General features: G+C 67.2%; 40 protein-coding genes and 1 riboswitch. Of the genes, 20 read left to right on the top strand and 20 right to left on the bottom strand.

The genetic code is table 11. The features are described from left to right. The 3 genes from OXF11_04780 to thrC (OXF11_04770) all read left to right on the top strand — a co-directional run. Positions 1 to 441, top strand: a 441-nt coding sequence (locus OXF11_04780; GenBank protein MCY4486414.1) for a cupin, incomplete at its 5' end; no start/stop codon positions are given. Between the two features lie 9 nt (positions 442 to 450). Beyond that, positions 451 to 1,947, top strand: a complete 1,497-nt coding sequence (locus tag OXF11_04775) for an ethanolamine ammonia-lyase reactivating factor EutA (protein ID MCY4486413.1) — start codon at positions 451 to 453, stop codon at positions 1,945 to 1,947. Between the two features lie 52 nt (positions 1,948 to 1,999). Beyond that, entirely contained in the window at positions 2,000 to 3,373 is a 1,374-nt protein-coding gene (thrC, locus tag OXF11_04770; GenBank protein MCY4486412.1) for a threonine synthase, read from the top strand. 61 nt (positions 3,374 to 3,434) lie between these two features. Here the strand turns inward: thrC (OXF11_04770) and OXF11_04765 are convergent, their stop codons facing one another. The 4 genes from OXF11_04765 to OXF11_04750 all read right to left on the bottom strand — a co-directional run bounded on the left by OXF11_04765 (position 3,435) and on the right by OXF11_04750 (position 9,177). Beyond that, on the bottom strand, positions 3,435 to 4,832 hold the full coding sequence (locus tag OXF11_04765; protein MCY4486411.1) for an ATP-binding protein: 1,398 nt from the start codon (positions 4,830 to 4,832) through the stop codon (positions 3,435 to 3,437). A 135-nt stretch (positions 4,833 to 4,967) separates the two neighbouring features. Then, positions 4,968 to 6,752, bottom strand: coding sequence for an ABC transporter transmembrane domain-containing protein (locus tag OXF11_04760; protein MCY4486410.1), 1,785 nt, complete (start codon positions 6,750 to 6,752; stop codon positions 4,968 to 4,970). 81 nt (positions 6,753 to 6,833) lie between these two features. Continuing rightward, positions 6,834 to 8,291: an aldehyde dehydrogenase family protein gene (locus OXF11_04755; GenBank protein ID MCY4486409.1), complete on the bottom strand. Its 1,458-nt coding sequence runs from the start codon at positions 8,289 to 8,291 to the stop codon at positions 6,834 to 6,836. Between the two features lie 97 nt (positions 8,292 to 8,388). Next, entirely contained in the window at positions 8,389 to 9,177 is a 789-nt protein-coding gene (locus tag OXF11_04750; protein MCY4486408.1) for an enoyl-CoA hydratase-related protein, read from the bottom strand. A 364-nt stretch (positions 9,178 to 9,541) separates the two neighbouring features. On the opposite strand from OXF11_04750, the gene OXF11_04745 reads away from it, so the two are divergent. Beyond that, positions 9,542 to 10,708 (top strand): hypothetical protein, encoded by a 1,167-nt coding sequence (locus OXF11_04745; GenBank protein ID MCY4486407.1) that lies wholly within the window; start codon positions 9,542 to 9,544, stop codon positions 10,706 to 10,708. Positions 10,709 to 10,761: 53 nt separating this feature from the next. Here OXF11_04745 and OXF11_04740 read toward each other — a convergent pair whose 3' ends face one another. The 6 genes from OXF11_04740 to ald all read right to left on the bottom strand — a co-directional run bounded on the left by OXF11_04740 (position 10,762) and on the right by ald (position 17,102). Then, positions 10,762 to 11,154 carry a RidA family protein gene (locus OXF11_04740; protein ID MCY4486406.1) on the bottom strand — a complete coding sequence of 131 codons (393 nt, stop codon included), beginning with the start codon at positions 11,152 to 11,154 and terminating at the stop codon, positions 10,762 to 10,764. Positions 11,155 to 11,244: 90 nt separating this feature from the next. Then, the gene (locus OXF11_04735; GenBank protein MCY4486405.1) at positions 11,245 to 13,725 is read right to left on the bottom strand and encodes a hypothetical protein; all 2,481 of its coding nucleotides are present in this window, start codon (positions 13,723 to 13,725) and stop codon (positions 11,245 to 11,247) included. Further along, positions 13,722 to 14,651, bottom strand: coding sequence for a hypothetical protein (locus OXF11_04730; protein MCY4486404.1), 930 nt, complete (start codon positions 14,649 to 14,651; stop codon positions 13,722 to 13,724). Before OXF11_04730 ends, OXF11_04735 begins: the two co-directional genes overlap by 4 nt. A gap of 25 nt (positions 14,652 to 14,676) precedes the next feature. After that, complete coding sequence (locus OXF11_04725) at positions 14,677 to 15,033, bottom strand: cupin domain-containing protein (GenBank protein ID MCY4486403.1); 357 nt, start codon at positions 15,031 to 15,033, stop codon at positions 14,677 to 14,679. A gap of 12 nt (positions 15,034 to 15,045) precedes the next feature. Next, positions 15,046 to 15,987, bottom strand: a complete 942-nt coding sequence (locus tag OXF11_04720) for an exopolyphosphatase (GenBank protein MCY4486402.1) — start codon at positions 15,985 to 15,987, stop codon at positions 15,046 to 15,048. Further along, positions 15,984 to 17,102: an alanine dehydrogenase gene (gene ald / locus OXF11_04715; GenBank protein MCY4486401.1), complete on the bottom strand. Its 1,119-nt coding sequence runs from the start codon at positions 17,100 to 17,102 to the stop codon at positions 15,984 to 15,986. The genes OXF11_04720 and ald overlap by 4 nt, the downstream gene beginning before the upstream one ends. A gap of 185 nt (positions 17,103 to 17,287) precedes the next feature. Here ald and folD point away from each other — a divergent pair, with 185 nt between their 5' ends. From folD to tatA, 5 genes are all read left to right on the top strand, one after another. Further along, complete coding sequence (gene folD / locus OXF11_04710; GenBank protein MCY4486400.1) at positions 17,288 to 18,133, top strand: bifunctional methylenetetrahydrofolate dehydrogenase/methenyltetrahydrofolate cyclohydrolase FolD; 846 nt, start codon at positions 17,288 to 17,290, stop codon at positions 18,131 to 18,133. Positions 18,134 to 18,166: 33 nt separating this feature from the next. Beyond that, complete coding sequence (gene gcvT, locus OXF11_04705; protein ID MCY4486399.1) at positions 18,167 to 19,252, top strand: glycine cleavage system aminomethyltransferase GcvT; 1,086 nt, start codon at positions 18,167 to 18,169, stop codon at positions 19,250 to 19,252. Between the two features lie 26 nt (positions 19,253 to 19,278). Further along, complete coding sequence (gcvH, locus tag OXF11_04700; protein ID MCY4486398.1) at positions 19,279 to 19,689, top strand: glycine cleavage system protein GcvH; 411 nt, start codon at positions 19,279 to 19,281, stop codon at positions 19,687 to 19,689. A 31-nt stretch (positions 19,690 to 19,720) separates the two neighbouring features. After that, complete coding sequence (gcvP, locus tag OXF11_04695; protein ID MCY4486397.1) at positions 19,721 to 22,597, top strand: aminomethyl-transferring glycine dehydrogenase; 2,877 nt, start codon at positions 19,721 to 19,723, stop codon at positions 22,595 to 22,597. Positions 22,598 to 22,714: 117 nt separating this feature from the next. Then, on the top strand, positions 22,715 to 22,909 hold the full coding sequence (tatA, locus tag OXF11_04690) for a twin-arginine translocase TatA/TatE family subunit (protein ID MCY4486396.1): 195 nt from the start codon (positions 22,715 to 22,717) through the stop codon (positions 22,907 to 22,909). 13 nt (positions 22,910 to 22,922) lie between these two features. Here the strand turns inward: tatA and OXF11_04685 are convergent, their stop codons facing one another. From OXF11_04685 to OXF11_04660, 6 genes are all read right to left on the bottom strand, one after another. Further along, a complete protein-coding gene (locus tag OXF11_04685; protein MCY4486395.1) occupies positions 22,923 to 24,071 on the bottom strand; it encodes a zinc-ribbon domain-containing protein in 1,149 nt (382 codons plus the stop codon). 69 nt (positions 24,072 to 24,140) lie between these two features. Beyond that, complete coding sequence (locus OXF11_04680) at positions 24,141 to 25,136, bottom strand: cysteine synthase family protein (protein MCY4486394.1); 996 nt, start codon at positions 25,134 to 25,136, stop codon at positions 24,141 to 24,143. A 20-nt stretch (positions 25,137 to 25,156) separates the two neighbouring features. After that, positions 25,157 to 25,435 carry a MoaD/ThiS family protein gene (locus OXF11_04675; GenBank protein ID MCY4486393.1) on the bottom strand — a complete coding sequence of 93 codons (279 nt, stop codon included), beginning with the start codon at positions 25,433 to 25,435 and terminating at the stop codon, positions 25,157 to 25,159. 66 nt (positions 25,436 to 25,501) lie between these two features. Further along, entirely contained in the window at positions 25,502 to 26,767 is a 1,266-nt protein-coding gene (thrC, locus tag OXF11_04670; protein ID MCY4486392.1) for a threonine synthase, read from the bottom strand. Beyond that, complete coding sequence (locus OXF11_04665) at positions 26,764 to 27,546, bottom strand: HesA/MoeB/ThiF family protein (protein ID MCY4486391.1); 783 nt, start codon at positions 27,544 to 27,546, stop codon at positions 26,764 to 26,766. Before OXF11_04665 ends, thrC (OXF11_04670) begins: the two co-directional genes overlap by 4 nt. Before the next feature lie 94 nt (positions 27,547 to 27,640). After that, positions 27,641 to 27,744: riboswitch (SAM riboswitch) on the bottom strand. Between the two features lie 124 nt (positions 27,745 to 27,868). Continuing rightward, a complete protein-coding gene (locus tag OXF11_04660) occupies positions 27,869 to 28,090 on the bottom strand; it encodes a zinc ribbon domain-containing protein (protein MCY4486390.1) in 222 nt (73 codons plus the stop codon). A gap of 226 nt (positions 28,091 to 28,316) precedes the next feature. On the opposite strand from OXF11_04660, the gene OXF11_04655 reads away from it, so the two are divergent. Next, positions 28,317 to 29,417 (top strand): ornithine cyclodeaminase family protein, encoded by a 1,101-nt coding sequence (locus OXF11_04655; GenBank protein MCY4486389.1) that lies wholly within the window; start codon positions 28,317 to 28,319, stop codon positions 29,415 to 29,417. 435 nt (positions 29,418 to 29,852) lie between these two features. Here the strand turns inward: OXF11_04655 and OXF11_04650 are convergent, their stop codons facing one another. Next, complete coding sequence (locus tag OXF11_04650) at positions 29,853 to 30,722, bottom strand: oxaloacetate decarboxylase (GenBank protein ID MCY4486388.1); 870 nt, start codon at positions 30,720 to 30,722, stop codon at positions 29,853 to 29,855. A gap of 107 nt (positions 30,723 to 30,829) precedes the next feature. On the opposite strand from OXF11_04650, the gene OXF11_04645 reads away from it, so the two are divergent. The 6 genes from OXF11_04645 to OXF11_04620 all read left to right on the top strand — a co-directional run bounded on the left by OXF11_04645 (position 30,830) and on the right by OXF11_04620 (position 35,127). Continuing rightward, positions 30,830 to 31,957: a mandelate racemase/muconate lactonizing enzyme family protein gene (locus OXF11_04645; GenBank protein ID MCY4486387.1), complete on the top strand. Its 1,128-nt coding sequence runs from the start codon at positions 30,830 to 30,832 to the stop codon at positions 31,955 to 31,957. Continuing rightward, the gene (locus OXF11_04640) at positions 31,954 to 32,085 is read left to right on the top strand and encodes a redoxin domain-containing protein (protein MCY4486386.1); all 132 of its coding nucleotides are present in this window, start codon (positions 31,954 to 31,956) and stop codon (positions 32,083 to 32,085) included. Before OXF11_04645 ends, OXF11_04640 begins: the two co-directional genes overlap by 4 nt. A 12-nt stretch (positions 32,086 to 32,097) precedes the next feature. Continuing rightward, positions 32,098 to 32,460, top strand: a complete 363-nt coding sequence (locus OXF11_04635) for a hypothetical protein (GenBank protein ID MCY4486385.1) — start codon at positions 32,098 to 32,100, stop codon at positions 32,458 to 32,460. Between the two features lie 102 nt (positions 32,461 to 32,562). Continuing rightward, positions 32,563 to 33,609 carry an amidohydrolase family protein gene (locus OXF11_04630; protein MCY4486384.1) on the top strand — a complete coding sequence of 349 codons (1,047 nt, stop codon included), beginning with the start codon at positions 32,563 to 32,565 and terminating at the stop codon, positions 33,607 to 33,609. 50 nt (positions 33,610 to 33,659) lie between these two features. After that, on the top strand, positions 33,660 to 33,917 hold the full coding sequence (locus OXF11_04625) for a BolA family transcriptional regulator (GenBank protein MCY4486383.1): 258 nt from the start codon (positions 33,660 to 33,662) through the stop codon (positions 33,915 to 33,917). 55 nt (positions 33,918 to 33,972) lie between these two features. Next, positions 33,973 to 35,127, top strand: coding sequence for an amidohydrolase family protein (locus OXF11_04620; protein MCY4486382.1), 1,155 nt, complete (start codon positions 33,973 to 33,975; stop codon positions 35,125 to 35,127). A 69-nt stretch (positions 35,128 to 35,196) separates the two neighbouring features. Here OXF11_04620 and OXF11_04615 read toward each other — a convergent pair whose 3' ends face one another. Then, positions 35,197 to 36,159, bottom strand: coding sequence for a membrane dipeptidase (locus OXF11_04615; protein ID MCY4486381.1), 963 nt, complete (start codon positions 36,157 to 36,159; stop codon positions 35,197 to 35,199). A 139-nt stretch (positions 36,160 to 36,298) separates the two neighbouring features. Here OXF11_04615 and OXF11_04610 point away from each other — a divergent pair, with 139 nt between their 5' ends. Then, complete coding sequence (locus tag OXF11_04610) at positions 36,299 to 37,468, top strand: AAA family ATPase (GenBank protein ID MCY4486380.1); 1,170 nt, start codon at positions 36,299 to 36,301, stop codon at positions 37,466 to 37,468. 15 nt (positions 37,469 to 37,483) lie between these two features. Here the strand turns inward: OXF11_04610 and OXF11_04605 are convergent, their stop codons facing one another. Beyond that, the gene (locus tag OXF11_04605; protein MCY4486379.1) at positions 37,484 to 38,209 is read right to left on the bottom strand and encodes a hypothetical protein; all 726 of its coding nucleotides are present in this window, start codon (positions 38,207 to 38,209) and stop codon (positions 37,484 to 37,486) included. A gap of 25 nt (positions 38,210 to 38,234) precedes the next feature. Beyond that, positions 38,235 to 38,837: a hypothetical protein gene (locus tag OXF11_04600; GenBank protein ID MCY4486378.1), complete on the bottom strand. Its 603-nt coding sequence runs from the start codon at positions 38,835 to 38,837 to the stop codon at positions 38,235 to 38,237. Positions 38,838 to 39,102: 265 nt separating this feature from the next. Between OXF11_04600 and OXF11_04595 the strand changes: the two genes are divergently transcribed. The 3 genes from OXF11_04595 to OXF11_04585 form a co-directional block, all read left to right on the top strand. Next, complete coding sequence (locus tag OXF11_04595; GenBank protein ID MCY4486377.1) at positions 39,103 to 40,107, top strand: LLM class flavin-dependent oxidoreductase; 1,005 nt, start codon at positions 39,103 to 39,105, stop codon at positions 40,105 to 40,107. 3 nt (positions 40,108 to 40,110) lie between these two features. Continuing rightward, positions 40,111 to 42,186 carry a hydantoinase/oxoprolinase family protein gene (locus OXF11_04590; protein MCY4486376.1) on the top strand — a complete coding sequence of 692 codons (2,076 nt, stop codon included), beginning with the start codon at positions 40,111 to 40,113 and terminating at the stop codon, positions 42,184 to 42,186. Between the two features lie 31 nt (positions 42,187 to 42,217). After that, positions 42,218 to 42,991, top strand: a 774-nt coding sequence (locus OXF11_04585) for a hydantoinase B/oxoprolinase family protein (protein ID MCY4486375.1), incomplete at its 3' end; no start/stop codon positions are given.

Below are 42,991 nucleotides of genomic sequence, written 5' to 3'. Positions count from 1 at the left end.
TACTCCAAGGCCCACGCCCACGGCTCCGCCGCGGTGCTCATCTGCGTCAAGGGCAAGGGCTACACCTACACCTGGCCCTCCACCCTGGGTCCCACGCCGTGGAAGGACGGCAAGGCGGAAGGGGTGCGGCGGCAGGACTACGAGCCCGTCGGCATGGTGAGCGCGGCGCCCATGGGCGGCAACTGGTTCCATGCCCACTTCGGCGTGAGCGCGGAGCCGCTGCGGCTGTCGGCGTGGTTCGGCCCCAACGCGCCCGGACGCGAGCGCGGGCGGCCCGGCGAGAAGGCCATCGACTACGGCGCCATCGAGATCAAGGACGGCGGCACGGCCATCGCCTATCGGGACGAGGACCCGTTCCTGCGCCAGGAGTTCGAAGAGACTCTGGGCAAGGAGGGGATGAAGTCCAAGATGCCCGCCGAGATCTACAAGCCGGAAGCCTAGGGACCGCTCGTGGCCGACACAGGATCCCTCGGTTTCACCGGTTCCGGCAGGCACATCGTTGAGGAAGACGAGATCAAGCTCACCAGCGTGGGCGTGGACATCGGTTCGTCCACGTCCCACCTGGTGTTCTCGCGCCTCGAGCTGAGCCAGGAAGGAACCCGTTACGTCGTCAAGAAACGCACCGTGCTGAGCGAATCGGAGATTCTGCTCACGCCCTACACCGACGACCTGACCATCGACATGGAGCGCCTGGAGCGCTTCATCAACCAACAGTACGAACGTGCCGAGCTCAAGCGCGAGGACGTGGATACGGGCGCGTTGATTCTCACCGGCGTGGCCGTGCGCCGGCGCAACTCCCGCGCCATCGCCGACCTGTTCGCGGAGGAGGCGGGCCGCTTCGTGTCGGTCACGGCCGGCGACGGGCTCGAGACCACCATGGCCGCCCACGGCTCGGGAGCGGCGGCTCGCTCCGGCAACGAGGACGCGGTGGTGCTCAACATCGACGTGGGCGGCGGCACCAGCAAGATCGCCGTGTGCGCTGGCGGCAGCGTGCGCGAGGTCACGGCCATCGACGTGGGCGCCCGGCTGCTGGCCATGGACGGCGCCAACACCGTCGTCCGCATCGAGGAGGCGGGGCGGCGCCACGGCGGCAAGGTGGGCGTCGAGCTGGAGTTGGGCCAGATCATGGACGAGCAGAGCCTGGAGGCCATCGCGTCCGAGATGGCGGACCGCCTGTTCGAGGTGGTCAACCAGCAGGAGCTGACCGACGAGACCCGGGAACTGCTTCGGCTCCCGCCGCTGTCGTACCGCGGCAAAATCGACGCCGTCACCTTTTCGGGCGGCGTCTCCGAGTTCATCTACGGCCACGCCGGCAACGGCTACGGCGACATGGGCGCGCTCCTGGGCCGGGAGATCCGCCGGCGGGTGGAGGGCCTGGGCGTCCCCATCCTGGAACCCGCGGCGCGCATCCGCGCCACCGTCATCGGCGCCTCCCAGTACACCATCCAGGTGAGCGGCAGCACCATCTTCATCTCGCCTCAGGACGCGGTGCCCGTGCGCAACGTCCCCGTGGTGCGCATCGACTTCGAGTGGGGCGACGACATCGATCCCGCGAAGGTCATCGGCGCCATCGACAGCGCGCTGCGGCGCCTGGACCTGCAAGACGGCCGCCAGCCGGTGGCGTTGGCGTTCCACTGGGAAGGGTCCGCCACCTTCGCCCGCCTGCAGGGTTTCTGCGGCGCGGTGGTGGAGGGCCTCAAGCCGGTGCTCGACAAGGGGCACCCGTTGCTCCTGGTCAACGACGGCGACATCGGCGGCATCCTGGGCCTGCACTTCAAGGAGGAGATGAAGCTCGACAAGCCCATCATCTCGGTGGACGGCATCGCGCTGCAGGAGTTCGACTACATCGATGTGGGCGCGTTGATCCCCTCCTCGGGGGCGGTGCCCGTGGTGATCAAGTCGCTCGTTTTCCCGAGCACGGAACAGAACGCGGCCATCCGGCAATAGGCAGGTCGCCAGGAGCTTGTGTCGGGCCTCCGTTGGGAGTAGAGGACGAGCCATGCAGGCGCGAGAAATCCAGGCCGCTCCACCCGATCCCTACCGGGCATGGTTCGAGTGCATCGCCGGCTGCCCGGGGCGCTACAGCCTTAAGGAGATCATCTACGCATGCCCGAAATGCGGCAATCTCCTGGAGGTGCGCCATGACCTGGAGCTCCTCCGCAAGAAATCGCCCGCATACTGGAAGGACCTCTTCGACCGCCGCCTGATGGGCAACCAGTGGCCCTACGGCAGCTCGGTCTGGGGCAAGCGCGAGATGGTCTGCCCCGACGTGGAAGACGCCAACGTGGTGTCCACCCTGGAGGGGGGCAGCAACCTCTTCTGGGCCGAGCGGCTGGGCAAGGAGATCGGCCTGCCCGATCTCTGGGTCAAGCTCTGCGGCAACAGCCACACCGGCTCCTTCAAGGACCTGGGCATGACCGTGCTCGTGTCCATGGTGCGTCAGATGATGTCGGAAGGCGTGGAGATCCCCGCGGTGGCGTGCGCGTCCACCGGCGACACCTCCGCGGCCCTGGCGGCCTACTGCGCGGTGGCCGGCATCCGCGCCGTCGTGTTCCTGCCCAGGAACAAGGTCTCCACGGCGCAGCTCATCCAGCCCATCGCCCACGGCGCCGTCACCCTGGCCATCGACACCGACTTCGACGGCTGCATGGAGCTGGTGCGGGAGTTCTGCACCCGTCACAACATCTACCTAGCCAACTCCATGAACTCGCTCCGGGTGGAGGGGCAGAAGACCGTGAGCATGGAGCTGGCGCAGCAGTTCGACTGGCAGGTGCCCGACTGGGTCGTCATCCCCGGCGGCAACCTGGGCAACGTCAGCGCCCTGGGCAAGGGGTTCAAGCTCATGCACGACCTGGGCATGATCTCCAAGCTGCCGCGCATCGCGTGTGCCCAAGCCGAGCGCGCCAACCCCCTCTACCGCAGCTACCTCAAGGGCTTCGACGAGTTCGAGCCGGTGCAGGCCCAGCCCACCCTGGCCAGCGCCATCCAGATCGGCAACCCGGTGAGCATCCAGAAGGCCATCCGCGCCCTCCAGTACTTCGGCGGCGTGGTGGAGCAGGCCACCGAGGACGAGCTGGCCGACGCGGTCGCCCGAGCCGACCGCACCGGCCTGTTCAACTGCCCCCACACCGGCGTCGCCCTGGCCGCCCTCTTCAAGCTGGTGGACCGCGGCGTCATCGGCAAGCACCAGCGCGTGGTGGTCATCTCCACCGCCAACGGCCTCAAGTTCCCCGAGTTCAAGATCAAGTACCACGAGAGCCGCCTCGAGGAAGTGACGACCCGCCACGCCAACACCCCCATCGACGTCCCCGCCGACTACGACAGGGTGCGCGACGCGGTGTTCCGCGCCATCGAGGATCACCCGCAGCCCTGATCCCGCTCGTCTTTGCAGTACCTGGATGTCGCAATGGGTATATGGCAGGGCGGACCTTGCCTCACTCGCCGCGAAATTCTCTTACCAGCCGTTGAGCCTGACCGACCAGATAGAGGGGTAGCGAAAGCAGGTGGTAGTCGAGGGTGCCGCCGTTAGCCAGCCTTGTCGAATCGTGCAGCAGGCTCGGCGTGGCGGCGTTGAAACGGAGTCCGAACGCGTTGCCTTTCTCCTTCAGGAACTGGTGCAGCGACTTCAGCGAGCCGGTGGCCCCGGCCTTGACCTCGACGGGAACGACCTGGGCGCCCGATGTCATCAGGTAGTCCACTTCGGCAGCGGCGTTCTTCGTCTCCCGCGCCCAGTAGTATAGCGCCGGAGTTTCGTAGCCAGGGCCGCTGTGGAGCAGGTGCTGGCCGATGAACTGCTCGGCGAGGGCGCCGGCGTTCACAAGAGTCAAGTCGTGTGTGCGAAGGTCGAACAGGTCCAGGTGCAGCGCGGCGCACATCAGGCCGATGTCCATGAACAGGCACTTGAAGTGGCGTGCGTTCGCTTCCGCGGCCAGCGGCACGCCGTTGGCCGCGGTGCGGCAGACCTTGTAGGCAATTCGCGCCATGCACAGCAGCCGCAGCGCGTCCGCCAGCTCCGCGGCGCGGTGGTCCCGGCTGACTCCGACGTACTTGAACTTGCGTCCGACAAGACCCGGAAGGCTGTCGAACACCATGCGCAACCGGTCACGGGAACTGCCATGGCTGTACTTGTTGAAGTCGTCCCTGTAGGTGGCCATTACGCTCTGCTGGATGCGGCCGAGATGGGGGAAGCCCCCATCGGTGTTCTCTCGTCCTTGCGCATAGCCCGAGACCGCCTCCGGAAGGCCCCCCACCACCCAGTATTCCCGCAGCAGACCGGCGTACCGTTGATGCACTGCGTCAGGAAAGGCATCCTCGAGATCGGACAAGGGAACGGCGCGCAGATGGGCGGACAGTTCCGGGTGCCCCATGGCGTCCAGGAAGTCCTCGAAGGTCAGCGGCCCCAGGTGCAGATACTCGATCCGTCCCACGGGCATGGAGAACCGGGTGTCGGCGAGGGCGAACTCCACGAGCGAGCCCGCGGCCACGACATGCAGTTCCGGAGCTTCCTCGTAGAAGTATCTCAGTGCCGCCAGCGCCTCCGGGGCCGCTTGAATCTCGTCGAGAAACAACAGATGGGTTCCGGGCACGATGGTTTGCCCGGTAAGCAGCGTGAGCGTGGAGAGAATCCGTGCCGGGTACCGAGCGGTAAACGCTTCGCGCAGTTCCGGGTTGCGCTCGAGGTCGACCGTGACCAGCGGCCTGCCCGCGGTCCTGGCGAACTCGCGCACCAGCGTTGACTTGCCCACTTGCCGGGCGCCGCGGATCACCAACGGCTTGCGGTCCCTCCGCACAGCCCATTCCTCAAGGTAGGCAGTCTCTCGCCGTTTGAGCATGACTTCCAGTACGACTTGTGCCGAATGCACAGGATTGTGTTAAAAGAACCCTTGAATTTATCAATCACACTAACTTTATACAGGGATCTTTTATCAGACTCCCCGTATGGATTCAAGGATCGACTGTTCAACCCTCTAGGCTTCCGGCGCGAACTGCAGCGATGCGAGCCGGGCGTAGAGGCCGCCGCGGCTCATCAGCTCCTCGTGGGTGCCGGTGGCGACGATGCGGCCGTGGTCCATGACCACGATGCGGTCGGCCTTGAGGACGGTGGCGAGGCGGTGGGCGATGATGAGGGTGGTGCGGTCGGCCATGAGGCGTTCCAGGGCCTGGTGGACGAAATGCTCGCTCTCGGCGTCCAGGGAACTGGTGGCTTCGTCCAGCAGCATGACCGCGGGGTCCCTGAGGATGGCCCGGGCGATGGCGATGCGCTGGCGTTGGCCGATGGAGAGGCGCAGGCCCTTTTCGCCGAGAAAGGTGTCGTAGCGTTCGGGCAGGCTTTGGATGAATTCGTCCGCGAACGCGGCGCGCGCGGCTTCCGCCACCTCCGCGTCGGTGGCGGAAGGGCGGCCGTAGCGGATGTTCTCGCGGGCGTTGGCGGAGAAGATCACGGTTTCCTGCGGCACCAGTCCGATGCGGCCGCGCGCGGTCTGGAGGTCTGCCTGACGAAGGTCGATGCCGTCCAGCCGTATGCAGCCGAGCGCCGGATCGTAGAAGCGCAACAGCAGCTTGAATACGGTGCTCTTGCCCGCGCCCGACGGTCCCACCAAGGCGACGGTTTCCCCCGGCTCGACGGCCAAGGAGAATCCGTCCAGCGCGTGTTCGTCGGGGCGGGACGGGTACCGGAACGCCACGGCGTCGAAGTCGAGGTTGCCTCGCGGGGGCTCGGGCATGGGCAGGGGAGCCGCCGGCGCGGTGATGACCGGGCGCGCTTCGAGCAGCTCCAGCAAGCGTTCCGTGGCCCCGGCGGCGCGCTGCACTTCGCCCCACACCTGGCTGAGGCTCGCGGCCGAGCCGGCCACGAAAATGGCGTAGAACACGAACTGGATCAGGACGCCCGCGGACATGCGGCCGCTCAGCACCGCTTCCGCCCCCAGCCACAGCACGCCGACGACGCCGCCGAACATGAACGTGATCACCAGGAAGATGAGCAGCGCCCGGCTGCGCACGCGCACCAGCGCGGCCTGGTAGGCGGCTTCGGTGGCGGCGCCAAAGCGTTCCATCTCCGTGCGTTCCTGGGTGAAGGCCTGCACCGTCTCCACGGCGTCGAGGTTCTCGCCGGCCAGGGCGCTGGTGTCCGCGATGCGGTCCTGGCTCAGGCGCGACAGGCGCCGCACCCGGCGGCCCAGCACCAGGATCGGCAACAGCACCAGGGGTATCAGCACGAGCACCGCTCCCATGAGCTGCGGGCTGGTGACGATGAGCATCACGAAGCCGCCCACGAAGATCAGCAGGTTGCGCAACGCCATGGAGGCGCCCGAACCGATCACGGTCTGGATGAGAGTCGTATCCGTGGTCAAACGCGAGAGGATCTCGCCGGTGCGGGTGACCTCGAAGAAGGTGGGGTTCATGCGCAGCACGTGCGCATGGATCTGCTTGCGGACGTCCGCCACCACCCGCTCGCCGATACGGGCGACGAAGTAGAAGCGGCCGGCCGATGCCACCGCCAGCACCGCGATGACGGCTAGCAGCAACTGAAAGCGTTGGCTGATGAGCGCCCGGTTCTCTTCGGCAAATCCGGTCTCCAGGATTTCCCGGGCGGCGATGGGCAGGGCCAGCGTGGTCACCGCGGCCGCCAGCAGCGAAACCGCCGCCAGGGTCAGCAACATCGGGTAGGGCTTCAGATACGCGGCGAGACGCCGCAACGGGCGCAGGTCCCGGCTGGACGGCCGGGAACCGGAAGGATTGGATGGCGCCTGCATCGGTTACTGGCGAAAAAGGCCCCACGAAAAACGGGTGCCACTGTTCCGCAGTGGCACCCGTTCATGCCGTGGCCTTGTCTCCTAGACGTTGACCACCACCACGCCCTTGGGCTCGAGGTAGTAGTCCAGCGCCTCGGGTCCGTGCTCGCGGCCCACGCCGCTGGACTTGACGCCGCCGAAGGGCAGCTCGTCGTAGCCGTAGTGGAGCGAGTTGACCCACACGTTGCCCGCTTCGAGCCGGTCGATGGCCTTGTTGGCGTACGTCATGTTGCTGGTCCAGATGGACGAGCCCAGGCCGAACTCGGAGGCGTTGGCGCGCTCGATGGCCTCGTCGATGTCCTTGAAGGTGAACACCGGCAGGGCCGGGCCGAAGCACTCCTCGGTGGCGATGCGCGCGTCGTCGGGCACGTCCGTGAGCAGGGTCGGCAGGTAGAAGTGGCCGTTCTTGAACTGGTCGCCTTCCGGCCGGGCGCCGCCTGCCACCGCCTTGGCGCCGCGCGCCTTGGCATCCTCCACCTGCTCCTCCACCTCGGTGCGCTGGTAGTCGACGTGGAGCGGTCCCATGCGGCTGCCCTTCTCCATGCCGTCTCCCACGGTCTTCTTCTGAAGCCCCGCGGCGAGCTTGCCGATGAAGTCGTCGGCGACGGACTCGTGCACGAACAACCGCTTCACCCCCAGGCACATCTGGCCGCAGTTGAAGTAGCGCCCGATGTCCGCCATCTTCACCGCCAGGTCGACGTTGGCGTCCTCCATGACGATCATGGGGTCGCTGCCGCCCAGTTCCAGGGTGACCCGCTTGATCTCCCTGCCGGCTACCTCCATGACGTGGCGCCCGACGGGGGTGGAGCCGGTGAAGGCGATGCGGCGGATGCGCGGGTTGCTCAAGAGCTCTTCGCCCACCGAGCCGCCCGGCCCGCTGACGAAGTTCACCGTGCCCGCGGGCAGGCTCTTCTTGCCGCCGGCGTAGGTGGCCTGCGCGATCAGTTCCATGCACAGGGCCGTGGCCAGCGGGGTGGTGGAGGCCGGCTTCACGATGATGGTGTTGCCCGCCGCCAGCGCCGGACCCACCTTGGTGCCCATGAGGGTCAGCGGGAAGTTCCACGGTACGATGGCGCCGCACACGCCGATGGGCTGGCGTACCACCATGCCGTAGGCGTTCTTCTGCGGCAGCGGCACGTGGGAGCCGCGCACCTTGGAGGCCAGCCCCGCGTAGAACTCCAGGCCGTGGATCAGGTGGTGGATCTCCAGTCCCGCCTCGAACAGGGTCTTGCCCTGTTCCTGGGTCAGGAGCTGCGCGATGTCCTTGCTGCGCTGCTCGATAAGCCCGCAGGCGCTCTCCAGGGCCTTGCCGCGGTCCTCGGGGGTCGTGTCCGACCACTCCTTGAAGGCCGTGGCGGCGGCGTCCACTGCCTGGCGGACGTCCTCTTCGGAGCCCTTGGCCGCGTGGTCCACCAGGTCGCCGGTGGCCGGGTTGCGCACTTCGTAGGTTTCCTTCTTCACGGCGTCGACGAGCTCGCCGCCGATCAACAGCTTGGACATTCGATCCCTCCGGATGGTTGAGTGTTGGGCCAATCGTTCGGCCGTGCCGCGGCCGAGCCGTCGAGCGCGTGCCGCCGAAAGGTGGTCTGCTTGTCGTCTACAGGCCCTTGAACTTGGCCGTGCGCTTCCCCAGGTACGCCGCGACCCCCTCGTTGCCGTCTTCGCTGGCGAAAGTCTGGGTGAGCACCTCGCGCTCGAAGGCTAGCCCCTCGGGCAGGGAGACGTCGATCCCCGCGAGGACCGCGCGCTTGATCTTGCCCACGGCCATGCTGGCCTTGTTGGGCGGCACGAACTGCTTGGCGTAGGCCATGACGTCCTGCAGGAAAGTGTCGCGCTCGTAGATGTAGTGCACGAGACCCATTTCCAGGGCTTCCTCGAAGGCCACCTGCTTGCCCGTGGCGCACAACTCCAGGGCCTTGGCCCGGCCCACCAGGCGGGGAAGGCGCTGGGTGCCGCCCATGCCCGGCATGACCCCGAGGTTCACCTCGGCCAAGCCTACCCGGCCGCCGTCCTTCTTGGCGATGCGGATGTCCGCGGCCATGGAGATTTCCAGGCCGCCGCCGATGGCGTGGCCGTTCATGGCCGCGATCACCAGCTTGGGCGTGTTTTCCATGCGCATCAGCACCTCGTGGCCGTGCAGCGCGAAGTTGGCCTTGTAGGACAGGGTCTGCTGGCCGAGCATGTTGATGTCGGCTCCGGCCGAGAAGAACTTCTCGCCCTTGCCGGTGAGGACGATCACGTGGGTGTCGTCGTCGAAACGCGCCTTGATGAGGGCGTCGTCCAGCTCGCGCAGCATCTCGTGCGTGTACGAGTTGACCGGCGGGTGGTTCAACTCGATGAGCGAGATGCCGTTTTCGGTGGTCTGTCCGATCGTGCCGTCTGCCATGGGTGCCTCCTGAAATCGCGTTGATAGTGTGTGCCCGAGACCGAGAGTTCGAGCTCCCTTGCATCCTTCCACGGCCGGCGGGCTCGCCCTGGAGCCCAACCGCTGTCGTCTCCCAATGCGTTGGAACCGAGCGGGAAGAGTCGTGCGCCGGTCGTGGCGTCGGCCGCGCTGCCCATGCCGCATCTCCGGCGAGCGCCGCGCTCGCTCGGGAATCACGGGAGCGCAGAGGAGGATAAGGGGCTGCGTCGTGCTCCATCTGAATTAGCGGGGAGGGCCGGGCAAGTCAATACTTGGTGGCCCGCGCGCGCTGGCGGCCCCGCCCTCGCTCGTTGGAAAACGCGCCCTCGTGTGGCAAGAGTACACGATGGCCAAGCAGAATACGCGACAGAAGCTGATGCGCGAGGGAATGAGCGTGCTGCGGCGGGAAGGACTGGAGACGGAGTCGCCGGACGCGGCCTTGGTGGAAGCGCTGGTGCAACGGTTCGGCGCCGAACCCGCGGTCTCCCTGGCGGCGGCCAACGTCCTCGGCCGCATCCGTGACGTCGCATCGGTGGAGGCGCTCCAGGGCCTGGAGCCGCGCGCCGGCCACAAGGAGGTCCGGCGCGAGGTGCGGCGATCGCTGTTCAAGCTGGCCCAGGCCGGTTTGGCCGCGGCGGGGCCGGAGGGGGAAACGGAGGAGGCAGCGGGCACGACCTTCAGCCTCGCCCCGGACATCGAGGGTTACCTGTCGTCCGTTACCGGAGCGGGCTCTCGCATGGTGATCCTGGCGCGCCCGCAGCAAGGCGGGCTGATGGTGCTGCAGGCGGCCGTGAACGACCGCCGCGGACTCGAACGGCTGGGCGGCACCATCATCCGGCGCAAGGAGTTGCGCCAGATGATGGAGGAGATGAAGGCCGCGGTGGGCGTCTCCGTCACGCCGGTGCCGTGGGAGTACGCCGACTGGCTGCTGCACGACGCCTACCAGAAGGTGAAGGACACGCCGGGCGAGGGGGTCGCCGACTACCCCGTCCTGCGCAGCCGCCTCACCACCGCCAAGCCGGCCGAGCGCGCTCACCCGGTCTTCGACACCATGAACACCGAGAGCATCGAAGCGACCGCTCTCTCGGAGGTCTCCGACAAGCTCCTGGAAGAACCGGAGTTGCTCACGTGGTTCGTGGAGAAGGAGCTGATGGAGCCCTATCTTCAACGCCTCGACGAAAACGAGCACAGCCGCATCGTGCTCAATCCCATGCAGAAGGAAGAGCGTTTCCGCGGCGTGCTGCGGGAGGCCGTCCAGGCCCTCTTCCTGGACGACGACACCGCACCGGTGTTCGAGGCCCGCCTGGAAGACGCCGCCTATCACCTCCACGCCTCCGGCCGGGAAGACCAGGCGCGGCAGGTCCTGCGCGTCGCCCTGGCCGTCCGCGACCGCGACCTGGGAAGCCTCGGTGTGCCGCTGTTGGAAGCCCTGTTGATGCGCAGCGTCGGCCTTTACAAGGAACAGGAGAAGCAGGAAGCGGCGGAGGAGCCGTCGCTCATCGTCAAGCCGTAGTCAAGCTTCCTCGGGCGCTCATTCGCGGGCGCGCGGCTGTCCGGCGCCTCGCTTCAGTCCGGCAGCACCGCGATCGCCTCGATCTCCACCAGATAGTCGGGATTGGCCAGGCCGCTGACCACCACCAGGGTGCTGGCTGGCGGGTTGTCGCTGAAATATTTGAGCCGCGCCGGGTTCAGATCGTCCCGGAAGCGCGGGTCGGTGATGTAGGTCGTAATCTTGACGACGTCCGCGAAGCTGGCTCCGGCCTCGTCGAGTACCGCCTTCATGTTCTTGAGGACCTGCTCGGTCTGAGCCGCCACGTCACCCTTCCCCACGACGTTGTTGTCGGCATCGACCCCGGTCTGGCCCGCGACGAAGAGCAGGCGCTTGCCTTCCGCCAGGATGCCCTGAGTGTAGCGCGGGCGGGGGTCCGGTATGCTCTTGGGCGAAAGTTCGGTTCTCATGGTTTCCTCCTGCGGCTTGCGTCGAAACAGACTTTGCGGTTGCTGGGCCAAGCATAGGGAATCTCGCTTCCGAATGCCAGATACGCGGGGTTACCGGTACAGGTGGGCGTCGTCCACCGCCGTGTCCGGCTTGCGGATCTGGGGGGTGAGGGAGGGGAGGCCGGGGCGGGCGCGCAGCAGGAAGTCCACCGGGATGAAGTCCTTGAGCAGGGGGATGGGCAGGCGTACGCCGGCGTAGGGGCTGACGGCGTCGTTGCCCACCACCAGCTCGTCGGCCAGGAAGGAATCGGGCGCGTCGGCGCGCATGCTGACACCCGCCGCGGTGACGCTGCCGCGCACCGTGGGCAGGCCGTAAGCCCGCTGCGGGTCGGTTTCCTTCGTGCTCAGCAGCTCATGGTCGAGGATCGCGGAACGGTCGCGGGCGCCTTGGGCGGTCTCGCGGACGAACTCCAGGTCGGAGGCGTCGGCGCCCGGGTCACGGGGTTCGTATCGCATCAGGCGCCCGGGAAAGTCGAGCCCGTCGACCCCGACCGGTTCGCCGGCCCCGCGCGCCGCCATCGCGTAGCGCTTCTCGCGCAGCAGGATCTCAAGGCCTTCGATGCGCGCCCGCGCCACCGGATACGTGCGGGTCAGCGCCCCCCAGGGGGTGTCGTAGTGCAAGAGGAGCGCGTCGCGGCCCAGGACGTTGAGCCCGGCTTCGGCCAGCTCCAGGTTCTGGACCCGGCCGTCGAACAGCGCCGGCTTGAGGCCGAGCGCCGCGGGGCCGTGGAGGCGCGGGTTCTCGGCGAGGTATTGCTTGCTGAGCCGGAGCCCGCGGTTCTTGGGCGCGGCCAGGCGTGCCAGCCGCCCCTTGGCCTCATCGCCGGCGGGTGTGTCCGGGTAGTGTCCCAGCAGCGCGGCGTAGAGTGCCCGTTGCCTGGACTTGGACTCCGTCCCCTCGGCCGCGCGCAACAGCGTCCTTCCGGCCTCTTCCTCCAGTTCACGGACCTCATCCGCCGGGGTCTTCCCGGAAAGGCGGTAGTATTGGACCGCCTTGTGCGGATGGCCCTGGCTCCTGTAGGCGTCGCCCAGCGTTTGGTAGATGTCGCCGGACTCCTCGGACTCCGGCCGGGCACGGACCGCGCGGGCGGCGGCGTCGACCACGGTCTGGTTCGACACCGGGTTGCCGCTGAGCATCTCCAACAGGTTGCTGGTGACCATGAGAATGTTGGCGGCGCCCAGGGTGGCGGCTCCGGCGATTCCATGAGTGATGATGGGCGCCGCCCCGATCATGGCGTTCTTTTCCAGGAAGTTCTCTCCCAGGAGCGCGAACCGCACCTGGTCCAGGCGGTAGCGCGCGTGTTCCCGGTCCAGGGCTCCGCGAAGATTGTATTCCGGACTGTCGAGCAGGATGCGCGCGCGTTCGCGGGAGCGTTCCGACGGCGCGGCGTCCGCGATGGAGACGAGCGTGCGCTTGGCGTCCGCGTGCCGGCCGTCCATCTCCAGGGCGACGGCGGCGACGTCCCGGGCGAGGGAACCCAGGCGCTCGCCGTCGTAGCGTTGCGCCATCTCCTCCGCCTGCTCCCTCGCCGCCGCGGCGTTCCTCCGGGCCAGGGCGTGGAGCAACGCGCGAATGTCTTCCCTCGCTTCGGCGCTCGAATTGGAAAGATCGTCGGCATCGGCCACCGAGTTGACTTGGCCCCGTTCCTCGTCACGCGTTTTCCGCGCCGCTTCGATCTCCTTGAGCCGCTCCTTGACCGTTTCGGCCTCGGGCGCCACCGTGGCCGCCAGCCGGGCATGGAAATCCGCGTCGTCGATCCTGCCTTCCGCCAGCGCCGCGGCTGCCTGGGTATCGTGTCGGTGGAGCCACACGACGGTCTTCTTCGCTTCGAGCGCCGCGACTTTCTGCTTTATCGCGGCTCCTTGCGGGTGATTCGGCAAACGCGCGAGAAAACGCTTGTAAAGGACCAGCGCCTTGCGCTCGCCGGCGGGCATGCGCGGCGCGCGGCCGCGGAACAACTCGGCGAAGGCGGTATCCACGGCGGCGGTGAGATAGGAGCCCGAAACCCATCCGATGAGATCCACGGAGCCGAGCATGCGGTTCAGCAGGTCGTTCCAGCGGCCGATGTCGCTCTCGGCCACGAGCGCATCCGCCTGTTCCAGCTCGTCCTCGGCCAAGCGGGCGCGAAGGTGGCGGCGCCGCGCGTCGGTGGAAGCGCTCTCCAGGGCCTCCTGCAGCGTCATGCGGTAGGCGTCGCGGTCGGCGAGGCCGGCGTGGTGCAGGTCCTGGAGGGCGTGGCTCAGCCCGCTCGCCCGATCGCCGCGGGCTTGCAGTTCGCGGTCCCTCTCCTCGATGTAGCGCACATGGTCGCGCAGCCTCGACCCGTGCCCACCCAGGGCGTCGAGCAGTGCCCGGCGCGTGCGTTGCTCGATTCCGTCGGGAAAGTAGCGCGCGGCGGTGACCGCGGGCGCGAAGGGATCGAAGCCGTGCAGGGGGTCCAGCATCCGCGGGTGCGCGTCGCCGCGGACTTGTCCCGCGGCAACGGCCGGAACTACCAGGAGCAGCGAGAGCAGTGCCCCGGCGATCCTCATCGGTTGCGCCTCCGCATCTGCTCCATCATCCCTTTCAGTCCCTCGATCTTGCCGTTGGCTTCGAGTTTTTCCGGCGCGCCGTCCTGCTGTGCCACTTCGGCGTAGAGCTTCATGGCCGATTGGGCGAAGCCCTCGAACGTCTCGATGTCGAAAACGAGGCCCTCCGGCTCGTTCAGCAGCGCATACTCCCGCGCCAGGCTCGCATGGTAGTCGCCGAAGTCCAGCACGTGGCGGTGATACTTCTTGCTCTGCCGGTGGCGGGACAGGAGCTCGCTGTAGGCCAAGGCGGTGAGCTCGTCGCCGTCGTTCAGGCCGCGGCGGTTGAGCTCCACGAAGGCGACCTTGGCGCGGTCGACGCGTTCCGCCTCCACCCGGGCCAGGGACTCCAGGGGCGTGCCCGCGTGGCGCTCGATCAACGCGTTCCATGCGCGCACGCGCTCGTCCAGTGCCTTGATGTATTCGGACGGATCGTCCGCCGGGAGGGTGGTCGCGGCGATGCGCTGGAACGTCTCCAGGGCGTCGATGCGGCGCCGAGCCGGTTCCGCCAGATCGCCCCCCAGGCGCGCCACGGCGCGGTAGTGGCGGAGCGCGCGCGGGTAGTCTCGCAGGCGCTCGTAGGCGGTGGCGCGGGTGAACCCCACGATGTCGCGGTACCCGTTCCCGTGCTTGCGCTCGAAGTCCTCCAGCCGCAGCAGGGTGGCCTTGAGGATGCTCGTGCCGGTGACGTCCTTGGGCACGTGGAACCGGTACACGTCGTCGCGTCCGAGCCGCTGGAACTCGCTGACGATCTCCACCAGGTTGGCCGGCTGCGCGTAGCGCGGCTCCGGTTCAGGCTCGCGCGCGCCGGTGCCCGCGCACCCGGCGGCCAGGAGCAGCGCCAGCGCGAACCCGGCGGCCGTCGCCAGTGTCGTGTCGTGCATGTTCATGCAGCGACTTGCGCGGGACACGACACTAGGGTCTTGTGGTGATGAGCGAATAGCACAGCACCAGCTCGTCTTCTTCGGCCGCGAAATCGTGGGGTACGCCCGCGGGAATGTGGCACAGCATGCCGGCTTGGAGCGGCGTCACCTCGCCGCCGGCCCGCAGCCGCCCCCGGCCCCGCAGCACGTGGCACACCACGTCCTTGTCGTCGTGGACGATCTGCCGCGGGTCCGCCGTCGTGGTGGCCGCGAACGAGACCAGCCCCACGTTGAAGCCGTCGCCCTCGATGCAACCCGTGTGGCGGATTTCCGCGTTGATGGCGGCCAGCTCGGCGAGGGCCTCGTCGAGCCGCACCACTTTGGCGCCGCGCGTGGAAGGGTTGGACACGTCGGACTCCGTCTACGTTTCGGCCTCGGTGATGTGCCGCAGGATGGCGTCCATGGAGCGTTCCGCGTCCGCTTCGGGCACCCGGCAGGACCCCACCACCCGGTGGCCGCCGCCGCCGTAGTGGCTGAGCAGATCGCCGACGTTGACCGTGGAGGTGGTGTTGAAGATGTTGTAGCCCACCGAGATGGCGGTGGTGCCGGCGCGCTGCGCGTCGCGCGAGACCTTCATGGAGATGTTCCCCTCGGGGAAGAGCGTGTAGAGCAGGAAGCGGTTGGCGTCGGTGAGATCGTCCGCGTCGCGCAGGTCGAGGAAGATGACGTTGCCGCGAAGCTCGGCGTGCTCCAGGAGTTGACGCCGCAGCCGTTCCTGGAGGCCGAGGACCCGCGCGCAGCGCCGCTGCACCTCGGGGTCGTCGAGCACCTCTTGCAGAGTGCGATCGCGGATCAGTTCGATCAGGCGGCGCCAGTAGTGCTCCTCCGCGCCGTCCTTGCCGTAGATGGTCATGGAGATGAGCACGTACCCGGCGGGTTGCAGCACGTCCTCCCGCGTGAGATAGCCGCCGTCGATCTTGTCCGTGTCCTCGAGCAGCGCCGTGAAGCGGTCGGTATGCATCAACTCGAAGCCCGGGCGGTAGCGTGCTTCCGACGCGCTCGGCACCTCCGAGTAGTACTCGAACACCACGCGCGCGGCGCTCGGCGCGAGCCGGAAGGCGCCGCGGCCCGGCACCACCGGGCGGTCGAAGCCCGCGGCCCCGTTGGTGAAGTGATGGTCGAACCACAAGGTGCACGCCGGATGGTAGGGGAGGTTGGCGATGATGTCGCCCGGGCGGATGTCGACGGCGCCGTCCTGCATGAACTTGGGCTCGACGAAGAGGTAGGCGTCGATGTCTTCGACCGCCGTGATCAGCGCGCCGGAGACGATGCCGTCGAAATCGGGTCGGGTCACGAGTCTCATGCGCAGAGCACCTCGGCCACCGGGGTCAGCGGCAGGTTGAGGGCGCTGGCGACGGCGCCGTGGGTCACCCGTCCGTCGTGGGCGTTGAGGCCCCGGGCCAGCGGCGGGCTCTCCTGCATCGCCCGCTGGAGGCCCTTGTCGGCGATGGCCAGGCCGTAGGACAGGGTGGCGTTGGTCAGCGCGTAGGTGGAGGTGTGCGGCACCAGTGCCGGCATGTTGGTGACGCAGTAGTGGACCACGCGCTCCTCGATGTAGATGGGATCCCGGTGGGTCGTGGGCCGCGAGGTCTCGGCGAATCCGCCCTGGTCGATGGACACGTCCACGATGGCCGCGCCGCGCTTCATCTGCCGCACCCGGTCCCGCGGCAGGAGCATGGGCGTGCGGTCCCCGGTGATGAGCACCGAGCCGATCAGCAGGTCGGCGTCGACGATTTCCTCTTCGAGGTTGGCGCGGTTGGACATGAGGGTGGTGAGCCGGCCGCCCAGGATGTCGTGGATGTAGCGCAGCCGCGCCGGGTTTATGTCCAGCACGCTCACATCGGCGCCCATGCCCGCGGCCACCTGGCACGCGGAAGCGCCCACGGTGCCGGCCCCGAGCACCACCACCTTGCCCGGCCGCACCCCCGAGGCGCCGCCCAGGAGCACGCCGCGGCCGCCGTGCTCCGCCTGAAGGGACCATGCCCCCACCTGGAGCGACAGGCGCCCGGCGATCTCGCTCATGGGCGTCAGCAGCGGCAGCGAGCCGTCATCCAGCGCGATGGTCTCGTAGCCCAGGGCGGTGACGCCGCGCTCGCACAGGGTCCGGGTCAACTCGGGCTGGGCGGCGAGATGGAGGTACGTGAAGAGCACCAGCCCCGGTCTCAGGGAGGCGAACTCCTCGCTCAGGGGCTCCTTGACCTTCATCACGAGGTCGGCCCGCTCCCACACCTCCCGCGCCCGCTCCACCACGGTGGCGCCGGTGGCGGTGTAGGCGCGGTTGGCGATGTGGCTGCCCCTGCCGGCGTTGCGTTCCACCACCACCTGGTGGCCGTGGGCGATGAAGGCCGCCGCCCCCGCGGGCGTCAGCGCCACCCGATTCTCTTCGGTTTTCAACTCTTTGGGGACGCCGATGACCATCAATTCATTGGTACGTGAGCACCCTTGAGGTGTCAAGAAGGGGGCGTCGGACAAGGGTTCACGTCAGTTCGTTGACCTCGTTTCAAGGGCGTGTTACCGATTTCTTGATCCATTGTTTGTAACTAGTGTGGTGTCTGGTTAGTTCGCACAATACAGACCCCACACTTGATCGAGGCGGCAGGACCATGATCATCGACGGCAAGGCGGTGTCGCAACAGGTGCGCGACGAGGTGCGGGTGGCCGCCCAGCGGCTCAGAACCGACCACGGAGTCGTTCCCGGTCTGGGCGTGGTGCTGGTGGGAGACGACCCCGCGTCGCGGGTGTACGTGCGCAACAAGGAGAAGGCGTGCGCGGAGGTGGGCATCCGCTCGGTGGAGCATCTGCTGCCGGCATCGGTGCCGGAGCACGAGCTGCTGGACCTGATCGCCCGTCTCAACGAGGATCCGGCCATCCACGGCATCCTCGTGCAACTGCCGCTGCCGGAACACATCGCCAGCGCGCGCATCCTCGAGGCCGTGTCGCCGGACAAGGACGTGGACGGGTTTCACCCGGTGAACCAGGGACTGCTGCTCTCCGGCGCCGAAGGGTTCAGGCCGTGCACGCCGCTGGGGATCATGCGCATGCTGGACTCCGTGGGCTGCGCGCTCAAGGGCAGGAACGCGGTGGTGGTGGGGCGCAGCAACATCGTCGGCAAGCCCGTGGCGTTGATGCTGTTGGAGCGGCACGCCACGGTCACGCTCTGTCATTCGCGCACCGCGGATCTCGCCGGAGAGGTGGGCCGGGCGGACGTGGTGGTGGCGGCGGTGGGCAAGACCCACGCCATCCGCGGCGAGTGGATCAAGCCTGGCGCCGTGGTCATCGACGTGGGCATCAACCGGCTTCCCACCGGCAAGCTCGCGGGCGACGTGGAGTTCGAGGCCGCGCGGGAGCGCGCGTCGTGGATCTCGCCCGTGCCGGGTGGCGTCGGCCCCATGACCATCTGCATGCTCTTGTCCAACACGCTGCTGTCGGCGCGGCGTTCCGTGGCGTAGGCCGTGCCGCCGACCGGCCAGGATTCGAGACCGTTGGAAGAAGCTCAAGGCAAGGAACTCCGAAGGACGCCGCTGCATGCGCGGCACAAGGCGTTGGGCGCGCGCATGGTGGAGTTCGCGGGATGGGAGATGCCGGTCCAGTACCGCGGTATCCAGGCCGAGCACGCGGCGGTGCGCTCCGGGGCCGGGCTCTTCGACGTGAGCCACATGGGGGAGTTGGAGGTGACGGGCGCCGGCGCTTCGCGGTTCTGCCAGCGGGTGACCACCAACGACGTCGCGCGCCTGCAGCCGTCACAGGCGCAGTACACGTTGCTGCTGAACGACCGGGCCGGCGTGATCGACGACCTGGTGATCTTCCGTCTGGAGGAGACGCGTTATCTGCTGTGCGTCAACGCCTCCCGCGCGGACGTCGATTTCAGGTGGCTGGTGGATCACGCGGACGACGATGTGACCGTGGAAAACGTCAGCGACGCCTATGCATTGCTGGCGCTTCAGGGGCCCGCCGCCGCCGGGATACTGCAACCGTTGACCGCGGCGGAACTTTCGGCCCTCGAGCCGTTCCATTTCGTGAACGGGGACGTGGGCGGAATCCGCTGCATCATCTCACGCACCGGGTACACAGGGGAGGACGGCTTCGAGCTCTACTGCGCCGCGGGGGACGGGGCCGCGTTGTGGGATGCTCTGACGGCGGCCGGCGACGTGGAACCGGCCGGCTTGGGCGCGCGCGACACCCTGCGCCTGGAGAAGGGCTACACGCTCTACGGCCATGAGCTCGACGAGACCACGACGCCGTTGGAAGCCCGGCTCGGCTGGGTCACCAAGCTCGACAAGGGGCCGTTCATCGGCTCCGAAGTGTTGGCGCGGAAGGAGCCGCTCACGCGGCGCCTGGCCGGGCTGATGATGGAAGAGGCGGGCATTGCCCGCCAGGGTTATCCGGTATGGCGCGAAGGGCGCGAAGTGGGACGGATCACCAGCGGCACCCTGTCGCCGACCCTGGGCAAGGCCATCGCGCTGGGTTACGTCGCGCCGGAGGCGGCGGTTCCGGACACCGAGGTGGAGGTGGAAATCCGCCGCAGGCGGGGGCGCGCCCGCATCGTCCGCGTGCCGTTCGTCCGGTAAACCGGCCGGCCGCGAAGGAGGAATCGATGGAGTACCCCAAGGGTGTGCGGTATTCGAGGGAGCACGAGTGGGTGCTGGTGGAGGACGAGGACGGCGCCGTCATAGGCATATCCGATTTCGCCCAGAACGAGTTGGGAGACGTGGTGTACGTGGAAGCTCCGGCGATGGGGGAGACGATCAGCAAGGACGATCCGTTCGGCGCGGTGGAGTCCGTGAAGGCGGTGTCGGACCTCTACGCGCCGGTGAGCGGCACCGTGGTCGAGGTCAACGATGCGCTCGCGGACACTCCGGAGCTTGTCAACGAGGACCCCTACGGCGAGGGGTGGATCATCAAGGTGACCATGTCGGACCTCAGCGAGCTCGACGACCTCATGACCGATGAGGAGTACAAGGAGTACTGCGAGGGGCAACCGGACGACGATGAAGACGGCGCTTGACGCAGGACACTAGAGCATGGAGGAGCCTGCCGTGGACCCGACAGACCACAGGAATTCGTTTCGGGAGCTGTTTTCGTCACGGCACATCGGCCCCGGCACGGCGGAAGTGCGGGAGATGCTCGCCGTCCTGGGCCTCGATTCCCTCGAAGATATGGTGCGGCGGGCCGTGCCCGAGAATATCCGTTTCCCGGACACGCTGGACCTGCCCGAGCCCCTGACCGAAGAGCAGCTTCTGCGCGCGGCGCGCGCCATCGCCGCGGACAACCAGCCCGCCCGCTCCTGCCTCGGGATGGGCTACTACGACTGTTACACGCCCGCCGTCATCCTGCGGAACATCCTTGAGAATCCGGGGTGGTACACCGCCTACACGCCCTACCAGCCGGAGATCTCCCAGGGGCGCCTGGAGGCGCTGCTGAACTTCCAGACCATGGTCACCGACCTGACGGCCATGGACATCGCCAACGCCTCCATGCTCGACGAGGGAACGGCGGCCGCCGAGGCCGTGTTCCTGGCGTTGAACGCCGAGAAACAGGGGCGGCGTAAGCTCTTCGTATGCGAGGACGTCTTTCCCCAGACCCTGGAGGTGGTGGGCACGCGCGCCCACCCCATCGGCGTGGAGCTGGTGAGCGGCGCCGCCGGGGCCGATCTTCCGGCGGACGCGTTCGCCGCCTTCATCCAGTATCCCGCGGCGAGCGGCGCCATCCCCGACCTCGACGGATTCCTGCGGCGGTGCCGCGCGGGAGGGCAGGTGGGCATCGTCGCCACCGACCTCCTGAGCCTTTGCCTGCTCACCCCGCCGGGTGAGATGGACGCCGACGTGGTGGTCGGCAGCGCGCAGCGTTTCGGCGTGCCCATGGGCTTCGGCGGTCCCCACGCCGGCTTTCTGGCCACCCGCGAGCGCTACAAGCGCATGATGCCGGGCCGCTTGGTGGGGGTGTCCCGGGACGCCCACGGCGAGCGCGCCCTGCGGCTCGCGCTGCAGACCCGCGAGCAGCATATCCGGCGCGAAAAGGCCACGAGCAACATCTGCACCGCGCAGGTGCTGCTGGCGGTCATGGCATCCATGTACGCCGTCTATCACGGTCCCGCGGGTCTCAGGAACATCGCCGAGCGGGTGCACCGGCACACGTCCTTCCTGGCGCAGCGGCTCCGCGCCGCCGGCTTTTCCCTGGTCGCCGACAGCTTCTTCGACACGCTGCGCGTCGATGCCGGCGCGGAGGGTGCCGGCGCGATCCAGCGCGCGGCGGCGGAGCGCGGCATCAATCTCGGGCGGCCGTCCGAGGGCCGGTTGCACGTGTCCCTGGACGAGACCACCGCCGTGGAGGACCTCGGCGAGTTGCTGGAAGCGTTCGGCGCGCCGCCGGCGGATGAAGACCTGGCGGCGGCGGTTGCGCGGGAAGCGCGCGTGCACCTGCCCGACGAGTGCGTGCGCCGCAGCGGTTACCTGGAAGCCGAGGCGTTCAACCGCCACCATTCCGAGACCCGGATGCTGCGCTACATGGCGGAGCTCCAGGCCAAGGATCTGAGCCTGGCGCAGTCCATGATCCCGCTCGGCTCGTGCACCATGAAGCTCAACGCCACCACGGAGATGATCCCCGTGACCTGGCCCGAGTTCGCCCGCATGCATCCCTTCGCGCCCGCGGACCAGACCCGCGGCTACCGGCGCCTCATCGCCGAGTTGGAGGGGTGGCTCGCGGCCGTTACGGGCTTCGCGGCGGTGTCGGTCCAGCCCAACGCCGGTTCCCAGGGAGAGTACTCGGGCCTGCTGGTGATCCGGAAGCACCACACCGCCAACGGCCAGGGGGGGCGCGACGTCTGCCTCATCCCCAGTTCCGCCCACGGCACCAATCCCGCCAGCGCGGTGCTGGCGGGCATGCGCGTGGTGGTGGTGGACTGTGACGAGGACGGCAACATCGACCTGGACGACCTGCGCGCCAAGGCCGACCGTGTCGGCGGCGAGCTCGGCGCCCTGATGGTCACCTATCCCTCCACCCACGGCGTGTTCGAGGAGGGGATCACCGAGATCTGCCGCATCGTCCACGAGCGCGGCGGGCAGGTCTACCTCGACGGCGCCAACCTGAATGCGCTGGTGGGGCTGTGCCAACCGGGGCGCATCGGCCCGGACGTGTGCCATCTGAACCTGCACAAGACCTTCTGCATCCCCCATGGCGGCGGCGGTCCGGGGGTCGGCCCGCTGGCCGTGGCGGAGCACCTCAAGGGGTATCTGCCTTCCCACGGGTTCGTGCCCGAATGCGGTCCGGCCGGCGGCATCACCGCGGTGTCGTCGGCCCCTTGGGGCAGCGCCGGCATCCTGCCGATATCCTGGGCGTACATTGCCATGATGGGCGCCGCCGGCCTCACCCGCGCCACCGAGGTGGCGGTGCTCAACGCCAACTACGTCGCGCACCGGCTGTCGTCGGGCTACCGCATCCTCTACCGCGGCAAGAACGGCATGGTGGCCCACGAGTGCATCGTCGACGTGCGCCCGTTCAAGGCGTCGGCCGACGTCACCGTGGAAGACGTGGCCAAGCGGCTCATGGACTACGGCTTCCACGCGCCCACCATGTCCTGGCCGGTGGCGGGCACGCTGATGATCGAACCCACGGAGAGCGAGTCGCGCGAGGAGCTGGACCGCTTCTGCGACGCCATGCTGACCATCCGCGAGGAGATCCGCGAGATCGAGACCGGCGCCGCGGACCCGCGGGACAACGTGCTCAAGAACTCGCCCCACAGCGCCGCGCACCTCTTGTCGGACGACTGGCCGCACCCGTATTCGCGAGACAAGGCGGCGTTCCCGCTGGAGTGGGTGCGCCGGCGCAAGTTCTGGGTTCCGGTTGGACGCGTGGACAACGCCTACGGCGACCGCAACCTGGTATGCACTTGCGCGCCTGTTGCCGCGTACGCGTAGCGGCCACGCCACGGAAGCAGGTCAATGGACGATCCCGCACGCCGCGCCGGCGTGACCTCACGGCAGGCACCGTGGCACCTGTCAATCACACCGGTTTTCGGCTAGAGTGAGGGCATCATGTTTGGCTTGGGTATATGGGAACTGCTGATCATCCTGGTGATCATCCTGGTGCTCTTCAGCCGCAGGCTGCCGGAGCTCGGCCAGGGGCTCGGCAAGGGGATCAAGAGCTTCCGCAAGTCGCTCCACGAGCCGGACGAGATCGACGTCACCGCCGCCGAGAAGGGCGAGGGCGACGGTTCCAAGAAAGACTGAGGGCGGGCGGTCGCTAGGCGGCGCCGCCGTCGGCCGCGAGCACCCGGCAACTGAAGGATGCCACCGCTGCCTCGGGCTTGGGAAAGACGATCGTGAAGTCCGCGGATCCGTTGGGCGGGATGTGGTAAGCACTTTGGGGCTTGAGGCTCTGCAGCAGCGAAATCTCGCGCAGGCTCATGTCCTCGATGATCTTGGCTGAAATGGCGTTGCCCACGAAGGTCACCTGCCGCCCCACCTGTTTTCCTTCCGCATCGAAGAGTTGAGCCTCGATCTGAACCTGGCGGATGCTCTGGTCGTTCCGGTTGACCAGCTTGCCGGAGACCACGAAGACCTCCGTCTGGTTCAGGACCGGGCGAACGCCCGACACCAGCGATTCGAAGATCAGCGTGCTCTGGTAGTGCTTGTTGTCGAATACGGCCGCGCCGTACCAGGGTATCCGCCGCACCAGGCTGTCCAGCGGCTGGGGATTGATCATGTGGATCAGCGTCACCAGGCCCGCGGCGAACAGGATAAGGCCGATGAGACTCACGAAAGGCACGACCGAGCCCTTGGTGTTGGACAGCGGCGGCGGCGGAGTTGCCCGTTCGGGTGGCATCAGGAAGTCGTCGTCGATCTCGAAGTCCGGCCGCGGGCGGTCCGGCTCCGCATCCGTGGCTTCCGAGTCGCCCTCCCGCTCCAACGTGTGTAACAGGGGCTCGTCCAGCAGCGGATCCTCCGCGGGATCGGGGTCGAACTCCGGGTAGGGGAGCTCCGGGTTGCGCGACGCGGTATCGTCCGTGTCGAACTCCCTGGCGTCTTGTTCGGGAGGCTGGGCCGGCGGGTCGACCGCCGGCGCCGCTTCGGCCTCGTACTCCAGGTCCTCGACGCCTGCTGCCTCGAGGACATCATCGTCCGCGGCGCCGGGTTCGTCGCCAAGCTCCTCCGGTTGAACAACGGCGGATGCGTCGGCTTCAAGATCGCCTTCCGCCGTGTCGCCGGACGGGTCCGGCGCGCCGCTCGCGGCTTCGGGAGCCGCGTCGGACGCCTCTTCGTCCAACTGCAGGCGCACGTGCACGGTGAAGACGTGCTTGCACCGGGAACAGCGGAAGCTTGGCTTGGGCGCGTCGAGGACGCTGCCGTCCACCTTGTAGGTCGTGGAACAATTGGGACAGCGAATGATCATAGCGTTCAGGTACGTTGCGCGCGCCGTGTCACGGGACTCCGCTCGGGCGCCGGGCCCGGTTCGCGTACGTCAGATGGAAAAGTCCACGTTGCCGACGTCAAGGCGTTCCTTCCAGGTGGTCCAGAGGTTTGTGGTCATGTAACGCGCGCCGAAGTCGGGGAACACCGCGACCACGGTGCCGTGGGTCAGTCGCCGGGCGATGTCCATGGCCGCCACCATGGCCGCGCCGGAGGATTGTCCCACCAGTAGCCCTTCCTCCAGGCTCAGCCGGTAGACCATCTCGTAGGCGTCCTCGGTGGACACGGGGAGTTTCACGTCCAGCTCGTCCTCCTGGAAGATCCCCGGAACGATGGAGGTGGCCATGTGCTTCAACCCTTCGAGGCCGTGCAACTCGGAGTCGGGCTCGGCCGCGATCACGCGGATGCGCGGGTCGCGCTCCTTGAGGAAGCGTCCCGCTCCCATCACCGTGCCGCCGGTGCCGATGCCGGCGACAAAGTGGGTGACCCCCCCGGCGGTCTGCCGGTAGATCTCGGGGCCGGTGGTCTCGTAATGGGCCCGGCTGTTCAGCGGGTTGAAGTACTGGTCGGGCTTGAAGTACCCCTCCGGGTCCTCCGCGACGATCTCGCGGCAGAGACGGATGGCCCCGTCGGAGCCCTCCAGCGGATCGCTGTAGACGATCTCCGCGCCGAACAACCGGATGATGTTCTTGCGTTCCTCGCTCACGTTGGCGGGCACCACCAGCCGCACGGGGTAGCCCAGCGCCGCGCCGATCATGGCGATGGCGATACCGGTGTTGCCCGAGGTGGACTCGATGATGGTTCGGCCCGGCTTGAGCCGCCCGGTGTCGATGGCGTCCCGGATCATTCTGAGGGCAGGGCGGTCCTTCACCGAGCCGCCGGGGTTGAATCCCTCGAGCTTGGCCAGCACCCGCACGCCCCGGGACAGCCCGCGGGTGACGCGCCGGACCTCTACCAGAGGCGTGTTGCCGACCAGTTCCACGATGCCGTCGACCTTGCGCGGCCGGCGCGGCGGAGAGGCGGCGTCCTGGTTCAGTGCGGCGAGCATGGGGGCGTGCCGGGAACCCGCTAGCGGCCGCCGGCGATGGCCGGGACGATGGATATGCTGTCGCCGTCCTTCAACGCGGTATCGACGTTCTGGAGAAAGCGGATGTCGTCGCCGTTGACGTAGACGTTCACGAACCGGCGCACCTTGCCGCCTTCGTCCATGATGCGCTCCTTGATGCCGGGGTGCTTCTGCTCCAGATCCTCCAGCATGGCCTGAACGGTGTCGCCGTTGACGTCGACTTCGTCCGATCCCTGGGTGAATTTCCTCAAAGGCGTGGGTACGCGTACACGAACACTCATGAAAGGACCTCCCTCTCGATCAGGATAAAACCCGATTCCGACCTTTTCAACACATGCGCGGCGCGCTTATCCCGCCTTCGCGTCCGGCCGCGGTTCCCGCGTCAGCCCGTCGTACAACTCGTCGAAGTTGCCCAGGTCGGCGTCGATGCTGTAGGGCCGGTCGATGATGTGTGCGACCGTTTCGATGGTCTTGTAGCCGTTCCCGGTGATGGAGATGACGATGGATTCGTCGCGCGGGATCCGTCCCTGCTCGATGAGCTTCTTCGTCACCGCCACCTCGGTGCCGCCCGCGGGCTCGGTAAAAATGCCCTCGGTGGAGGCCAGCAGCCGGATGCCGTCGAGGATCTCCTCGTCGGTGACGTCCTCGCCCCATCCGCCGGTCTCCTTCAATGTCTGGATGACGTAGTAGCCGTCGGCCGGATTGCCGATGGCGATGGAGGTGGCGATGGTGTCGGGCTTCACCGGGTCGACGACGTCGGTCCCGCGCTTGAGCGCGTTGATGATGGGCGAGCAGCCGGCCGCCTGCGCGGAGTAGATGCTGCACGGCTCGTCCGGGTCCACCAGCCCCACCTTGCGCAGCTCCTCGAACCCCTTGCCCAGCTTGGGCAGGATGGTGCCGCCCGCCGAGCCCACCACGATGTGACGCGGCAGCTTCCAGCCGAGCTGCTCGGCCACCTCGAAGGCGTGGGTCTTGGCGCCCTCGGAGTAGTAGGGCCTGAGATTCACGTTGACGAACGCCCACTGGTACTTGTCGCCGATCTCGCTGCACAGCCTGTTGACGTCGTCGTAGGTCCCCTTGATGGCGACGGTGCGCGGGCCGTAGATGGCGGAGCCGACGATCTTCCCTTCCTCCAGTCCCTCGGGGATGAACACGTAGCAGTTGAGCCCGGCGGCGGCGGCGTGGGCCGATACCGAGTTGGCAAGATTGCCGGTGGAGGCGCACGAAACGGTCTCGTAGCCGAACTCGATGGCCTTGGAGATGGCCACCGAAACCACCCGGTCCTTGTATGAGAAGGTCGGGTGGTTCACCGAGTCGTCCTTGAGGTACAGCTCGTCCACGCCCAGCGCCGCGCCCAGGCGGTGCGCTCGGATGAGCGGCGTGAAGCCGGAGTAGAGGCCCACCCTGGGCTCGTCCTCGATGGGCAGCAGCTCGCGGTAGCGCCACAGGTTCCGCGGGCGCTCGGCGATCTTTTCCCGGCTTATGTTCCGGCGAATACCGTCGTAGTCGTACATCACCTCCAGCGGGCCGAAACAGTCCTCGCACACGTGCAAGGGGGCCGTGGGATACACCCGGCGACACTCCCGGCATTGCAGTCCTTGAACAAAGCTCATGCGTGACTCCTTTGGGAAGCCGGCGCTCCGGCGCCGCAGGCCGTGCAGCGCGGGTTCGGCGGCACGGGTACGTTGCGAATCTCCATGGTTTTGGCGTCGTAGGTCAGGAGCCGGTTCACCAGCAAGTGGTCTTCCAGTCCCACGATATATTTCACGGCCTCGGTGGCCTGGATGGAGCCGATGGTCCCGGCCACCGCGCCGAGGATGCCGGCCTGCTGGCAGCCGAGCACCTCGCCGGGCGCCGGCGGCTCCTCGAAGAGACAGCGGTAGCAGGCGCTCTCCGGCGGCACCACCGTCATGGTCTGTCCCTGGAGGCGGACGATCCCGGCGTGGGAGTAGGGCTTGCCCAGGGCCACGGCCGTGTCGTTCACCAGGAACTTGGTGTCGAAGTTGTCGCTGCCGTCGATGATGAAGTCATAGGGGTCCATCAACTCTGCCGCATTCTCCTCGTCCAAGCGCACCGCGTGCACCTCCACGTCCACCTCGGCGTTGAGGTCCAGCAGCCGGGACCTGGCCGACTCCACCTTGCGCCGCCCCCGATCGGCCGTGGTGTGGAGGATCTGGCGCTGCAGGTTGGACAGGTCCACGGCGTCGCCGTCGACGATGCCGAGCCGCCCGATGCCGGCGGCGGCCAAATAGAAGGCCGCGGGACTGCCCAGTCCGCCCGCTCCCACCACCAGCACGCTCGCCTGGCGCAGGCGGATCTGCCCGCCGCCGCCCACGTCGGGGATCATGATCTGCCGGCTGTAACGCTCGACTTGCTCAGGGCTCAGACGCATGGACCGAGGCCTCCAAAGGGAACTCCCAACAATCTGTCAGACGACACCAGGACAAAAAAAAACCTCTCCCAAGATGAGAAGAGGTTTTCTCCTCACCTTATCTGTCCCTTGCGGGCCGGAATTAGCACCTGCGTCCCTTCCGGGAACACGGTTGCTGTGGCTTCGACGGGCCTGTCCCTCCACCACTCTGGATAAGGTGTCCAGCTACTTTGATCAGTTCCTGTGTTTCTACCCTATTTCTCCTCGAAAGTCACGCCGCGGGCGGCGGTACATAAGCGGGCGGATCTCCGTCCGTCGCCCAAGCCGGTGAGGAGGCCACCCGTCAGTTCATGGAACAGGCTCCCGGTCCCCTGGGGTCGCCGCAGGAGCCGCAGCCCCCGGCCGCCGGCACGGGGTCATTCGCGGCCGCGTTGACGGAGAACACCGAGAGCAGCCGCTCGAGCTGCCGGCCGTTGCAGGATGGGCACACGGGCTTGGCGGAGCCCAGGACCAGATCCTCGAACTCGTGGCCGCAGCCCTTGCACTGGAATTCATAAAGAGGCATGAGGTGTTCTCCTTTCGGCGCAGAACCCGTTCCGTACCGGCGGCGTCAGCGGCCAGGGGCGGCGGGTACTGCAAATATACTCCACCGCGCGGCGGCGGCAACCCCCCGCGCCGGAGCGGGAGCCGTGTCGGTCGTGCCTCCGACGGAACCGACCTGCTTTAGCGTGCCCGGCTGCACCGCGCCGGATCCGGAACGCGAAATCCGACACGTTTGCCAGGAGGATAATATGCTGTTTCTCAACAACGACGATGTCGCGCGCGTCATCGACATGCCGCTCTGCCTGGACGCCCTGGAAAGCCTGTTCCATGAGCTGGCCAGGGGCGACGCCGTGGGCATGGGGCGCATGGACATGTACGTGCCCTCGGAACAGGAGTCACCCTACCACCGCCTGGCCCTCATGGTCGGGGGCAGCCGCAAGGACGGCTACGCCTGCATCCGCATCATCTCGGACATGGTGAGCTGGCCCGTGGAGCGGGGCCATAGACGCGAGAACAAGTACGCGCGCGAGCCCGGCACCTGGTGCGGCCTGCTGCTGCTCTTCAGCACGCGAGACGGGACCCCGGTGGCCATGATGAACGACGGTCGCCTCCAGCACGACCGCGTGGGCGCCGGCGCCGGCCTCGGAGCCAAGTACCTGGCGCGGGAGGACAGCCGCACCGTGGCGATGATCGGCTCCGGCGGCATGGCCCGGAGTTATCTCGACGCCCTTTGCCGAGTGCGTCCCATCGCGAAGGTGTCGGTGTTCAGCCTCAATCCCGCCAACGCCCGGGGGTACGCGGAGGAGATGCGGGAGCGGCACGGGATCGAGGTGGAGGCAGCCCCGGACGCGCGCACGGCCGTGCGCGGCGCGGACATCGTGTGCTGCTGCGCGTCCGCCATCGAGCCGGTGTTCTTCGCCGACTGGCTGGAGCCCGGCGTGACCGTCATCGACGTCAACCGGAACTCCGTGGAGCCGGGCTTCCTCCAGGCCGTGGACGTGGCGGTGCGCCCCGGGGACGCCACCCCCTACCTGGAGAACCTTCCGTCCGAGGCCTTCTACGCCCGCGGCGGCTACCTCGGGTACGTGGCCGGCCAGGAGGAGGAGCGGGCGCTGGTGCCGCGGGTGAACCTGACGCGCGAGATCGTGGACATCCCCAAGCTGCCGGACCTCATGAGCGGCCGGGTCCCCGGCCGCACCCGCCCGGAGCAGACCGCCTGGTTCATGAACATCGGCGCCATCGGCCCGCAATTCAGCGCCGTCACCGGCGCCGTCTACGAACGAGCCCGCGACGCCGGCCTCGGCCGCGAAATCCCCACCGATCTGTTCCTGGAGAATATCAGGGCCTGAGGCCTCGGGGGAGGGGGGCGTGCACGCCGGTAGGGATACGTGATTCCCGCGCAGCAAGCCGTGTCGAGACTTGGCTTGGCCACAAGACGGAACCGCCCTACGAATCGTCATTCCCGCGAATCACGCGGTGTCAAAACGTCGTCCGGACAAGAATTGGCGCCAACCCCCCGGATTCGGCGCCAACCCCCCGGATTTGTCATTCCCGCGGAAGCGGGAATCCAGGGGTGGGGAGGCGGGGAAACGCCGCTGTAGTGCCCCACCACCGCCCCTGGATTCCCGCTTCCGCGGGAATGACGAATCGAGGGGGCTCTGCCTCATCAGTATTGCCCCAGCCGCTTCCGCGGGGACGACGAATCGAGGCGGCTCTGCCTCATCAGTATTGACACAGCCAGTTCCGCGGGAATGACGATCCGGGGAGTCGTTCGCGCCGCGCGGTCATGGCTTCGCAAGCGTGCGTTCCAACTTGAGAAACTCGTCCATCCGCAGCACTTGGTGATACTCGTCCAGGGAGGCCATTTGTCCGCGGTGGCTTTGGGTCGTGCCTTCCGCGTGCAACGAAGCGAAGACGTTCCCAACGGTCTTCACCAGTGTATACCGGACCGCTCCGGGGAACAGCGCCAGTTTGAACCCCTCCGCGGCCGCGTCGCATACGTTCAGGCGCGACGCCGGAAGCGTTTCGTCCATGTTCACCACCAGCGGACCGGGAACGCGGCGGCGGATCTCGCGCAGTTCCTCGACGGCGCCGGGTACCTGCGCGAAGACCGCGTCGGCGCCGGCCTCGTGGTAGGCGCGGCCGCGCCGGATGGCTTCCTCAAGCCCGCCCGAAGAATAGGCGAGCGTGCGCGCGACGATGACCGTGTCGGGGTCCCTCCGCGCCGCGCACGCCGCCGCGACCTTCTCCACCATCTCTTCGGTCGCTACCAGCGGGTGTCCTCCCGCGAGCAACCCGCAGCGCTTGGCGGGCGTTTGATCCTCGATCTGAACCGCCGCCGCCCCCGCGTGCTCCAGCGCGGCGACGACGCGATGCACCTGGAGCGGTCCGCCGAAACCCGTGTCCGCGTCCACCAGGAGCGGCATGCGCAGCACGTGGCTCAGGTTGCGCACGTGCGCGATGAGCGCGTCGGCGGAGAGGAACCCGAGGTCGGGAAGGCCGAGCAGGCTGGCGGTGGTGGCGTTGCCGCCCAGCAGCGCCACCCGGAAGCCCGCGCGTTCCGCGAGCAGCGCGGTCAAGGCGTCGTGAACGCCGGGAACGCTCAGGCAGCCGTCCTCGGCCATTGCCTCCCGAAGCCGTGCGGCGGTACTCATGTCGTGGTCCTCCTTGATCGTTCGACCATCCGGGTGGTTGCCGGTATGATTCAGGAACCCGCGCCGGCGCGCAAGTGAACCGGGGCTGCTTGCCGGCACCCAGAGACATGAAGATTACCGCCATCGACATTCACCCCCTGCGGATTCCGCTGAAGGGCGTGTTCCGCAACGCCCACGACGTCAAGACCCACCAGGACAGCATCGTGGTGCGCGTGTGCACGGACGAGGGTCCGGCCGGTCTGGGCAACGTCGATCCCGATCCCGGCCACTCCGAGGAGAGCTTCGCCGAGATCCTGAAGGCGGTGCGGATGCTGGCGCCGGGCCTTGTGGGTCGCGATCCCTTGAACATTGCCGCGGCACTGGATCTCATGGAGCGCGCCCTGCCGCGCCATCTGGACGCCAAGGCCGCGCTGGAGATGGCGCTTTTCGACCTCAAGGGCAAGGCGCTGGACCAGCCGGTGCACTCGCTTTTGGGAGGACGGCTCCGGGACGAGGTGCGGCTCAACGGCTGGATCGGCATGCTGGCGCCGGACGAGGCCGCGCGGGACGCGATGGGCTGGCGCGATGCCGGTTTTCGCTCGGTGAAGATCAAGCTGGGCTCGGGGGTGGAAGCCGACCGCGACCGCGTGGCGGCGGTACGCGGCGCCGTCGGACCGGAGATGCAACTGCGGGTGGACGCCAACGAGGCTTACGGCGTGGACGAGTCCATCCGGCTTGGCAGGGCGCTGGCGCCCCTGGACGTGGCGCTGCTGGAACAGCCCGTGGCCCGGTCGGACTACGCGGGTCTGGCGCGGGTGCGGCGCGCCGTCGACATGCCGGTGATGGCGGATGAAGCCATTGTCGGCCCCGAAACCCTGGTGGAGGTGATCCGGAAGGAAGCCGCCGACATCGTCAAGGTCAAGGTGATGAAGCAGGGCGGCATCACCCGCACCGTGCGCATGGTGGACATGGCCGAGGCCGCGGGCATCCGCTGCGTCATCGGCCACGGTTTCGGTCTGACCCTCAACACGCTGGCGGAGCTGCACGTGGCCGCAAGCTGCGCCAACGTCATGGAAGGCTGCGAGTCGGTGGGTCCGCTCAAGATGGGCGGGGACGTGGTGACCCGGCCGCTCGACGAGAGCGGAGGAAGGGTCTCGGTCCCGGACGCGCCGGGACTCGGCGCCGAAGTCGATTCATCGGAGTTGGAGCGCTGGAGCGCGCCCGCGCCAACGATACTTCAAGGAGGTACATCATGAACCAAACCGTCGGATCGAAGTTCCCGGATCTGGCTCTCGACGACCACAACGGCAAGGAGCTGAAGCTGTCCGAGATCACCGAGGGCAAGTTCCCGCTCATCGTGGTGTTCTACCGGGGCTATTGGTGAGGGAAGTGCGTGGTGCAGTTGCGCCACTTGGTTGTCCTTCAGGAAGAGCTTCCCGTCAGCTACAGCCGGGTGGCCGCGGTCAGCGTCGATCCGCCCAAGGTGAACGGCGCGCTCAGGGTCGGTCTGGGCGCGACGTTCCCGTTTCTCAGCGACCAGGAGTTCAAGGCCATCGAGGCGCTGGACATCGTCGACACCACGGACAAGCGGCACGGGACCCTGGCGATCCCGTACGCCTTCTCGCTGTTGCCGGACCTGTCGGTTCACCGCATCTACAACGGCTGGTACTACGTCGGCCGGCCCACCAACGAGGAGCTGCGGGCGGACATGCGCGCCATGACCCAACAGTGCCGGGCCGACTACGACCCACAGGCGTAAGCTCAGCGTTCGTTCCGGACCGGCCGGGGGCTCCACGGTACGCGTGAGGCCGATGCGCTTCGGGGCGACAGGCCGGCGACGGGCTCTTCAAGGGGGTAAGCCATGGCGGTCATCGATGCCGATTGCCACGTCATCGAGTGCGAGGAGACCTGGGAGTACATGGAGGGCGAGGACCGGCGCTACCGGCCGCGCATCCTGGCAGCGGCGGACCAGTCGGACCCGCTGCGACGCAACGACTTCTGGCTCTTCGACAGCAACCTGGAGCCCAAGCGGGCGTTCCCACCGGTCTCGTCGGGCACCACCCCGGAGTCGTCGGAGCTGACGGACGTGGAGGCGCGTCTGCGCCACATGGACGAGTTGGGCACCGATATCCAGGTGCTCTATCCCACGACCCTGTTGGGTCTGGCCACGCTGAGCCGTCCGCGCACCCAGGCCGCCATGTGCCGCGCGTACAACCGCTGGATGGCGGACATCTGGCGCCGGGGCAAGGGACGGCTCCGTTGGGTGGCGACGCTGCCCCTGCTGACCATGGACACGGCGTTGGATGAGTTGCGTTTCAGCCGCGACAACGGCGCCTGCGGCTTCCTGCTTCAGGGACTCATGGGCGAGCACACCCCAATCGACGACTACTACTTTCCGGTCTACGCCGAAGCCAGCCGGCTCGACATGCCGGTGTGCATTCACTCGGGGCTCGTCAACCATGCCCTCGGCGGGCTCTTCCACTCCCGCGCCACGGCCTTGTGGATGGCCAAGGTGCCCATCATCACCGCGTTCCACGCCCTGGTGCTGAGCCGCGTTCCGGACAAGTTCCCGGACCTGCGCTGGGGCTTTCTCGAAGCCGCTGCTTCCTGGGTCCCCTACGTCATCACCGACCTGGGCGCCCGCCTGGACCGCACCGGCACCCGCAAGCTCGACGACAACGTGCTGCGGCGCAACCGCTTCTACGTGGCCTGTCAGACCGAGGAGGACCTGCCCTACATCCTGCAATACGCCGGCGAGGACCACATCGTCATCGGCTCCGACTACGGCCACGCCGACACGTCCAGCCAACTCGAGGCGCTGAAGATCCTCCAGGCGAACGAAACGGTCGCGCCGGACGCCCGCCGCAAGATAATCGACGAAAACGCCAGGGCGCTGTACGGGATCTGATTCGCCCTTGCTCGGTGGTCCGTCCACCCGTTTTGTGTTAATCCAGCGATATGATCCAGCCACAAGAAATTGAAGATACGCTGGGGCGGGTTTTCCCGGGTTGTGTCGTGCCGATGATCAAGGACCTGACCGGCGGGGGCGACCATTACCAGGTGGTGGTCGTGCATGATTCCTTCGCCGGCAAGGGCCTCATCGACCAGCACAAGATGGTCTACGAAGCGCTCAAGGACGAGCTCGGCGACGAACGTATCCACGCCTTGTCGTTGAAGACCTTCACCCCCGCGCAGTGGGAGAAGTTCGGCTCGTAGACACGCCTTGACGGAACGCCGGGCTTCCCGGTCCGCTCCGTTTCGGGAGGTTCCCATGCAGACCATCGACTCGGACGGCCACCTGCACGAGCCCTTCGACCTGTTCGACCGCCACATCGAAAAGGAGTTCCACGCCCTCCGTCCGCGCGTCGTCGATCTGCGCGACGAGGCCCGGGACCAGGGACGTTGGGTGGCCGAGGGGCGGGTGGTGCCGCGCATTCCCTTCTCGCGGGGCGTGGGCGGCGGCGGGTTCAACTATCCCACGCCGCGGCACAAGCAGATGAAGGCCCGCGACAATTCGCTGGACGACATCCCCGGACGTCTCGAAGACCTGGACCTGATGGGCGTGGACTACCAGGTGGTGTTTCCCACGGCCTTGGTGTGGATGTTCGACCTGGAGAACACCGAGCTGGCGGGCGCCGTGTGCCGCGCCTACAACAACTACGTGGCGGAGCAATGCTCCAAGGCCCCCAAGCGGCTCAACGCCATCGCCATGGTGCCGATCCAGGACCCGGCCGGCGCCGCCGAAGAGGCCAGGAGGGCGGTGCGGGAACTGGGTCTCGCCGGGGTGCTGCTGCCCGGCATGGCCGGAAACCGGCCGCTGCATTCCCCCGAGTACGAACCGTTCTTCGCCGCCGTGGACGAGCTCGACACCCCCATCGGCTTCCACGCCGTCACCGGCATGCACGACACCCCGTGGGCCGACTGCTTCACCGACTTCTTCTCCACCCACGTCACCGCCATGCCGTTCTCCATGATGGTGGGCATGATGTCGGTGGTGCGCATGGGCATCCTCGCGCGCTACCCCAACCTGCGCTGCGCCTTCCTGGAGATCGGCGCCACCTGGTTCCCGTACTGGGCCTGGTGGGTGGGAAAGCACATTGAGCACGTCCGCGGACCGCGGGGCGACGGGCGGCACGAGGGCAACTGGGGCAGGGCGCCCTACACCCTCCCGGAGAGCATCCGGGAACCCATGGAGGACATCCGCTCCGGCCGCATCCTGTCGGGCTTCGAGGACGACGAGAACCTCCGCGCCGTCATCGACCAGGTAGGCGCCGGCTCGCTGATGTACGCCAGCGACTACCCCCACAGCGACATGGACTGGGGCCGGGTGGACGCCATCAAGAACAACGACTCCATCACCCAGGACGAGAGGGCGGCGCTGCTGGGCGGCAATGCGCGGCGGTTCTACAAGCTGGAGCTGGGATGATGCCGATCGGCGTCGTCGGTCCGGTGTTGCCGGAGGATTACTGGGAAAGCCTCGTTCCGCCGAGCGCCATCAAGGCGCCTCCGCCACCTTCCGAAACATCCGCATAAAGTTGCCACCCAGGATACCCGCCGCCTCGCTCTTCGAGAACCCCGCCGTTAGCAGCGCGGCAGCGAGGTCCGGCAGCTCGGCGTAGCTGTTGAAGGCCGTGTTGCGCAGGCCGTCCATGTCCGTGCCCACGGCGAGGTGCTCGGGGCCGACGAGGTCGGCGAGTTGCCTGAAACGCCGGGTCCACCCTTCCAGGCCGCCGCGGCCGGCGGGCCAGACGCCGATGACGCCGCCCGTGGAGGCGATGAGCCGCGCGTGCTCGGCGTAGATGAATCGCGTGTACTTGCGCGGCGTGCGGCGCAGCGCGGTGTGGCTCAGCATGATCGGTCCGGTGGTGATGTCCACGACGTCACGTGTCACCTGTTCCGTGGCGTGCGCCACGTCCACGATCAAGCCCAGGCGGTTCATCTCCCGGATGACCTGCGCCCCGAACGGGGTCAAGCCGTGGTGCCGGGGCTCTTCGGTCTGGATGTCCGCGACGGCGTTGATGTTGTAGTGCACGAGCTGGATGGAGCGTAGTCCCCGCTCGTGAGCCTCTTTGACGCGGTCGAGGCGTTGCTCCAGGAAGTCGGCGCCTTCCGCGGCGAGGATGGCGCAAGGCCGGCCTATTCGTTTGGCGCGCAGGACGTCGGCGGGACGCAACCCCCGCAACAGGCGGCCTTCGGCGAACCACGGGTCAAGCACGGCGAAACGGGCGTAGGTATCCCGATACGACTCTCCGGGCTCAAACGGTCGCTGCGCCCGGATCCTGCCGGTCTCCCGGTCCCGGCGGATGACAGCCCTGTCCGTGCTCACGCAGAAGAAGGCGGCGCTGAGCCCGCCCTTGCTCATTTCCAGGACACGCTGCTCCAGACCGGTATTGTCCCGGTGAAAACGGCCCGGGTGGGCGTGAATGTCCACCGAGGGGTGATGAACGAGCTGTTCCATTGGGATGTGTCACGCGCGCATACCATGACCCAAGTGACTTTGACAAGCCCGGAAGGAGTCGAGGCTTCGAGGGCATGGAGCACTTGACACCTGTCGGTTGTTCCGTCATATTTACGGTGAAAATAACGGAATCATCGACATGTATCCTCGTATTCTCGACCTGCCCGAAAGGAGTTTCTTCCTGTTCGGGCCCCGGGGGACCGGGAAATCGGTTTGGCTCGAGCAACGTCTTGGCCACGCCGCCTTGAGCATCAATCTCCTCAAGTCCAGCGAGTATCTTCGATACAAGCGGGACCCGTCCATTCTCGCTCACGAGGTGGCCGCGTTGCGGGAGGATCAACCCTGGATCATCATCGACGAGGTGCAGAAACTGCCGGAATTGCTTGACGAGGTCCATTCCCTGTTGTTCGAGAGCGGGCACGGTTATCGGTTTGCTCTTTCCGGGTCAAGTGCCAGAAAGCTCAAGCGTTCCCACGCGAACATGCTGGCCGGACGGGCTCTGCTGAAGAGGATGTTTCCGCTAAGCGTTCTCGAGGTTGGCGAAGAGGTGAGCTTGCAGGACGTTCTGCGTTACGGGCAGTTGCCCTTGAGCGTGACGTCACCCGTCCGAACCGACAAGGTCGAGTTTCTGGACGCCTACGTGGAAACCTATTTGAAGGAAGAGATACAGCAGGAAGCGCTCGTCAGGAATCTTGACAGCTTTTACCGGTTGCTGTCCGTGGCCGGCCTGATGAGCGGGCAATTGCTGAACATCGCGAACATCGCGCGGGATGTGGGGGTCGCTCGGAGCACGGTCCAAGGCTACTTCAGCATCCTGGAAGATACGTTGCTTGGCTGGTACCTGCCTGCGTACCGCAACAAGGCCAAGGTCAAGGAAGTGGCTCATGCCAAGTTCTACCTGTTCGATTGCGGAGTGCAGCGGGCCCTTCTGGGCCGGCATCGGGACGAACCGTCGGCGGTCGAAACGGGAGCCCTGTTCGAATCGTTCGTGCTGAATGAATTCAGGGCGCTGAATTCGTGGCTGTCTCATGGTGCTCAGTTCTTCTACTGGCGCACGGAAGCAGGCAACGAAGTGGACCTGATCTGGAAGAGGGGGGAACGGGCGGCGGGGTTCGAAATCAAGTCGTCCACTGCTTGGCAGGAGAAGTTCAACAAAGGCCTGAATGTGCTCCTGCGGGCCGGTGACATCGAGCAGGCCTTCGGGGTGTACCGCGGCGACACGGTTCAGAAGGTTGGGAAGGTCACCGTGGTGCCGTACAGGATGGCCATCGAGATGGCTCGGGAGGGGGGATTTGTGTCGACGCCGTAAGCGCCGGACCCGCGTTCACGCCGCCAGACTGCCCATCAAGCGCCCGTAGCCCGCCACGCTTTCCCTGATGCGGATCAGCTTCAGCGCGTACCAGATGTAGGCTTGGCAACTGGTCACCACGGGCTTGCCGATCTCGTGCTCCAGGATCTCCACGTCCTCGATGGTGGGCCAGCGCGGGCACGGGATGAAGATGCCGTCGGCCTCCGGCGCCTTCTCGTAGAGGCGCTTGGCGATCTTGTAGGAGGCGTGCACGGGCAGGTCCGAGATGGCGGAGTTCTTGCGCACGCCGTAGCCCTCGATCTGCAGCACCTCGAAGCCGGAGGCCTCCAGGAACGCCTTCATGCGCGCGTTCAGGTCGTCCTCGTGCGGCGTGGCCACCACCAGGCTGCGGAGTCCCATGGCCTTGAGGGCTTCCACCTCGCCGGTGATGCCCGCTGTGACGGGAACGCCGGTCTTCTCGGTGAGCCTGCGCCCCATCTCGATGTCGCTGCCGTGGCCCAGCTTGGTGAAGAGCGGCGAGCCCCCCAGGATCACCACGTCGCAGCCGTTGTCCACCAGGTCCAGGGCGGCTTCCTCGATGCGCTCGAGCTGACGCTCGAAGTCGGCGTCCACCAGTTGCCGGATGGTGCCGGTGCTGTTGAGCAACTGGAACCCCGCGGGCAGCATTCGATAGAATTCATAGACGAGGGTGTCCCCGCGGGACGGAGCCACATGGCCTACACGCGCGCGCCAACCGTACATGATGAGCCTCCGCTACTGTCTGTCCTCAGACCGAGGTCGGCGCCCGTGGTTCCAGGCAGCGCTCGATCTCGGTGAAGACCTGGTTGAAATGCATGACCCGCATCACGCCGGGATGCGAAAACGACCGGTTGTAGGGATGGTGCGGCATCAGCACCCGGGCGTTCGTATTCTCGGCCACGTCCTGGCAGTTCTCGTAGTTGTCATCGACGAACAGCTTCACTCCGAGCCTGTCCACCACCGCCGACTTCTCCTTCTCCACCAGATGCACGTCGGGGTTGGTGATGCCGTGCCGCCGGAACCATTCCGAGGTGACCGCGTGGATGTCCCAGCTTTCGTGGCCGGTCCTGTGCGTGATGAACGAAAGCAACCCGCGCTGGTTCAGTTGCTCCAGCCGCAGCCACTGCTCGTCGCTCAGCAGCGAATCCAGTCCGTCCCAAAACCCGGGGTCCCGGCGCACGGCGTCGGAGCAGTCCCTCACGGCCTCCTCGGTCAAGACCGGATGCGCCGAAAGGCGCACGCTGCGGAGGGAGTCCGCCGGGATCGGCCCCTTGCCGACGCGCTTTTCCAGACGCACCAGAAAAGGAGAGAGAAAGTCGGCCACCACGCCGTCGATGTCCAGCCCCACCATGGTGCGCCAAAGCTTACGTAATCGACGGGTGCGCCGCAACGTGTGCGGCGCACCCGTTCCTTGACGAACCGCAACCGGTCGGATACAAATCACTTTTTCTTCAGGCACACCGCAACACCCGCTCGCTTTTCTCTGAATCGACCGGAGCTCGAAGCGCAGGACCGTCGGGTCGTCGGTAGCGGCGTCGCGTCTTTGCCGCGCACGGGCACGCTCACCGGAACAAGAAGCGCCGGGGGCGGTTGCGTTCAACAAGTCAGGAGAGGTCATGGCCAGAGTCGGTTTCGCACTGGGGTACGGGAAGTTCACCAACGTCCGGGAAATCGCCGATCTCATGCGGCGCGCGGAGGAAAAGGGTTTCGAGATGGGCTTCTTCTCGGAGACCATCGAGCTCATGCGCGACTCGGTGTCGGCCATGTCGGCCATGGGCCTGGCCACCTCGAAGGTGACGCTGGGGGCCACCCAGATCGTCCGCCTGCGCACGCCCATCTGCATGGCGCAGTCGCTGATGACGCTGGACGAGATGACCGGCGGGCGCATCACCTTGGCACCGGGCGCCTGCCCGCGAAGCCAAGCCCGGGTCCACGCCATGGAGCACCAGGATCCCCCTCAGGTGCTCAAGGAATACATCGAGTCCATGCGCTTGCTCTTCACCGGCGAGAAGGTGGACTACGAAGGCCAGTTCGTCAAGTTCAAGAACGTCGGCATCGGCTGGAAGCCCTTGCGCACGAACATCCCCCTCTACATCCCGGCCACCGCGCGCCCGGGCCTGCGGCTCGCCGGCCAGATCGGCGACGGCGTGGTGCTGAACGCGGTGTGTTCGCCGGAATACACCGCCAACGCCCTCAAGATCATCAAGGACGCGGCCGAAGAGGCGGGTCGCGACTTCTCCAAGTTCGAGGTGGCCCAGTTGATCAACTGCTCCATCGCCGACGACCACCAGAAGGCCCTGGACGCCATCCGCTGGGAGGTGGCCACCAAGCTCGATCCCGTCCAGCTCCCGTTCATCGCCCGTCCCAAGATGAAGGTGGGCGAGCCCTACATCCACGAGGAAGACATCCCGACCTTCGAGAAGGCCCACGCCGAGGGCGGCATGGAAGCGCTCATCAAGGCCATCCCGGACTCCTACGTGGAGGGAATGACCGCCAGCGGCACCCCGGACGAGGTCATGGCGCGCGTCCAGCAGTACCGCGACGCGGGCGTCAAGATTCCGTTGCTGCGGCCCGCGGCGGCGGACCAGACGGATGCCCTGATGGACCTGTTCGCCCAGTAGTCCATGTATCGCGTCGGCGTTGACATCGGCGGAACCTTCACGGACCTGCTCCTGGTGGGGGATGATGGCACCTCCTTCATCGGCAAGACCCTGACCACTCACGGAGACCCGAGCGTGGCGGTGGAAACGGCGCTGCGCGAGGGGCTGGAGACCGGCATCGTGGACCGCGCCGGGAAGGGCACGGTGGTGCACGGCACCACGCTCGTCACCAACGCCCTGATCGAGCGCAAGGGCGCCCTGACCGCGCTGCTTACCACCGAGGGTTTCCGGGACGCGCTGGAGATCGGCCGCGAGCACCGCTACGAGCTCTACGACCTCGATCTCGAGTTGCCCAGGCCGCTGGTGCCGCGCTACCTGCGCTTCGACGTGCCGGAGCGGGTGGTCGCGGACGGAACCGTGCTCAAGCCCCTGGATGAGGACTTCGTGCGGAGCCTGGTGGCGGAGCTCCGGGACAAGGGCGTCCGGGCGATAGCGGTGTGCTACCTCAACAGCTTCCGCAACGCCGTCCACGAGCGCCGCACGCGGGAGCTCATCGCCGAGGTGGCGCCGGATATCCGCGTGTCCGTGAGCGCCGACGTGGTGCCCGAGATCCGCGAGTTCCAGCGCACCAGTACCACCGCCGCCAACGTCTACGTGCAGGAGCGCGTGGCCGCCTATCTCCAGGAACTGCAACAGCGGCTGGACGGCCTCGGGTTCTCCGGCAGCTTCTTCGTGATGCTTTCGAGCGGCGGCATCGGCACCCCGGAGACGGCCGCCCGGTTCCCGGTGCGGATGCTCGAGTCGGGGCCGGCGGCGGGGGCGCTGGCGGCGGCCGCGCTGGGACAGCGCGCGGGCTATCCCGATCTCCTTTCCTTCGACATGGGCGGCACCACCGCCAAGCTGTGCGCGGTGGAGAACGGCTACCCGCTCAAGGCCCGGGAGTTCGAGGTGGACCGGGTCTACCGCTTCCGCAAGGGCAGCGGCCTGCCCATCAAGATACCGGTCATCGACATGATCGAGATCGGGGCCGGCGGCGGCAGCATCGCCCGGGTGGACGCGCTCGGTCTTCTGAAAGTCGGACCCGACAGCGCCGGGGCGGAGCCCGGCCCGGCGTGCTACGGCCGCGGCGGCACGGGCGCCACCGTCACCGACGCCAACCTGATCCTGGGCTACTTCGATCCCGACTACTTCCTCGGCGGCGAGATGAAGCTCGACGTGGACGCGGCGCGCAAGGTGTTGGGCGAGCTCGCCGAAAGGCTCGGCATGCGCGTGGAGGAGGTGGCCTGGGGCATCCACCAGATCGTCAACGAGAACATGGCCAACGCCGCTCGCGCGCACCTGGGAGAGCGCGGCAAGGATCCGCGGGAGCTGCCCATGTACGCCTTCGGCGGCGCCGGCCCGGTGCACGGCTGCCACGTGGCCGAGCTGCTGCACCTGCCCACGCTGATCTCGCCCATGGGCGCGGGGGTGGGCTCCACCTTCGGCCTGTTGGCGGCGCCGCTGGCCTTCGACTTCGTGCGTAGCGCCTACAGCCTGCTGGACGAGTTGGACTGGTCCTTTGTCAACGGGATGTTCGACGGCATGTGCGCGGAGGGGCGTGCCATCCTGGAGCAGTCGGGACTGGCACCGGACGAGATCGTCTACGAGCGTACCGCCGACATGCGCTACACCGGCCAGGGGCACGAGGTGTCCGTGCCCATCCCCGACGGGGTCCTCGACGCGAGCCACCTCGGCGCCATCACCGGAGCCTTCGAGCGCACCTACGAGCAGATGTATGGGCGCACCGTGCCGGACGTCGTGGTGGAGGTGATCAACTGGCGCGTGGTGGCGCGCGGGCCGGAGCAGCCGCTCGACTTCTCGACCCCGCGCGGACGGGTCGCCGGCAGCGACGCCCAAAAGGGCACGCGCCCGGTGTATTCCGCGCGCCGGGGCGAATTCGTCGACACCGCGGTGTACGACCGCTACGCGCTGACGCCGGGCATGGCCTTCCCGGGCCCCGCCATCGTGGAGGAACGGGAGTCCACCTTGGTGGTGACGGCCCGCGCCCGCGCGCGGGTTGACGACCATCTGAACGTGATCGTAGAGTTCGATTACTCGTAATCCCGTAACCTGCCGTCATGGAGCTTCTCCCATGAGCCAAGCCGCCATCGATCCCGTCACCCTCGAAGTCATCTGGAACCGACTCCTCTCCGTGGCCAACGAGCAGCAGGACGCGCTCATGCGCACGGCCTTCAGCACCATCGTGCGGGAGAGCCAGGACCTGGCCTGCGGCCTGTTCGACACTAAGGGCCGGATGGTGGCCCAGTCGGTCAGCGGCACCCCAGGGCACATCAACGCCATGGCCACGTCCATGGGGCACTTTCTGCGAGAGTTCCCCGCCGATACCCTGGCGCCCGGCGACGTGCTCATCACCAACGACCCGTGGCAGACCGCCGGGCACGTCAACGACATCACCATCACCACGCCCATCTTCCGCCGCGGGCAGCTCGTGGCGTTCTTCGCCAACACCTGCCACGCCGCGGACATCGGCGGCCGCATCCTTTCCGCCGAGGCGCGCGAGGTCTTCGAGGAAGGGCTGCGCATTCCCATCATGAAGCTCTTCCACGCGGGCGAGCCCGACCCCATCCTGCTCAAGATGATCCGCGCCAACGTGCGGCTGCCCCACGAGGTGGTGAGCGACTTCTACGCCCAGTCCGCCTGCAACGACGCCGGCGGGCGGGCGCTGATCGAGACCATGGACGAGTTCGAGCTGGACAGCTTCGATCCCGTGGCCGAGGAGATCATCAGCCGCTCCGAGAAGGCCGTGCGCGCCGCCATCGCCGCACTCGAGGACGGCGAGTGGGAAGGGGAGACCTGGAGCGACGGCTTCGAGGAGCCGATCTACATCAAGACGAAGCTGGAGGTG

This window comes from Deltaproteobacteria bacterium (assembly GCA_026712905.1).
Lineage (GTDB): Bacteria > Desulfobacterota > Binatia > UBA9968 > JAJDTQ01 > JAJDTQ01.
Note: the sequence above shows the minus strand (reverse complement) of the source record. Positions and strands in the feature narration are given on the sequence as shown.

What these genes read in the sequence shown, in the direction of transcription:
- OXF11_04765 (MCY4486411.1), bottom strand. Translation starts at nt 4,832, where the DNA reads ATGCTCAAACGGCGAGAGACTGCCTACCTTGAGGAATGGGCTGTGCGG.
- tatA (MCY4486396.1), top strand. Translation starts at nt 22,715, where the DNA reads ATGTTTGGCTTGGGTATATGGGAACTGCTGATCATCCTGGTGATCATC.
- OXF11_04675 (MCY4486393.1), bottom strand. Translation starts at nt 25,435, where the DNA reads ATGAGTGTTCGTGTACGCGTACCCACGCCTTTGAGGAAATTCACCCAG.
- OXF11_04730 (MCY4486404.1), bottom strand. Translation starts at nt 14,651, where the DNA reads ATGAACATGCACGACACGACACTGGCGACGGCCGCCGGGTTCGCGCTG.
- OXF11_04610 (MCY4486380.1), top strand. Translation starts at nt 36,299, where the DNA reads ATGTATCCTCGTATTCTCGACCTGCCCGAAAGGAGTTTCTTCCTGTTC.
- OXF11_04755 (MCY4486409.1), bottom strand. Translation starts at nt 8,291, where the DNA reads ATGTCCAAGCTGTTGATCGGCGGCGAGCTCGTCGACGCCGTGAAGAAG.
- OXF11_04750 (MCY4486408.1), bottom strand. Translation starts at nt 9,177, where the DNA reads ATGGCAGACGGCACGATCGGACAGACCACCGAAAACGGCATCTCGCTC.
- OXF11_04665 (MCY4486391.1), bottom strand. Translation starts at nt 27,546, where the DNA reads ATGCGTCTGAGCCCTGAGCAAGTCGAGCGTTACAGCCGGCAGATCATG.
- thrC (MCY4486392.1), bottom strand. Translation starts at nt 26,767, where the DNA reads ATGAGCTTTGTTCAAGGACTGCAATGCCGGGAGTGTCGCCGGGTGTAT.
- OXF11_04745 (MCY4486407.1), top strand. Translation starts at nt 9,542, where the DNA reads ATGGCCAAGCAGAATACGCGACAGAAGCTGATGCGCGAGGGAATGAGC.
- OXF11_04605 (MCY4486379.1), bottom strand. Translation starts at nt 38,209, where the DNA reads ATGTACGGTTGGCGCGCGCGTGTAGGCCATGTGGCTCCGTCCCGCGGG.
- OXF11_04720 (MCY4486402.1), bottom strand. Translation starts at nt 15,987, where the DNA reads ATGAGACTCGTGACCCGACCCGATTTCGACGGCATCGTCTCCGGCGCG.
- OXF11_04760 (MCY4486410.1), bottom strand. Translation starts at nt 6,752, where the DNA reads ATGCAGGCGCCATCCAATCCTTCCGGTTCCCGGCCGTCCAGCCGGGAC.
- OXF11_04680 (MCY4486394.1), bottom strand. Translation starts at nt 25,136, where the DNA reads ATGCTCGCCGCACTGAACCAGGACGCCGCCTCTCCGCCGCGCCGGCCG.
- OXF11_04740 (MCY4486406.1), bottom strand. Translation starts at nt 11,154, where the DNA reads ATGAGAACCGAACTTTCGCCCAAGAGCATACCGGACCCCCGCCCGCGC.
- folD (MCY4486400.1), top strand. Translation starts at nt 17,288, where the DNA reads ATGATCATCGACGGCAAGGCGGTGTCGCAACAGGTGCGCGACGAGGTG.
- gcvH (MCY4486398.1), top strand. Translation starts at nt 19,279, where the DNA reads ATGGAGTACCCCAAGGGTGTGCGGTATTCGAGGGAGCACGAGTGGGTG.
- OXF11_04590 (MCY4486376.1), top strand. Translation starts at nt 40,111, where the DNA reads ATGTATCGCGTCGGCGTTGACATCGGCGGAACCTTCACGGACCTGCTC.
- OXF11_04735 (MCY4486405.1), bottom strand. Translation starts at nt 13,725, where the DNA reads ATGAGGATCGCCGGGGCACTGCTCTCGCTGCTCCTGGTAGTTCCGGCC.
- OXF11_04620 (MCY4486382.1), top strand. Translation starts at nt 33,973, where the DNA reads ATGCAGACCATCGACTCGGACGGCCACCTGCACGAGCCCTTCGACCTG.
- OXF11_04600 (MCY4486378.1), bottom strand. Translation starts at nt 38,837, where the DNA reads ATGGTGGGGCTGGACATCGACGGCGTGGTGGCCGACTTTCTCTCTCCT.
- OXF11_04615 (MCY4486381.1), bottom strand. Translation starts at nt 36,159, where the DNA reads ATGGAACAGCTCGTTCATCACCCCTCGGTGGACATTCACGCCCACCCG.
- OXF11_04660 (MCY4486390.1), bottom strand. Translation starts at nt 28,090, where the DNA reads ATGCCTCTTTATGAATTCCAGTGCAAGGGCTGCGGCCACGAGTTCGAG.
- thrC (MCY4486412.1), top strand. Translation starts at nt 2,000, where the DNA reads ATGCAGGCGCGAGAAATCCAGGCCGCTCCACCCGATCCCTACCGGGCA.
- OXF11_04650 (MCY4486388.1), bottom strand. Translation starts at nt 30,722, where the DNA reads ATGAGTACCGCCGCACGGCTTCGGGAGGCAATGGCCGAGGACGGCTGC.
- OXF11_04685 (MCY4486395.1), bottom strand. Translation starts at nt 24,071, where the DNA reads ATGATCATTCGCTGTCCCAATTGTTCCACGACCTACAAGGTGGACGGC.
- OXF11_04630 (MCY4486384.1), top strand. Translation starts at nt 32,563, where the DNA reads ATGGCGGTCATCGATGCCGATTGCCACGTCATCGAGTGCGAGGAGACC.
- OXF11_04625 (MCY4486383.1), top strand. Translation starts at nt 33,660, where the DNA reads ATGATCCAGCCACAAGAAATTGAAGATACGCTGGGGCGGGTTTTCCCG.
- OXF11_04595 (MCY4486377.1), top strand. Translation starts at nt 39,103, where the DNA reads ATGGCCAGAGTCGGTTTCGCACTGGGGTACGGGAAGTTCACCAACGTC.
- OXF11_04640 (MCY4486386.1), top strand. Translation starts at nt 31,954, where the DNA reads ATGAACCAAACCGTCGGATCGAAGTTCCCGGATCTGGCTCTCGACGAC.
- OXF11_04645 (MCY4486387.1), top strand. Translation starts at nt 30,830, where the DNA reads ATGAAGATTACCGCCATCGACATTCACCCCCTGCGGATTCCGCTGAAG.
- OXF11_04655 (MCY4486389.1), top strand. Translation starts at nt 28,317, where the DNA reads ATGCTGTTTCTCAACAACGACGATGTCGCGCGCGTCATCGACATGCCG.
- ald (MCY4486401.1), bottom strand. Translation starts at nt 17,102, where the DNA reads ATGGTCATCGGCGTCCCCAAAGAGTTGAAAACCGAAGAGAATCGGGTG.